We start from the raw sequence: 56,550 nt of genomic DNA on the forward strand, positions 1-56,550 counted from the left end.
GGGTCCCTTTCGCGTCCAGTCGCAGTTGTAGATAAAGAGACTGAAGACCTTTCTCTTCAAACTCTTTGCCTAGCCCTGCGACTGGACGCGAAAGGGGCCCCGCAACTCGAGACGTAAGTCCGGCGGGGAATGAGCGCCTCGAGCAGCCCTTCGATTCAGATCGCACAGCAAAACCGTAGCACAGAAAAGCCGGCCAGGCGTACAGGGTAGGGCAATGGCCCACTCTGTTTTCGAACACACGGTTTGGCAAAGCGAGGTGAAGCGCAAGGTGGTCGCGGGAGGTGTGGCAGAGCGCACACCATCCGACATGTCTATCTCGGCTCTTCAGAACGCCTAACTAAAATTACGATAATATTAAACTGCGCCGCAACGGCGCAGGCTATATTTGTTAGAGTTTGCGGCGGAGGCTGGCGGCGGCTCCGGCGCCAAGTCCGAAGATTAGAACAGTGATTGTGAGGATAAATCCGAGGTAGGGAATGGGAAGGAGCAGGAAGTAGAGAAGAAGGCCGAGAGCGAGCGCTGAGAGCCTCTTTATATGCCACTTCGATCGCTTGAAGACCTCTTCTACAGCCCAGAGGATGGAGAAGATTTTAACAGTGTAGAATCCGATGACGTTCAAGGCGATGAGAGTAAGCGCAAACGGAGCGCCAAGGATAGTCATTAAAAGAATAAGCGAAGCGAGCGGAAGTAGAACGAGAAGCATGAGGCCGTAGCCGAAGGCTTTAAGTGGAGAGTTCGATAGAGCTTCGAGGGCCGCCTCCACATTCTTGGGGAAGAGTCTAAGCAGAATCCATCCGATTACAAAGCTGTACAAGAAGTTCATCACCACAACAGCGAGCTTCGAGCCCACCAGCAGGTTTTGAATCCAGCCGCCTCTAAATAGACGAGTAAAAAGAGTTGGCTCTCGGTTTATGTGTCCGCCGATGTGCGCTTCAGGGTCGATATAGGCATTTTCGCTGCTTCTATAATTTAGATCTCTTGCGATCGAAGCTCTAGAAGAGATGCGCATCTTGCCTACGTAAGCAGTGAGTTCATCTCCGATCTTCCCCGAGACGCGGAGAAAAGAGGATGAAACAGTGGCACTGCCCATAATATTTCCCGCTACTTCGACACTCCCTCCGGCGCAAACGAGGTTTCCTTCAATGTCTGCAGCGGGTGGTATGTGAACATTTCCGCATAGCATGGAAACACTCCCACCAATATCACCACTAATCATCGCCTGTCCTGCGACTATCCGAATATTATGATCGATTTTTCCAGAGATCTCTGCATTTGCAACACAGAGAAGGAGATCTCCTTTTACGTGACCATCAACGATCGCCTGTGTCGCAATAATATAGACATCCCCTTCGACTACTCCGGAGATCTCCACATTATTCCCAATGACAAGATAGTCCCCTTGATGGACCGTGTTTGCGGGAACCCCCACCATCTCCGGGATAGGTTCATCCGCAACAAGCTGCGCACATGCGAATAGAAAAACCAGTATTACGCGTAGCATATTGAGCTCTCTTCACGTCCTAAAAATAGAGAGAATTGTCTCTCGACCAGCATGTTAAGCCTATCTTTGCAGAGTAGAATTTCCTGTATATATTTTCCCTCTTTCGCCTGCAATAGGCCTGAGATCTCTTCGATGTTAAAGAGTGTAATTTGAGGATGGCGTCCAATTCCCGGATCGACATTACGCGGAACACAGAGATCTACAACTAGACGTGTTTGAAGCGGGGAATCTTCGCTGATCTGATTTGAGTTGATAATGAAATTCGACCGATTCGTTCCACAGATCACAAAAGGAAACTCCTGCCACGAGTTGAGCTTATGCCAAGGCATCAGCTTAACACCTGCCTCTAAGAGATCTGCCGCAGCTTCGGGAGCTCTTGTACAAATGGTTAAGTCTTTCATTCCCTTTTTTCTGAAGTAGTCGAGAATTTTACGATTAATCGCAGAGTTCCCTACGAATAAGGCAGGAGTATCTCTTCCTCCAAATTGAGAAGAGAGGTGGAACAAGACAGACTCCAAACTTAGACTTCCTCTCGGAAAGAAATCGGATGAGCGCAGCTCCTTTGCAATCTTGAAACTCTTCTGAAAGAGAAAGTGGAGTGGTGCTGGCAGCTTTCTATAGGTCAGCGCGCTCTCATACGCCCTCTTAACCTGTCTCTGTATCTCCCCCTCTCCCAAAATAACGCTATCTAAACCCGATACGACCCTTGCAAGGTGTGTAAAACACTCCTGTCCAAAATAGGAGTAGAGGTTGTGCTCAAATGGGAGGTCGATCTCCTGTCTCAGTAGCTGTAAAATCTCGGAATGGGTCTCTGCAAGATTAGGCGTAGAGTAGTAGATCTCAGTTCTATGACAGGTTGATAGGAAGAGAGAGCCAAAGTGCATCTGTTCGAGTGCATCACAGCCAAATAGTTTTGCTGCGGCTTTTGCTAAGTGTTCACGAAGAGAAAGTTCCGAGGACTTCGCATTGATCCCCACAACTCCAATACGCATCGATATATCCCAGTTTAAAATTGATACTTTACTAAACAGGAAATTGCTGTTCGATGCAAGAAAGTATTGCTTCTGTTTCGAAACCTCTGCGCTGAAGCGCTTGAAAAAGTTTGCCTCTCCCCTCGTATGTTTTGGGGTCGTATTTTTTGCAAAGTTTAGGCAGCAGCAAGAGAATGCTCGCTCTCTGATCTATATTTTTGATTGCTGGCGAAACTATGCGACTTCGCGCCTTAAGTTTTGCTGCTATGTAGAGCGGCCCTCGCCCCTTTCTCACTTCACTTGCGATGGCCCTTTCGCTCTCCGCTTCGTCGTTTAGATACCCACGGGCTGTGCACAGCTCGATCGTCTTTTCGATCGCCTTCAGCGAATAACCTCGCTTTGAGAGCTTCTCTCGGAGCTCTCTAGAGAAGTAGCCCTTCTTAGCAAGAAGGCTCAAAACGTATCTAAACGCCCCTTCAGCCATGACTTTCTCTATGAGTTCCAGCAATTCTTCAAGTGAGCTGCAGCGTTGCAAAGAACTTATCTTTCTTATAAACAAAGACTTAGGTAATTTTTTAAAATAATTACTATCTACTCTAACCTCCAGAAACTGTGGCTCTTCCGCACATATTGATATGTCTATCTTCATAAGCACCAATAGGTTACATCACAACTATAAAGGTGAATTTTAATTTGATTTATGTTAAAATTATTTTTGAGAAAAGGGATATTAATCCTCCTATAATAATAAGTCCTTAACTCTCGCTTATAGCATAATAAAATAATAGAAGACCACTTCGCCCCTCACCTCGGTGAGGGGATTTTTTTATTGCTTCATTTCTCTTTTTCAAGCAAGAATGAAGGGTATGACAGGTAATGTTCAAGGCCCAGGTTCTTCGCCACCCGTTCCGCAAGGCCCTATGACACAAGGAGCTGGAGCTCCTACGCGATTTGAAGCAACGGGCGGAAGCGCCAAGGACCCTCTCGCTGCCTGGTCTGTCATGTTTAGAGGTCAAGCCTCTCCAGACGAGCTAAAAAAAATCGTCGGTCTGGTACTCAACCAGATCATCAATGCAGTAAAAAAAGAGCAAGAAAAGTCTAGAGAGCTTCGCAAGAAATTGCAGCAAGACGCTCAAGACGACACTTAAAACTCTGTCCAATCTGCTGCTCCGTGCTATACTAGCTGCATGTCTAACGAAACTAGTGAAATAATTCTTGTTACACCAGAAGAAGCGGGCCTGAGGCTCGATAAGCTGCTCACTAGCCGCTTTCCCGACTATTCGCGCACCTATTTTCAATTTCTAATTGAAGAGGGGGGTGTTCTCGTTTCTGGACAAGTTCTGAAAAAGAGAGAGAGTCCAAAGGTTGGGGATGAGATCGAGATCTGCTTTGCTTTAACCCCAGAGCTCTCTCTTAAACCCGAGAATATTCCTCTAAACATCTTATTCGAAGATGAGCATCTCCTCATTATCGATAAGCCAGCAGGCCTTGTGGTGCATCCCGCTCCAGGGCATCCTTCAGGCACATTTGCAAACGCACTAATCTACTACTGTCAGACCATTCGTCCAACAAACGAGTCTGACCTTCGCCCAGGCATCGTGCATCGCCTCGATAAAGACACTTCTGGTGTTCTTATCGCTGCAAAAACATCTCAGGCACATCAGAAGCTCGTCTCTCTCTTTGCGACTCGGCAAGTTGAAAAACACTATGTTGCCGTTTGCATCGGAGCTCCAAAGGTAAGCAGGATCGATGCACCAATCGGAAGGCATCACAAGTATAGACAAGAGATGGGTGTGTGCGAAGAGAGGGGCAAAGAGGCGATCACTCTATGCCGCGTTATTGCTCAGGAGGGCCCGCTTGCACTTGTTGCGCTGCAGATCTTAACAGGGCGCACACACCAGATCCGCGTACACATGAAGCACATTGGCTCTCCTGTTCTCGGAGATCCAGTATACGGCTCTAAACAGCAAAATGAAAAATATGGCGCTTCAAGACAACTGCTTCATGCTCATCGCATAAAATTTATCCATCCATTTACCTCTGCTGTAGTAGAGGTCGAATCTCCCATTCCTACCGAAGTGAGCGCTAGATTTATATCGCCACTTTCCGTATCTTCAAATATTAACTAGCTTATGCAATAGCTTAAGCTCAAATGGCCTGCCCATACATCTCGAACTCAAAACGAGGATTGCGCAATGAAAGAATTTGTCGAATACATCGTGAAAAATCTAGTCGATCACCCGGATAAGGTCCGCATAACAGAGGTTGGAAGTGCTCACACACTGATCATCGAACTCTCTGTGGAAAAATCTGATATCGGCAAGATTATCGGCAAAAAAGGGAAGACCATCAATGCAATCCGCACACTGCTTATGTCAGTGGCTAGCAGAAATGGAATTCGCGTTAACCTGGAAATTCTCGAAGAAGAAGGCGCAGTAAAAAGCGCAGAGACTTTAAGCGAGTAGGCTCGGAAGGCAGGGCGATATATGCGCCTTGCGTGAATTGATCGAACCAGCAGTTAATTTTAAGACGGCGATGGGCAGAGAAGGCTTCTTTGCCCGCGTTTTAGGAATTGAGAGAAAGCTCTCTTTAAAAATCTTTTCAAGCTCGTTTGCATTATCACCCAAAAACTCAACTTCCATCTTATTGTGCGCAATTGCTGGAAGAGCGCGGAAGGCATTTAGAAATGTCTTTAAATGTTCGATCGCAAGCTCTGTGGAAGGAATCCAGATCCACAGCTCATCCTGATGTTTATATTTCGGCTCAGACTCGCCAGAAAAGAGCTCTTCAGCACCAATAAGCGTGCTCACCATCTGGATGTGTAGATCGATCTCTTTCTTCTCTTTATAGGCCTCCAAGGCCTGCTCATACCAGCTCGCCCGAATGCGATCAGCGTGCTTCTGATAGGTAGGAATGTTTCTTGCAAAGAATTTTGTCTGGCCTACTCGAGCGCAACCATTCTGCGTTTTAGTATCCAAGAAGATTGTCGACGGAAGTCCGCCAATACAGAGCATGAGATTGTGCTCAACAGCTTCCTCTTTGCCTAGATAGATCTTCTGATAGAGAGAATAGGCGTCCTCGTTCTGAAGAATGCGTTTTGCCGCTTTCTGAGCAAACTTTTCATCTCTGGGAAGATCGTCAAAAGAGATGATCTCAACCTCTTTTGAAAGCACAAGAGATTTAAGGCGATTGAGAAGAGATGCCACACACTCGACGTCGCGGAAGGAGACCTTTGTGAGTAGATCTGTATCATCGAGAATTGCAAAGAAGAAGTGCATATACTCGATGAGCTCTCGCTGAGGATCGACAAAATGGGCGCTCTTATTCTCAATTGCCATGTGGCGCTGCAGAAGCCTGCGCATGATTCTCTTGTTTTTTGGAAGAGAGAGATCTTTTTCTACAGCTTTAATTTGAGCCTCAACCTGCGCAAGGCTCATTCCACCTGTGCCGTATGCATCGTTAAGTTTGAATGCGAGACCCGCTACCAGAGTATTTGACGACTGCGCATCGGAAATATGAGAGACCGAAGGGACGCTAGTATTAATTGAGCTCTTGTGGTGATCGATGATGCTGATCACTTCTAAATAGGAAGGGACCTTCGTCTCTTCGCGATTGCTGAAATCTCGCAGAGTGACTGTTCCCAGAACCGGCTTGAGCAGCTCGCTTGCATAGACCACTCCCATCGGAGTGACACGACCCTCTTTGTCTGTTGAAGTAACAGTGAGATAGGGGTAGGAGCCGATCTTACCGCGAATCTCGTCTAAATCGGCTCGTGAGCTCAGAGTGCTCGGCTTATGCCCAAAGACCTCTGTCTTAATTTCGAGGGCTATCCCTAGCCGTTCTACGAAGCTTCCGATGCTCTGGATCGCAACATCAAGGCCGCGGATGATCTTTTGTAACTGGTTAAAAATACGAGGGCGATCTTCGATTAGACGCCCCTGCTTATCGAACAGGGAGCTCTTCTTCAGAGACTCAACAAGGTCGATGAACTGCTGAAAGTCGAAGACTGAGTGAGCTTTCATCGCGTGGGCGAACTCTTCAAAGGTGCTCTTGAGTCCCTGTTTTACTTTAAGAACATTGACCAGATAGCTTGCGAGATTCTCTCTCTGCTTCTCTGTGAGCTCTTTAACGGGTTGCGTGCTGCCAATCGTCATCTGAAAAACAGACTCGAGGAAGGGAGCGAAATCTTTAGTAGATAGCTTCTCTTTTGCAAAAAGAGAGATGAGCTGCACGTGAAGATTATTCTCAAACCAGCGGAGAGCTTGGCTAAGCATCATGATCACCTGACGCACACCGTCGACATCCATGCTGCGCCAATCGCCTAGATAGTAGCCCTTCTCATCGACCAGAATCACCGCATGCTGAGATCTCTCATGGTCGACAGTAAGAGAAGACTCTTTGATCTCTTTTTTAAAGACCCCTTTCTGAGTCATAAGATCTAAGCTAGAGAGAGCAAGAGTGCTTCTGCCTTTGGCAAGATGCAAAAAGACATTTTCACCAAAAATTTGATGAAAAAGGAGCTTTACGTCGATCTGCAGAGGAGGAGAGCCTCCAGGAACATTCCATACGTGAAGCCCTTCGCTAACGCGTGCAGCAAAGGCGTCTACCCATCCCCAAAAAGAGGCGACGGTCGTATCGAGATCCGGAGAGGAGTGAGCTGTGACAAAGTGCGTCCCCCCATGCTTTTTTCCTGAGCTGATCGGGAAGTAGATCTGATACTCGTCTCGAGGAAGAAATTTTCCAGCGATACGAGCGCGGACCTTATAGTTCTCCTCATCCGAAAGGCCCGAGGCCTGGTTGAGCCAGAGCTCAAAATTGAAAAACGAGTAGGCTTCTAAAACTTTTTCTTGATTGATGAGGTCGATGTAGTCGAGCACCGCACCCAGAAGAAAATTAGGAGCTGGAGTCTCTTGAACAAGTTTTAAAAGAAGGCGATTTACTTTTTCGTTCTTCTGGGTCTCGCTCGCTCTTTTAAATGCAGGAGAGAGAAGATCTTTAATAGCGCGATCTAATCCTGAGAATTTGAAGCGAGAGATGGCATAATCGCCAAGACGTGTGGAAGCAGCTGAAGCACTAGATCTGGAAGAAGAGACTTTTCCCTTTGCTTTCGCCATGCAAAAACACACTTTTATTTAAAAGTATCGGATCGAGCAGGACTCGAACCTGCGACCACCCGCTTAGAAGGCGGGTGCTCTATCCACTGAGCTATCGATCCAAAAAGATCCATGTTAGCGGGAGAAAAATCATTTATCAATGACATTTTCTGCTGGAGGTAGTTTGGGATCCAAATTTACTTCGATGTCATAGGGGGCTGGGGCCCCTTGATTCTTGCTAATTTTACGGTAGTCCTCAAACGAGTGGATGATATGAGGTCTGACAAAAATAATAATATTACGCTTCTCATCCTGCTCTTTTGTCTTGCTAAATGCAGCTCCAATAACAGGCAGACCGCCAAGGCAAGGGATACCCGCTTTGTGGTGCGACTTGGCATTTCTTGCCATCCCGCTTAGAACGAGGAAGTGTCTATCCGGAACGTGAACGTGAGTGACCATATTTGTCTTGGTGGTGTGAATTCCGTTCACATGCTTTGTAGATGTGAGAGTTTCGCTGAGGCTCTCAGTGATCTCCTCGTCGATATCTAGTGTGATGATATCACCCTCTCCTAACATCGGCGTGATGCTCAAGTTCACCCCGATATCTCGATATTCGATATTCGCAGCAGTCTGCTGGCTCTGCCCAATCGTTTGGATCACAGAGCCGGTGAAGGGAATGTTATCTCCCACAAAGATTTTTGAATTCTTATTATCCTGAGTGATGATCTTCTGGTTTAAGACGATGGTGCTATCTCCATCCACTTGCAGTGCAGAAACTAGAGAACCCAGAGTCAGATAAGAGTGACCTCTGTGTTTAATGATATCGCCGATTACACCAAGATCAAAGCCATTGCCAATAGGGATCTGGCCAAGACCCGTAGGACTCGAATCGGGACCCATCGACTGCATCGTAGAAGCAAAGCCGTGGCCTCCGCGGCCCGGAGGGAAGCTTCCCATGCCAAAAGCTCCGCCGCTATACTTTCCACCGACTGCCCACTCGAGGCCAAACTCCATCCCCTTTTTGACATCTGTTTCAATGACGAGGACTTCGATAAAGACCTGTCTAAGTGGAACATCGAGGGAGACGATCAGCTTTCTTAGAGATTCGAGCGTTTCGGGGTCTCCAGAACAGAGGAGCGAGTTTGTCACCTTCACCCACTGCATGGAATGGATAGCAGCGAGAAGTTTAGTCGGTTTTTCTGGCTGGTTTGCAAGATCCGCAGCAATCTTCTTGATCGCATCTTCGATTTCACACCCTTGATGGTATTGCAATTTGTAGACGTAGAATTCTCGCGGTTCGGAGCTTCCAGAAGCCGCAAGTAGAGGCAGCGGTGCAGCCAAAGGAGCTACTGCAGGGGCAGTCTCCTTTGCACCTTTTGCAGCTACTTGCTCACTCTCTTCCCGGAACTCAACAGAAGGAGGAGAGAAGAGCATGCCGCCCTCTTTTTTCTCTCTGCTGCTCTTATGAATCACATAGTAGTCCTCATCATGCGAAACACCAAAGCCGTGCGCTTTTAACATTTGCAAAAGCGCTTTTAAAACATTCTCAGAGCTCACAGGCTTTCCAGATGCGAGCGTGACGTTGAACTCGAGCTCTTTATTATTAAAAATGAAATTAACTTCTGAAATGCGACTAACAAAACGGATAACTTCAATTACAGGGACATCGTTGAAGTTGACCATGTGTCCACTCTCTTCTGGACAAACGGAGACAACAATGGACTCTTCATCCCCCATTGCAGCAAGAGGCAAAAATAGAAACAGACCCCATTTAAGGGCCCGTTTTAAGATCTGTTTTTTTCCGTTTTCTATCGTCATAATTTGTGGCACGCCACGAACAATATATGACGACCCGTTCTTTTTTTTGTAGCTATTTCTAGAAAATTTTCATCTGCACTAAATTATTGATTTAAATTCGTTGATGTTTATATATTGTACGCGCGCGCGTTAATTAGATTTAGATAGAGTACAAAAGATGAAAGCTACGACCATAGACAACTTGGACATCAAGACCCATGAGCGGTACGCTCAGGATCAGCAGTCTTATGACAAAAATCTACTTTTAGAAGCGTCGAACCTCTCCCAACACTTCGAAGTTGTCGGAACATCGCAGATCTACGTCTCTAAGTGGGCAGATCTATTCGAGATGGGAGCAAACAACCAGAGCTGGGCGGCCTTCTCTCCTCCTCCCACCGAACACCGCCAAGCGAATCGCTTCTTCTCATTTTGCATTCTCCCTTCGATCCCTCTCATCGACGAGGTAGAGAACGAGGGGGAAGGCAAAGAGAGCGACGATCAAGAAGAAGAACAAGACGAACCTGAGCATGAGCTCATTCAGAGAGCGATGCAGATTCAAAAAGCAAAAAATCAAGATAGCTTTCTCTTCGAGCGCGACAAGAGCTCCATCATCAACCTCCTCCAGACAGTCACCCACCTCAACCGGCTCCTCGGCCAGATCAACTCCCGCAAGCTCCAGTACCAAAAAGGCTAAAACCACTTAAAAAGACCTAAAAAGGTTTTTTGGGAGAATAGACATGTCGGGTAGGCCAGGGGAAAGCTTCGCTTTCTCTCCGGGCCTCCCTGCGACCCTCTTGCGCTTCACCTCGCTTTGCCAAATCGCGTGCTCGAAAACAGAGTGGGCCATTGCCCTACCCTGTACGCCTGGCCGGCTTTTCTGCGCTTCGATTTTGCTGTGCGATCTGAAGCGAAGGCCTGCGCCTTACTCCGTGGCGCAGAAGTGATGCGGCTTCGCCGCAATAAAGAGAGATCGAAGAGAGAAGTTCTTAGTCTCTTTAGATACATCTGCGATTGACGTGAAAGGCGCCCCGCACCCGAGACGTTAGTCCGGCGGGGTATGAACGCATGAGCAGCCGATCGCTTCAGATCGCACAGCAAAATCGCACCCACAGGAGAAGCGCGGCGAGCGCGCCAGGGGTCGTACAGAGGTACGCCCCTTCTCCGAGGACGCGATTTGGCAAAGCGAGGTGAAGCGCAAGGTGGTCGCGGGAGGTGTGGCGAAGCGCACACCATCCGACATGTCTATTCTGCTAATTAAATAAAAAATGAAATGGAGTTTTCCTAACGGAAAACTCGTTATATCTAAAATTGGATTGACGGGAAGGGAGGGGTTTTCGATGATTGGGGGATGGGTTTATTGATTGGTGTTGTTGGAGCGGCGGGGAAGATGGGGAGGACTCTTCTGACCTGTTCGCTGGGAGATGCGGGTGTAAAGGTAGCCGGCGGCTGCACAAGCGCTGGGTCGCCTCACGTCGGCAGGGATCTGGGAGAGCTAATTGGAGCTGAGGCCTTCGGGTTGAAGCTTCAACCGAGCATCGAAGAGATCGTCGAAAAGGCGCAGGTCTTAATCGACTTCTCTCTACCAGACTCGACTCTAAAAAATGCGCGAATCGCAGCTAAGCACAAAAAGCCCCTTGTCATCGGATCGACTGGCCACACTAGAGAAGCTAAGCTCGAAATCGAATCCTTAGCAAAAGAGATCCCACTCCTCTTCTCGCCAAATTTTAGTTTAGGCATCGCCCTCTGCTTAGAGGCGTGCGCCCTCTTTGGCAGACACCTCAAAGAGTCTGCCTATGTAGACATCATCGAAACTCACCACACGCAAAAGAGAGACTCTCCCAGCGGAACCGCTCTCGCTCTCGCTGCAAGCCTTGGCTTTGGGCAGATCAGCACAGAGAATACACAGCCGCGCAGCCGAGATACTGTTCAGATCCACTCGATACGTTCTGGTGCTGTCCCAGGCAAACATAGCGTGATCTTTGAATGCCAGGGTGAGCGTCTAGAAATCACCCACGAGGTCCACTCTCGAGAAGCTTTTGCCAAGGGGGCGATCAGAGCCGCCAAATTCCTCGCGGGCCGCCCTCCCGGACTGTATTCTCTAAAAGATCTAATACTGCAACCTGATTAGTTTTTGAAACTGCCGCAGCTGCCTTTTTCCGTTTGATTTTGCGTTCGCTCTTGCAAGCTGACAAGAAGATTGCTGCGAGCTCCACGCTTTATCAAACAAAAAAATTCAGGGCGTCAGTATAAAAAACTAATCAGGTTGCAGTATATCCTCTCTTGAATAAAAGCCTGAAAAAGGCGATCCTTTCAGACTTATGGAACGTGTACCAGTAAAAGATTTTTTCATTTCAGAAAAAGAGCCTCTCGCTGTCATGTGCGGCCCCTGCGTGATTGAAGGCGAAGATGAAGCTCTTTTTGCAGCTGAATATTTGAAGCGCCTCTTCTCAGATTTGGGCATCGAGCTCATCTACAAATCTAGCTACGACAAGGCGAACCGCTCCTCTTTCTCCTCTTTCCGCGGACCAGGCCTTGAAGAGGGGCTCCGCATTTTAGAGAGAGTAAAAAAAGAGTTTGATCTCCCCGTTCTAACCGACGTCCACTCTCCCGAAGAGGCGACTGCGGCAGGAGCTGTCTGCGATATCATCCAGATCCCCGCCTTCCTCTGCCGCCAGACCGATCTCGTTACGGCTGCGGGAAAGAGTGGAGCGGTAGTCAATGTGAAAAAGGGCCAGTTCATGGCGCCGTGGGACATGGGCAATGCCGTTGAGAAGATCCTCGCAACTGGCAACCGAAAGATCATCCTAACCGACCGCGGAACAACCTTTGGCTACAATAACCTCGTCTCCGATATGCGCGGAATCCCGATCATGCAGCGCTACGGCTTCCCCGTCTGCTTCGATGCGACCCACTCGGTCCAGCTCCCTGGTGGAAATGGAACTGCTTCTGGCGGGCAGCGAGAGTTCATCCCGACGCTTGCAAAGGCGGCCGTCGCAGCAGGTTGTAACTGCCTCTTTATAGAAGCTCATCCCGATCCTTCGCGCGCAAAAAGCGATAAGGATTCTGTAGTCCCCTTCGCGGAGCTTCCAGCTCTCTTGAAACAGGTGCTAGGAATCTATGAGCTCATTCAAGGGATAGACACGCGATGTTCCGTAAGATAAGCCTCTACACCCTGCTCTCTTTTACTCTACTCACTCTTCTCTGGACGCTTCTGGTCTGCAGAGTGAAACAGAGCGACATCGTCGCATACCAGAAAAACAAACAAACGCAGCTGAATAGCTCGAATCCAGAGGCTCTCTCTTCATCGACGCATCAGACGCGTCAAGGCGTGCGCAAAGACATCTGGTTTACCCAAGAGGACTCCTCTCGGCTCCACACGAGAATTGAGAGCGCCTCATCTCTTCTGACCATTCAGCCCAAGGGAAGCAGCTTTGAGATTGTCGAAGAGCTCCAGAAGATCCACTGCTGGATGCAGGACCGCCTCATCGCAGAGGGAGGAAAGCCGATGCAGCAGATGCGCTACTTTGAAGCGGATCGAGGAACCTACCTCTACACGACGCAGCAGTTTCTAGCGCAGAATGTCGCCATCTCTCTCTTTCGCCTGCCAGGACAGACTCTCACTTTTGACCAGAGCCGCACAGCTCCTTTTATCCGAGGAGTTGCGCAAGACGTCTCTTTTTCTGTTTCGGGAAAATCGCCACAGTTCCAAGCTAAGAACTTTAAGGCTCAATTTTCGAAAAACCCAGGAGGCGGCATATGAAAGGCTATCGCTATCTACTAACCTCTCTTCTTCTCTGCACCAGCACGTTCTATGGAGCAGATGCGCCTGCTGAACAGAAAGCCGATTCTGCGGCAGTCTCCTCTTCGAACGCCTCCTACGATGGAAATGCGCTCCTCTTAACAGGCCACGTCCTTCTCGACCATGGCCTCGGCAAACTCGCGGCCGATGAAGCGAAGCTGCAGAAGCAGGAGGTCGGCAAGGAGTTCCCCTTCTCGCTGATTCAGCTGATGAACCACGTTAAACTCAGCATGAAAACGGGCGCTCAGATCCAGTGCGACGGAGCAGACCTAGATTTCACCAGTTTAAAAGGCCAGCTCACCGCGCTAGAGGGAAATAAAGTTGTCTACAGCGACGCACTAAAAAAGGGGCTCTTTCGCCTTCTCGGAAATAGCGTCGACCTGAAGATTGCAAAGAGAGAAGATCAGGATAAGAAGGCGAGCTTCGATATTGAGACCATTCTAGCTAAAGACGAGGTCTCCATCGAGTTTGCAGGAGACTTCTCACTCCAAGCGCACCAGGCCCTTTACAGAAAAATGCCCACTAAAGAGGGATCATCTCAAGAGTTTCAAGGCATCGTCACTGCCTATCCTAAAGACGCAGAGAATCCTTGCAGACTAGTCCACGGAGATGATCTCGTTCTTGCCGAGTCGGTAGACCTCGATATCGTGAACTCCAAGCTCACTCTTCTCCATCCGAAAGGCTCTGTCACCTCTCATACAGGCGCAAATGGAAAGAAGGGGGCGATAAAGTTCACCTGCGACCACCTCCTCTGGGACCACCTGAAGAACACTCTGACATTAAAAGGCCACGTCAACGTACTAGAAAGCCTCTTTGGCAGACTCACCTCCGACGGAGATCTCGAGATCGTTCAAACCCAGCAGAAGCAGAATAGAGTTCTGAAGTCGATCCGCGCAACAGGCGTAACTGAGGTCGATTTTAAAGATGAGAATGAGACGAGCCACCACCTCCGAGGCTACGGCCCCTTCACATTCGATCGCCAGCAGCTACGTGCAACTCTTGAAAGTCCAAAGAGAAAACCGGGCAAAGATGGAAAGGGCGGCGGCGTTCCTCTAGACAAGCAGGTCCACTACGAGATGCAGTCGAAGACGAGCGGCCTCTCCCTTTTTGCTAACCACGCACAGATGGAGTACACCCCTTCGCAGGGAAATCTCCGCCCCTCTGTTCTCACTCTTACAGGAAACATTCGCCTCTTCTCGATGGATGAGAAGAAGCCCCGCTACGCGCTAGCCGACCGCCTTACCCTCTCTAACACCACACGCACCATCATTCTCTCAGCAGCTCCCGGCCGCAAGGTGCTCTTTATGGACAAGTCGCAGACGATGAAGATCGCAGCGCAAGAGGTCCATATCACTCGCGACTCTAAAACGGGAGAGGAGAGAGTACAAGGCATTGGAAATGTCCAGTTCGCCTTCTCTGATGAAGAAAGTAAACTCATGAAAAAACTCTTCCCCGCCAATGAATAAACAACCCATCCTCATCGCTGAAGAGCTCGTAAAGTCCTACAACGGAAAGGCTGTTGTAAGCGGCCTCTCACTCTCTGTCGGACAGGGCGAAGTCGTTGGCCTCTTAGGACCCAACGGCGCCGGCAAGACAACCGCCTTCTACATGACCATCGGACTCATCCAGCCCGATTCTGGAAGAGTCTTCTTCAAAGGCCGCGACATCTCAGCCCTGCCTATCCATGAGAGAGCGCACATGGGAATGGGCTACCTCGCGCAGGAGCCCTCAATCTTCCGCCAGCTCACCGTTGAAGAGAACATCCTCTGCATTTTAGAGACTCTGCCCCTGAGTAAGGGAGAGAAAGAGGCGCGCCTTCAAGCTCTTCTGTGCGAGCTGCACTTAGAAAAACTCGCCAAGAAAAAAGCTGTCACCCTCTCTGGTGGAGAGCGTAGACGCCTCGAGATCACGCGCGCGCTCGTCACACAGCCCTCGCTTCTTCTCCTTGACGAGCCCTTTGCGAACATCGATCCGCTTGCTGTTAATGATGTAAAACAGATGATCCACCACCTCAAAAACCGCGGGATCAGCGTCCTCATCACCGACCATAACGCCCGAGAGATCTTCTCGATCGTCGACAAGAGCTATCTCATCCGCGAAGGTAAGGTCCTCATGTCTGGCTCGGTCGACGAGCTCCTGAATAGCAAAGAGGCCCGCACCTCCTATTTCGGCGAAAACTTCCGCCTCTAGCGCTCCTCTTTTTTGGAGTGCGGCGACTCGGCGCCGCTTTTCTCGATATCGACCTGTCGATATCTCCTGAAAGAAACATCGCGACACTTCTGTCAGGACATAGGTAACACTTTTACTCTCGGCCTTATCCTGCATATCTTGCCGCCCTTTGTCTTTCAATTGGGCGATCCTCCCAGCGTAGCTGGATCTTGTTATTCTTTTATTAAGAAAAAGAGAGATCGCCAGGTCGATCTCAAGAAAAGCGGCGCCGAGTCGCCGCACTCCAAAAAATCAAAGACCAGGCAGGAGTGAATAAAAAATTAAATCGCTGGTTTAAATTTATTTTTGGTGGGGTTGCTGGAGGTTCTTAGTTCAGTTTTTATAAAAAAAATGGTAAAATGGATGGCTTAAAAACAGGGAGAAACCCATGTCGAGCTATTCCGTAGATCTATTCAGCCCAACTACCTTTCAGAGGCCTTGGGGGTGGGATATGGAACGCGATGAGCCTATCGACCTTCCTCTTAAAGAGTCGATGATCGAGTTTGTGACCAACTTCTTTAACTTCATCCCGGGACTTCAACATGTAGAGGTGACGCACAAAAGCTTAGCAGGGCACTATTTTGTTACGGAGTCCCTCTCCACTCCGTCTACCTTAGAAACAATTGCAAAAGTCGCCCTATGTTTCACCGTTGTTGTTCCTCTAATTATCCTTCTTGCTCACTTGATTATTCGCTCAGTTTATACTTTCGAATTTACTTGCCCTGCCAACGCATACAGATTGATTCCTAACAATCTAGGAAGACACTATGGTTTGGATCTTGATACTGCTACACAGTGTCCTGGCAGCAACTACTCAATCTCATTAAGAGAGGCGATCGACTTTGTTGATGAAGAGCTGTTGAAAGGAAGAGCTGCAAATAAAAGGAAGACCTTCCCAGAGCTAAGGACCGCAGGGGAAGTCAGCGCTGAAAAGCGAAAGTACACTCTCAATACTATATCTGTGCCGCCAGGAGTAAGCGAGCCATTAAGCCAAAATCAGAGATGGCACCCCTATACCTTCACCGTTCTCGAAAATATCACGACAAGAATCTCGGGGTCTGTTGTCTTTGACGGCAATAATAACTGGCTAGAGATGATCCTCTCCATGCTTGTTGAAGCAAAGAGAATCAGTGAGTGGGAAAAGGTAGGGTCTCGTCAGTACCGGATCCTCTTTCCGCAAACTTAATTTTTCTGCACGAGATTGAGAACGGGTATCCCTAGCTCTTCGACAGCTTGTGTAACTTGGCTAGTTGAGAGGGTGTAGAGGCACTCGCTCCTCTTGCTTCCCCCGCACCCATCCATGAAGCAGGGGCGGCAAGAAAAGGGCTGAGCAACGACTTTTGCGCGGGGGTTCTGCCAAGGCCCCCAGTTGATCTCCGATGAGGGACCAAAGAGCGCAACAACGGGCGTTTTGAGCGCCGAGGCGATGTGCAGAGGCACTGAGTCGACGCAGATCAGGCATCTACTCAGTTCAATCAACGCACCGAGCTCCTTCAATGTCATCTTCCCCCCAAGGTCCAGAAATGAGCCATCGGGCAGATCCTTGACGATCTCCTGAATAAAGGCGCGCTCCTCCGCATCTGGCCCGGAGGAGAGGACGACTCTGCCGCCGAGCCTGCGAATAAGCTCTGCCGTAAATGCGGGCGGGGGACACTTGAAGCGCCAGCGGGAAACAGGATGTATGAGGAAGAATCCCCCCTCTTCAAGTCCAGCCTCTTTAAGATGGGCTTCGATCTTTTTTCGCGCGCTATCCGGAACGTGAAAGAAGAGCTCCTTCTCGTTAACTTCAGGAAAGATCCCCACTCTTCGAAGTAGATCCAGCTGCTTTTCAACAGTGTGCCTCGGTGTGCGCGGAGCCTTGGCGATGTGGGTGTAGATCCTCTTCTTTCCGATAAAGCCGCTCTTGCCGGGGTCGAATCCTGCGCGGCACTTGGCTCCGGACAGGAGAGCGACGATCGCTCCCCGATCCCCTTCCGTTAAGTTGAGGACGAGATCGTATCTCTTCTTTCGGATGCCGAGAAGCAGCTGCGCTTCTTTCCAGAGCCTTACAAAAAGGGAGCGCTTCTTGATCTTCTGGTCATAGGTGACAAAATTTTCAATTGCAGGATGCCCCTCGAGCATCGGAAGCGTCTCTTTGTAGATGAGAGCGTCGATCTGAGCGTCTGGAAATCTTTTTTTTAAGAGAGAAAAAACAGGCGATGTAAGGAGGACATCTCCATGGTGGCGGAGCTTCACAACGAGGATGCGCTCCACTCGAGAAAGGTCTGGATAGTTGCCGTAGCTCATATTGTGCATGAGAATAATTTAGCCACTTCTTATAATACAAGGCCGTTACACAATTACGTCTATTTAGGAGAATAAAGATGGCCCTCGAACAGACCCTTTCTATCATTAAACCCGACGGCGTTGCCGGCAATCACATCGGCGAGATCATCGCCCGCTTTGAAAAATCTGGGCTAAAGATTGTAGGAGCAAAGATGCTCCACCTCAGCCCCGAGCAAGCAAAAGGCTTCTACGCTGTACACGCTCACCGCCCCTTCTTCCAAGAACTGATTAACTTCATGATCTCAGGCCCTTGCCTCATCATGGTTCTCGAAGGACAAGATGCTGTGATGAAGAATCGCAATCTGATGGGAGCGACAAATCCGAAAGAAGCTGCGCCAGGAACGATCCGCGCTGACTTTGCAAAGACGATCGACAAGAACGCGGTACACGGCTCTGACAGCCTAGAGAATGCGAAGACCGAAATCGCCTTCTTCTTCCGCCCAAACGAGATCATCTCCCGTTAAGAAGAAAAGAAAAAGAGGGAGTTTTACACAGAGATCACAGAGACACAGAGAGGGAAGAGAAGAGAAAAATTGCCGCGAAGCGGCAGAGCATCCATCTTTTCTGCGGTGAGCAGAAAAGATGATCTTCTCCTCTTTCTCTCAAGTCTCTGTGATCTCTGTGTAAACTCTTCTAATCTTTTGCAGTGTTAATGCGGGTGCGGAGGGCATCGAGCTCTTGGGAGAGGAGAGGAGGCAGGTGGCTGCCGAAGATGGAGAAGTAGCTTTTGATCCCTTCGATCTCTTTCAGCCACTCTGTTTGATCGATTGCGAAGAGCTGCTTCAGGTTCTCCTTGGGAAGGGGAAGATCGATAAGATCGAGAGCACCCTCTTTCGGAATCCAGCCAAGAGGAGTCGAAAGAGCAGAATCTCTTCCTGAAGTTCTTTCAAAGATCCATTTTAAGATGCGGACGTTTTCGCCAAAGCCGGGCCAGAGAAATTTTCCATCTGAAGACTTTCTAAACCAGTTCACGTAGTAGATGCGCGGCAGCTTGTCGGCTGCTATGAGTTTTCCCATATCTAGCCAGTGCTGAAAATAGTCGCCCATATTGTAACCGCAAAAAGGGAGCATCGCGAAGGGGTCGTGTCTGAGCTTGCCAACTTCGCCCTTTGCTGCAGCAGTTGTTTCGGAAGAGAGGGTGGCCCCAAGGAAGGTGCCGTGCTGCCAGCTTAAAGCTTCAAAGACAAGAGGCAGTGTAGAGCTTCTTCTCCCTCCGAAGATGATAGCAGAGATGGGAACTCCTTTGGGATCATTCCATTTTGAATCTAGAACCGGACATTGACTAATAGGCGCAGTGAAGCGCGAATTGGGATGAGCAGCCTTCGTCTGAGAAGCCGGAGTCCAGCTCTCCCCTGTCCAGCTGATGAGCTTCTCAGGGGGTTCTGGGGTCATCCCCTCCCACCAGACATCTCCATCGGGCGTGAGCGCAACATTCGTAAAAATAGTGTTCTTCTCAATCGCGCGCATCGCATTGGGATTCGACTGGTAGGAGGTGCCGGGCGCAACTCCAAAAAGGCCAGCTTCGGGATTGATCGCATAGAGCTTGCCATCAGGGCCTATCTTCATCCAGGCGATGTCATCACCGACACACTCGATCTTCCAGCCGTTTAACGTCGAACTGAGCATCGCAAGGTTTGTCTTGCCGCAAGCTGAAGGAAAAGCCGCTGCAATGTAGCGCTTCTCTCCCTGAGGATTGGTAACGGACAGGATGAGCATATGCTCTGCTAGCCACTGCTCTTCTCGAGCCATGACTGAGGCGATTCTAAGGGCAAAACACTTCTTTCCAAGAAGGGCGTTTCCTCCATAACCACTGCCGAACGACCAGATGCTTCTCTCTTCTGGGAAGTGAACGATGTGACGCTTGTCGGGCGCACAAGGCCAGGTGGAGTCCTTCTCTCCTGGAGAGAGTGGTGCGCCAACAGAGTGCATGCAGGGGACAAAAAAATCATTTTTTAAGGCTTTTAGCACCGGGCTGCCCACGCGCGTCATGATGTGCATGTTGACGACAGCGTAAGGAGAGTCTGTGATCTGCACGCCAATATGTGATATTAAAGAGCCGCAGGGGCCCATGCAGAAGGGGATGACATACATCTTTCTTCCGCGCATGCACCCTTTAAATAGCTCTTTTAAGGTGGCGCGCATCTCTTCGGGATCCCGCCAGTTATTGGTCGGGCCCGCCTGCTCTTTTGTCTTGCTGCAGATGAATGTGCACTCTTCTACGCGCGCGACATCATCGGGGTGCGAGCGGCAGAGAAAACTACCTGGACGTTTTTTGGGATTAAGAGGGATGAAGGTTCCCTTATTCACAAGCTCTTTACAGAGAGCGTCATACTCCTCTTTCGAGCCGTTGCAAAGGTGCACGCTTTCGGGTGTACAGAGCGCGATGGCCTCTTCAACCCAGCGGATCAGACCCTGATTGGTAGTCCACCGTCGAAGATCTGCGCTCATTTAGAGACTCTGCTTGCGCTTCTTGAACTTGTATAAGTATTCGAGAGCTTTGCCCGTTCCCAGGCAGACGGCAAGAAGTGGGCTCTGTGCCACGATGACAGGAAGTCCCGTCTCTTTGATTAGAGCTTTATCAAGACCTTTGATTAGCGCGCCGCCACCCGCAAGCACCATTCCCCTCTCAACGAGGTCTGCTGCAAGTTCAGGAGGGCACTTCTCTAAAGTGAGCTTGACGCTCTCGATGATCTGCTGGATAGGCTCAGCAAGACACTCGCGTATCTCGACCGAGTTAATTCTTTTTGTGAGGGGCAGGCCGGCGACCTGGTCGCGACCGCGCACCTCCATCTCGAGCTCATGGTCTCCCAGAGGGTAGGCCGAGCCGATCGTCATCTTAATCTCTTCGGCAGTTCTTGGGCCGATCATGAGATTATAGGTACGGCGCATGTAGTTGACGATGCACTCGTCAAACTCATCACCCGCTATGCGGAGAGATCTGGACTCTACGATGCCACCGAGAGAGATGATCGCAATTTCAGTTGTACCGCCGCCCACGTCGATGATCATGTTTGCACATGGCTCATGGACAGGCATGTCGACTCCGATTGCAGCAGCCATCGGCTCTTCAATCAGAATGACCTCTTGAGCGCCAGCTCTCAGGGCCGAGTCTTCTACGGCTCTCTTCTCTACACCTGTAATGCCTGAAGGAACTGCGATGAGGATTTTAGGGCGGAAGAGGCTGCGCGCAGGAGTGACTCTTTTAATAAGGGCTTTAAGCATCCCCTCTGCGATTTCAAAATCTGCGATGACCCCATCTTTCATGGGGCGGACAGCATGGATCTTTCTCGGTGTTTTTCCAAGCATCGCCTTCGCTTTATGGCCGACGGCTAAGACCTCATTAGTAGTGGAGTCTACGGCGACAACGGAGGGCTCAGCGAGAACGATGCCTTTTCCGCGGACGTAAACGAGAGTATTTGCAGTGCCTAAGTCGATACCGATATCGCTGGAGAAAAGACCGGCAAAACGCCCATACTTTTCAAATAGATTCTGACCTGCTTTAAGAATGACACTTTTAATGTCTTGTTGATTGGAATTATTCATGAGTTATGTTTTTAGAAGTTCTAATACATCTTCCCAAGTAAGCTTAGATATAGCCTCATCATCGCAGCTCACCACTTTCTTGACTAATCCTTTTTTCCTCTTCTGCATCTCGGCGATCTTCTCTTCGATCGTCCCGAGCGTAATGAGCTTATAGGCTGAGACTGAATTCTTCTGACCGATTCGGTGGACGCGGTCGGTCGCCTGGTTCTCGACGGCAGGGTTCCACCACATATCATAGTGGATGACCGTGTCGGCGCCAACGAGGTTCAATCCCGTGCCGCCAGCTTTTAGCGAGACCAGGAAGACAGGGATGGAGGCGTCTTCATTAAATTTTTTAACTACTTCCAAGCGATTCTTGGTAGAGCCATCCAGATAAGCGAAACGGATCCCCTTCTGTTCGAAGTCGTCCCTCATAATCTGGAGCATGCGGGTATACTGACTAAAGATCACCGTTTTATGCTTTCCTTCGATCAGCGTTTGAAGGAGGTCGACAAGCATGTCATACTTGGACGAGTCCCCAATCTCCGCCTTCTCTTTTGCAAAGATCGCTGGGTGACAGCAGATCTGTTTAAGGCGTGTGAGAGTAGCGAGGACGTGGATCTGAACGCGGTCGAAACCATCTCTTTGAACCAGCTTGGTAAGCTCGTCGCGGGCAGAAGCTGCGTAAGAGCGGTAGAGATCTTGCTGAACGTCGCTGAGTTTGCAATGGTAGACGTTCTCGGAGACAGGAGGAAGATCATCAAGCACATCGCTCTTCATGCGGCGCAAGATGAATGGAGCCACCTTTTTGCGTAGATATTCGAGGTTCTTGGTAAGTTCTGGACCCGAAACGCGCACATACTTCTCTACAAAGCGCTCGTAACCGCTTAAGAATCCGGGCATGAGGAAGTCGAATAGACTCCAGAGCTCGTCCAGCGAATTCTCGATAGGTGTACCGGAGAGAATCAGGCGGTGGTCTGCCTGCACCATCTTGACCGATTTAGCATTGCGTGTGCCGCGATTCTTAATATGCTGAGCCTCATCGAGGATCACGTAGGAGAATTGAACCGTCTTATAGCTCTCAATGTCTTTCTGCAGCAGCGTGTATGAGGTGATTACCACATCATACTTCTCAATCGTATCGATAAGGCGCTTGCGTTGAGAGGGAATGCCATCTACAACCTGCGCTTTTATGCCCGCATTAAACTTATTAAACTCTTCGCGCCAGTTATGCAGAAGGGAGGTTGGGCAGACGATGAGGCAGACCTTCTTCTGTTTGCTTCGAAGCTGCGTAATTGCAACGATCGCCTGCAACGTCTTTCCAAGACCCATATCATCGGCGAGAATCCCGTTAAGATACATGAGGCGGAGGCGCTCAAGCCACTTAACCCCATCTGCTTGGTAGGAGCGCAGAGTAGCTTTCACCTCTTTCGGAACAGCGCTGAAAGTAAACTGCTTCTCCCCTAGCATCTGCTTGCGGATTTCAAGCAGCTTGTCCGAGATCTCAACTTCGACAGGAAGCCCTTTAAATGAGTCTGCATCGATATTGGCAAGACTCCAGAGCGGCCTCTCCATCTTGTGATCTTCTAATACATTGATTCCCAGCTCGTCAAAAACCTGAACAACGCCGCTGATTCTATCCAGATCGAGGACGAGAATCTTGGACATCTTTCCACTATCGGAGCTCTTCTTGCCCTGTTTCATCTTGGGAGAGTCCAACTCGATAAACGCCTTCTTGGAGGCGATGCACTCCCAGAGCTGATCCAGCTTAACGCCTTTTAAAGCCCCATTTACCTTCAGATCGATCTCGTAGATATCGATTCGGTGGGAAGGAGCGAGCTTCAGCGTGAACTCTGTCTGATCGTAGATGAACTGGTCTAAGAGATTCTGCGGGCAGTTGAATGTGACGCGCTCCTGATTGCGAGGAATCAGATCGGTCATAAATTCAACGATCTTCTTGTCGGACTTAGTGACGTAAGCGCCCATCTCTGGATTAAAAATGAAATCTGAAAAGAGATCTTCGATGATCTTGCGCTCTTCAACTAGATTGCGCGCAAGAACCCCCTCTTCTGTAACGAAAGATGTGACGTCATTATAAGTGAGCTGAGTTGGAGCTGCAGGAATCTTATGGTGGTCGTAGTGGAAGTGGAGCACAGCATCGAGCTCACCATTTAAAAACGAGAGGTCGCAGCTCGCACGCACCTGCCCTACGTAGGGAAGAGTAACAAAGTCTTCGATCACACGCTGGTTTGCCACTTCTGTAAATCGGCTGAGCTCGGGAAGAGCATTCTCAACAAATGTTCCAAAAAGAGGCTGAGGAACCGTCATCTCGCGAATCGGGTGCAGATTGCGCAGGTGAAGACGAGTAATCTGTGCAGGGAAGCGGTAGTAGGCGTTCTGATAGAGCATGCCAGGCTTGGCACATTCAAAAAACTTCGCATCTTCAATCTGGACGACATTTCCACTGACCACAAGAGTGGGATTCAGAAGAATTTTTGAAGTCGGAGGAGGAATATATTCAAGGGCGAAGCGAAATTGCGCCGGCTGCAGCGAGAAGCGCAGCGGAGACTCTAGACTGCTCTCATATAACCCGTTAAGAGTGGGGAGCTCCTCATCTTGAGGAGAAAATCCAAGATTTACAGCCGCCTCGGAGGCGATCTCGTGGGCTTTAGCGAGGATGAGGCCAAACACCTCGCCATCGATGCTCGCGGCTCTCTGAGCTCTCTCTGAACCTATCGCATCTGGAAAGCGCGCATGGTCCATGATCATGCCTACAATCTCTTGCTGCGAGGCGTCGAAGGAGTCTTTTGAGAAGCGGAAGCGCTTACTTCCAATGAAGAGCTGCTCTCCGTAGCGCATCTTCTCAAGAAACTGCTTGATGTTGGGGATGTGCAGAGGCTTCGAACGGGAGGGCAAGCGGAGCGCAATCTGTATCTCCACCAGATTCTTCCCATCCTTATCCCCTTGAGTAAGCGGAGTAAATACGAGCGAGAATTCGGCGCGGTCGATCTCATGCTTTTCAGGCGCTCTAAAGAAGGGAGAGATCGCGAGAAGCTCTGAAGAGGTGATATACTCTTGAAGCATCTGCTTCTGGAACTGCTCCTCCTGCCTCTGAACCTCTTTTGTCTCCGCCTCTTTCACCTTCTGAAGGATGTTCTCCTTCTCTTCCTTGTCGAAATCCTCTTCTTCAGAAAGCTGTTTTAAATCGGTCTCTTTTGAGTAGCTAACTAGAATGCGATCCAGATGCTCTTCGAGATAGAAGAGAAGCGCCGCTAAGTGGTGGCAGTCGTAGTTATAAGGACAGTCGCAATCTGAATCGATCAGCTCGCACTCTTCGCGGTTAATCTCGATCTCGCTCTCGTAACTGTTCTCAAACTGTCCGGAGATCCGGCCCACGATGCGCATCGAGCGGCCATCGAGATGGAGCAGCTTTGCAGAGACAACTTTTTTCTTTTCAAAGAGCTCTTTCCCCTCTTTGACGATGTTCGATGAGAAATCTTGTTTTAACTTGCGAAAGTTCAGCATAATCCGTTGAGTTTTTTCTGAACCTATCTGCAAACTCAAAAACTTATTATTTGCGGATAGGGTCTTAGTTTTTCCATGCTTGTACATTTTTTCTTTAAGTCCCGCAACAAAAAAAAGAATCTACACTTTGCACTGCTCTATGAAGCTAAACTGTTTTTCGGTGAGCTAGCGAAAAATAGTGAAAAAAATAACGGGGCCGATTAATGTATTTCTTTTTGATTTGATGCGGGTGTAGCTCAGTGGTAGAGCATCACGTTGCCAACGTGAGGGTCGTGAGTTCGAACCTCATCACCCGCTATGACCTTCTTGAGGAGTTTCCATGGAAAATCAGTCTGAAACGCACGACTTCTCGAATGATTCTGTGCGCGTTGTCGTCCACCACAAACCGAAGTGCCGCGTAGAGCTAGAAGTAGAGGTAAAGCCCTCCTTAGTACATACAGCGCATAAAAAGGCGATTCGCAGTCTCTCAAAAGAGATCTCCGTTCCAGGCTTCCGCAAAGGAAAAGCTCCAGATGAAGTAGTCATCAAAAAATACCCTCAAGATCTAGACAAAGCATGGCAGGAGATGATCGCAGACGTCGCTTTCCGCGAGAGCATCAGCCTCTGCAAAGTTCCTCTTCTCAGCAAAGACACAAAGATCACCTTTAAGATGCAGAGCCATTCTATGGATGGCGCAAAACTCTTCCTCACTTTCGATACTCAGCCAAAACTTCCCACAATTAATCCTAAAGAGATCCAACTCAAAGAAGTTCCGCGCCCTGAAGTAAACGATGAGAAGGTCGAAGAGACGATCCGTCAGGTACAGCTCTTCTTTGCCGAGTGGAAAGAGATTAAAGACCGCCCAGTGAAAGAGGGAGACTACGTTCTCCTCGATGTCGATGTTATCGACGAAGAGCCACCAGTACGCCTCTTCTCAAATACCCGCTTTGAAGCCACAAAGAAGTCGATGGCAGAGTGGATGCGTAAGCTCGTCATCGGCATGAACGTCGGCGACCAGAAAGAGGGCGTAAGCGTTCCAGATGAAGATGCAAAAGCAGAAGATAAAGCTGCGCTTAAACCAAAGAAGGTACGACTCGTCCTCAAAACAATCGAAGAAGCACTTCCTCCTCCTGTTGATGACGCCTTCGCCGTTAAGCTCGGCGTTGCCAACCTAGAAGATCTTCGCGCCTCTCTTCTCAAGCACCTTAATAAACAAGCCGATGCTCACGTCCAGGAAAAACTGCGCGAGCAGCTCAACGAGGCTCTCTTAAACCAGTTCCCCTTCGAACTCCCGAATACTCTCATCGAAAAAGAGACCCAGTTCCGCATGAAGCAGCTCGCAGAAGATGCGCACTTCAAAAAAGAGTGGGAAGCGATGAAAGAAGACGACCGCAGAAAGATGGTCGAATCGATCTACACACAGTCTGAAAAGGCCGTTCGCCTCTTCTACCTCTGCCGTAAGATCATCGCAGATGCGAAGCTTACCATCACCGCAGATGACATGCCTAAAGCTCCGACGAACATGCTAGAGGCGCTGATGATCCCTCAGCCCAACTACCATGCTCACGACCACTCAGAGGTCAGACAAGCCGAGACCTACTCTCGCCTCGTCCTGGAGAAGGCAGAAGACTACCTAATCTCCCAAGCAACCATCGCCGCTGCTTCCGTTTAAGCGCTCGTAGAAAAGAGAGCGCCCGCCCGGAAGAGAACGGACCGGAAACGGACGAAAATGGACACGCGCTGAAGAAAGAATCCTCCCCCTCTCTTGCCCGCCTGTCCACTTCGTCCACCGATGTTCATTTTCTTTTCGGGCCTTCTTCAAAGAGAAAGGTTCTCTGTCTTTTTATCTGCAACTGCGACTGGACGCGAAAGGGACCCGCGCTGGCAAGCGTGGGATGAGCCGCCTGGAGCAGCCCTTCGATGCATATCGCACAGCAAAATTGCACCCGCAGGAGAGCGCGGCGAGCGCGTCAACGGGGTAGTACTCTGTACACCCCTTCTCCGAGGACGCGATTTGGCAAAGCGAGATGCAGCGCAAGAGGGTCGCAGGGAGGCCCCGGAGCGGATATGTATACGATCCCCTATGTCATTGAGGATACCGGCCGTGGCGAACGCGCGATGGATATCTTCTCTCGCCTTCTGAAAGATCGAATTGTTTTCATCGGAACAGAGATCAACGATCAGGTTGCCAATACTGTTATTGCTCAGCTGCTCTTCCTGCGCGCTGAAGATCCCAAGAAGGATGTCAACATCTACATCAACTCCCCCGGCGGAATCATCAATGCTGGCCTGGCGATCTACGACACGATGCGCTTCATGGGGTATGAGATCAACACCTACTGCCTCGGACAAGCGGCCTCAATGGCGGCGCTGCTCATGGCTGCAGGAACAAAGGGAAAGCGCTACGCTCTTCCAAATAGCCGTATCATGATTCACCAGCCTTCAGGCGGAGTTACAGGCACCTCTGCAGATATACACCTCCAAGCGCGTGAAATTTTAGAGCTGAAGCAGATGTGCGCTAAAATTATCTCAGAGCTTACAGGCCAGCCAATCGCCAAAGTGCTTGAAGACTCCGAAAGAGACTTCTTCATGAGCCCAGATGCCGCAGTAAAGTATGGAATCATCGATAAGATCGCGGTTCAGCCTCCGCGTGCGACAGAAGTTAAAACATCATAATACTCGAGATAAATAGATGCAAAAAAAGGACAAGGAGACGCCCACCTGCTCATTTTGCGGGCGTACAGAAGAGGCTGTTGAAAAGCTCATTTCAGGACCAGATACCTTCATCTGCGACAAGTGCGTTAGACTCTGCATGGAGATCGTCGAGAAGAAGCCGGTTCATCATGAGCTAAAAATCCTAAAGCCGAAAGAGATTAAAGAGGCGCTCGATGAGTATGTGATTGGCCAGGTGAGCGCCAAAAAAGCGATCTCTGTTGCTGTATATAACCACTACAAGCGCCTCCGTTCGATCGGAAAAGAGAAGGATGTCGAGTATGTCAAATCCAACGTGCTTCTACTGGGCCCTACCGGTTCTGGAAAGACGCTGACTGCTAGAACTCTCGCAAATCTCCTAGACGTTCCTTTTGCCATTGCAGATGCGACAACGCTTACCGAAGCGGGCTACGTGGGAGAGGATGTCGAGAACATCATCCTGCGCCTCGTCCAGGCTGCCGACTATGACATCGCAAGAGCCGAAACAGGCATCATCTATATTGACGAGATCGATAAGATCCGCAAAACGACCTCTAACGTCTCGATCACACGCGACGTCTCTGGAGAAGGGGTGCAACAAGCCCTTCTGAAGATTGTAGAGGGCACCGTTGCAAACGTCCCCCCAAAAGGAGGCCGCAAGCACCCAAACCAGGAGTATATTAAGGTCAACACTCAGAATATCCTCTTCATCGTGGGAGGGGCCTTCGTCCACCTGGATAAAATCATCGCAAAACGCCTCGGGAAGACGACCATCGGCTTCGATGCTGCCGAGACCCGCACCTTTGATGCGAGCGAGACCAACTACCTCCTCTCGAAGGTAGAGCCTGAGGATCTGGTTCAATTTGGAATGATCCCCGAGTTTGTGGGGCGTTTTAACAGCATTGCAAACTGCAACGAGCTGACAATTGAGGATCTGGTCGATATTCTAACAAAGCCCAAGAATGCGATTGTACGCCAGTATCAGCAGCTCTTCCGCGAAGAGGGTGCAGAACTCCGCTTCACAGAAGAGGCTCTGCGCGCAATGGCTGAAAAGGCAAAAGAGACGGGCACAGGCGCTCGCGCCCTGCGCATGATCGTAGAAGGTCTATTGTTGGAACTGATGTTTGAGGTTCCCTCAGATCCTTCGATCAAAGAGATCCTCATTGAGAAGTCGTGCATCACAGAGCGTGCTGCTCCGATCATCAAACGCGCGACCTCGGCTTAGCCCTGGCTAAAAGAAGCTGCAGAAGGTGTGTAAGTGTAAGCATCTAAACCAGCGCCCATTCCAGACTCGTGAGAGAAGGCTTGTGGCACATCTACCTGCTGTCTGCGCGGGGTAGTAGGCTGGCTGCCGTCGCTTCGCGCCGATGCATCTGTTCTCGTATTTCTCTTGCTGTCTACGCTACTTCCCACAGGTCTTCGCCTTGCAAGACTTCGCTGTTCCAATCGCTCCCTGCGAGCTCTGGATGCTGCCTGAGCAGCTGTCCGTTGAGTATTAGTAGGAGGAGCTAATGCCGGTAGGGCTGGAGCAGCATGACGCGCAAGGTAAGCATTATGCGTCTTCGTCATCGTCGAATTTAACTGAATGACCTCATTGTGAAGTGCAGAGCCATTACCAATAACCATATCGTTATAGATGGCCTCATTTTGAAGCTTTCTGGTTATTCCTTTGAATTCGAATGGGCTAGGAGCATCTTCATTTTCTTTTAGCGTGCGAAAGAAGTTAAATTGAAAAGCTGAGGATCTTGCGACCTCGTCAGCACCCGTTGCTTCGACAGTCTTTTTGATGCCTGCAATCAGCCCTTGAAGCTCAGCGCTGTTAAACGGAAGATCTAAGTTGTTCATGAAGAAGGTGACTTTGAATCGCTTTCCGTGGGCGATGAAGTATCCAGACCCATCCGTGCGATTCAATCTAAGGCTATCTCTTCCGGAAGCCGCTCCTGCGCCTCTTGTACCTGTTTGTAAATCAATCACCACAGCATCCGTTTCACTACTAGATGAACTGCCCAACCCTCTTACACTCGAAGCTGCTGATGACATAAAACTCCTATTAATTATTGTAAATTAATTTTAACATAATTAAGATAATTAGTCAATTATTAGCGAATAATTATTTTAATAAAACAAAAAGGAGAATCTTTCGATTCTCCTTTATCCTCAACGAGTTGGGATTTAACCTTAACCACCCTGAGAGAGGATAACTGCCCACTGGAGGGAGTCTTTCGGCATTCCAGAAGCCTGGCTGAAGAACCCTTGCATGTTCTGAGCCGCGCTCTCTGCGCTTCCCATCATCGTGCTGCTGTTCTCCGAGATCGCCTGTGCTTTCTGGCCGTTGGCCTGCTGAGCAGCTGCAATCGCAGTGTAGGGAGCTTGTCCGAGCGCTCCACCACCCTGAATAAGTCCAGGAATAGCCTGTTCGCACATCTTCGCGAGGCTGAGCTGACCAGCCCATCTCTTTTCGATTTCAGCTCTTCGCTGAGTCTTCTGCTCTTCAGTGAGAGGTCTTGGATTATCCCTAGCAGGAGCAGCATCCACATCTTTTTCCACACGAGCTTGAACGTTCTGGTTTCTTGCACCAGGGGCCGCAGCGCCCGCTTCGCCTTGAGCTGGCATAGGAGCTTGAGGACGAAGTTGACCCATTTCAACCGCAGCTTCTGGAGCTTCTTCCACACGAGCAGCAAGTGCTTGTGGTCGGTCGTTGACAGTGGCAAGTTCGGCTGCCTGTCTTCCGCTGGCATACATGCCCACGAGACCGCCCCCGATTCCCACGATACCGCCAGCCATTCCGCATACGCCAGAAACAGTCTGGCCAGATGCTTGTGCGAGGCCCGATGCAATCGTAGAGTTTACGAGAGACTGGGTGATCGTCATTTTGGCTTTAATGCAATCTCTAACAACCTGGTTGGCTTCAATCATACCGTTGTTGAGGTTGGTCATCAGCTGACCCGCCATCGAGATGATCTTCCCCTGTAACATCATATTGCTGCTTGACATACTCTTACTTCCTTTTTTTAATTATTAATTTGTTAGCTTAAAACGCCTCTGAGCATATCGCTTCCAGCTCTCGAAACACCGTCATAAATTCCCTTTATTCCAGAGGTAACTCCCTTCGTCAGGTCGTTCAAATTAGTAAACGTTCCGCTAATCTGATCACTCATGTTCTTGTTAAACGACTGGTAGTTCTGTTGAGCTCCGTTTAGGCCTGCAAGAACTCCGTTCTGATGAGCGAGCTCTTCAGAAAGCTGTCCTACTTGTAAGCTATAAGAACCTTCAACAACCCCTACCGATCCCCCAGCAACCGCTGCAGCAGAACCTAGCGAGCCAACAACTCCAGCTCCGACAGCTGTCCCTGTAGCGAGCGCTCCGGCTCCCCCTAAAACAATACCGATTACCATAAGGGCAGTCATCCAAGGCCTCAATGCACTCATCTTGTCTGTCAGATCCTGGATCTGGCTGGCAATTACGCCCACAGTCTTATTGTAGGTTGCCATCAGGTCAGATGTCTGGTGCACCGCATTCGACATATCTGTTGCAGCCTTCCCTTGAGAGAGGACGTTCTCCTTCATCGCAGTACTCAGGAGTGTGAGCAGCTCGCAGATCGCCCAAATTGAGCCCTGGTTATTTGGGCTCTCTGATGGCGCGACTGGAGCGGCACTTGTATTTGTATCTATTTTCATCTTGTTTGCTCCTAAGTTATTAAGCTGCACCCTGAGACCAGACCATGTTCTTGTACCACTGAAGCGCGTTGTTGATCATGTTCGATGTCTGCGTCTTCTGGTCGTTGGCAGGTCCAATGTACTGGTTATTGATCTTCATCATGTTGTTCTGGTCCTGCTGAACAGTGGTCTGATCCTGCTGAACCTTACTGCTCGCTTCTCCCGCTTTACCCTGGTCATACTGAACAGAGGCAGGAACCTCATCCATCACCTTGCCGAAAATCGCGCTTTGGCCATTACCGTGCTCCCATAGTGCGTAGACGCAACCGATAATGATCGCTGCTACGGCAAAGAAGATCGCTCCGAGACCTGCAACAGGCACTGTCGCAGCTCCCATAACCATCATCGTCGCAGCGACAGCCAGAAGACCGCCCGTAGCACCACCAATCATCAAACCGGAAATACCTTTACCGTTAATGTTGCTTGTCGCACCTGTTTCGCCCATCTTGCCCGCATCGGGAAGAGCTGCAGCATCGGTCTTCCAAGCATCTAAGTGCTGCTGGTATTGAGCATTAAGCACTCCCTCTTTGTTATAACTAACAGCGATACCTTCATTCGTTACATCTCTACTTTGCGACATCACATCCATGATGAGCAGCCAGACGTTACCGCCGTAGCTTGTCGCTTGTTTTGCTTCGCTCGCACTAAGTGCTTCGCCCATTCTTGTTGAACTTGTCATAGAAATACCTTTTGTTATTTTTATTATCTTGTTTTCATGATCTTTGCCCAAGAGCCGGCAGCGCTACCGAACATCAGAGCGTCCTGCTCGATATTCGTCTGAGCGGGATTGATCCGTGTCTGATACTCTTGAACCATTGTACTTCTTGACTGAGAAACAGCTGATCCTTCAGCTTGAACAATCGACATCTGCGACTGAATCTCGCGTTGAGCTTCTTGGATGCCAACCAGGTCAGTCGGCTCGATTTTAGCACTCTTTGCGATCAAGCTATTTAGCTGCGCTTCTGCTGCTGAGAAGGCGTCGTTCTGCTTATCGAAACCGCTCTTTAAGAGCTTCTCTTTATCCATTCCCAAGTTAATGCTCGCTTGCTGAGCATCCATATCACCTAACATGATATTGACGATGATCAGGAAGGCGTTCTGTGCGAGGCTATTTGTATCATCGCTTGCCGCAGGAGCCACTTTAGAAGAGGCGGCTGTTGGAGAGATTGAACTACTCATTTTTTACCTATTTTTATGATTTAAAATTCTTAGTTAGACCCGCTTGGCGCCATCACGTTTGCAAGCATGAGACTCAGCTGCAAAATCTGCTTCGCTGTGCCCAATGTCGCGTTCGCCTGACCCGCAAGAGTCGTAGCTCTCGCATCGATCTTTCCTGTTGTGCCCGATATCAGAGCGGTCTGATCTTTCTGAAGACCTGTCATCTCTGTAGACATAGAGCTGAGCTGATTCTTAACAGAATCGATCTGACCAGCTACGTTCTTAAGATCCTGGGCGAGACAAGCATACCTAGCAGCAGCTGCCGCAGAGCAGGCTACAGCTCCTAAAGGTCCGTAAATAAACGTCCAACCTGCACGCTCTGCAACCCACTTAGCGACGTTTGCAGGCTCCATCTCAGTTCCAATCTCTGCAGCTTGATTCGCAAGATCGACCAGCTTGTTCTGGCTATCATCGATCTTCTTCTGCAGATCATCTATCTTCGCCTGGTCGGCCTTCACCTGGTCAAGCGTCTTTGAAACCGCTTGCAGAGAGAGAGAGCTTACCCCTGAGAGGCGAGCCATCTGTGCATCCTGCTGGTGATAAGCGATAAAGCTCGTCAAAAAGGACTCGATCGCCTTCATATCACCATTATACTTGGCCAGCATCTGGTAGAGGCGGTGCATGAAGTCGGCGGTATTTAAGTCGCCGTTTGCAGAGTTCTGTGAAGCCGTCGCCGTATCATTCGATACGCTGAGCGCTTCCATGAGCACCTGCATGTAATTTGTTGTTGTACTTGGATCGATTGTCATCTTTAACTTCCTATTTTATATTATTATTAACCTTACACTTCAGGAAACTAGGCGGAGATTATCCCCCTGGAGCCAAGTGCTGAACAATCAAGTTGATCATCGAGTTCATGCTTGTGATGAAGTTCTGACCTACCTGGTTATCCTGCTGAAGGTTGGCACCGGCAACGTTAAGCTGCTGGTTCAAGTTACTTGTAAAGTTACCGTAGTCCGACTCAACGATCGATAAACTCACTGCACCAGCCGCGCCTGAACCGTCTGTCCAGCTGTGGAAGGTGCCGCTATCTGTAGGCTGCTTAGCAGCGTAAAAGAGGGCCGCGCCCAAGCTACCGTCCTGGTTATTGTCGATCATGCTGACGATCGACTGGTTATTACCATCTGGTCTCCAGTCAATAGTCGTATTCAAGATCATGTTCACGCAGTCGTTAGACTCGTCCATACCATCACCGCGGTACTTCGGGTTAAAGTTATAGTTCTTAGCGTCTTTGTTCATCTGCATCACGTCTTTCTTAAATGCAGCAACGTCAGCTTGGTAAGCAGGGTCCATCAGCGCGTCAGATGCGCTCTCATTCGGGTGGTCTGCTGCGTACTGCTGAATACGAGTCACGTCATCGTCAACTTTCTGAGTATCAGAAAGCACAGTACTAAACGCGGTCGACTCGTTCGCCATGCCAGAAACCTGATTACCGATACCTTCGATTTTCATGATCAGCGTTGCGATCAGGTAGTACATACTCTGGTCTTTAGAGTCGTATTTTGAATCGTTAGCCTTCTCAAGGTCTTGGATCAAGAGGGTCATTGGATCGATGTGGGTAGCCATGTTTTTTTGCCTTTTTTATGTTTTTATTAATCTTTTAATTCTAATTAAGCTGACATCCACTGAGACTTATTCGCCAATTTCGCTTTCTTGTCTTTCTTCCCACCACCTCTGAGTTCAGCATGCGCTGCATCAGACTCCCTTGCCATCTCCGATTTGAAAGCTTCTAGGTACTGCCAGCTCTCAGGAGAGAAGTTCTTCGGATCGGCTGCGTACTGCTCCAGCATCTCTTTTGTCAGTCCCATATCAGCTAAGAGTCTGTCGTAGTCTTGCGTGATCTCTTGCTGCTTCTTCGTGAAGGCTTGTCTTGCAAGCTCTCTATCTGCAGGAGAGGCGGTCTGGATCTCTTTCAAGAGCTTTAACGACTCCGCCGAGCTTCTTAAAATCCCTTGAAGCTTCTCTACAGCCTCGGGAGATGTCTTAAGACCCTTCAGTAAATCTGTCATTTTGCTTTCGTCCATACTTCCTCTTTTTTATGTTGTTAGTATTAAGTTATATTGTCCCACTTATTATTATAGCATAGTATTAATAAATTTCAAACAAAACATTAACATTTTCTTAACGAACTGTTAATAAAGGTGTTATGGGGATAAATCCGAGAATATGAATTATAAGAGACTGATATGCAGAGGGTTACCCTTTCATCCAATCGGACTTTTTGGGCCCTTTATGCTTATGGGGATGCCCAGAAGGATGGCTAGAATCTGGAGCTTTTGCAGGAGGCTCTTCTAACACGCTATCTTTCAAAGCTTTAGAAGCAACTGAAACTAGGCCATTTAGGGCCTCTTGGGTCGATTGCAGGAGACGCCAGTGCTCTTCGGAGAATTGCTGAGAGCTCTTCATGTAAGAGATAACTTCAGGTTCCGACGCCCCAGCCGCCTGGCAGAGAGCCGGTATCTCTCGCCCTAAAAGGGCTGACATCTCCTGCACTTCAACCAGGAGCTCCTTTCGCCTCTCCTCCCCCGCAATGGCCAGCTCTTGAACGAGCTCGCTGAAGATCGAGAGCGCCTCTCTGAAGGCCTCCTCTAACCGAGGAGTCCGCTTCGACATATCTGTAAGTAGATCTTCAAGTCTACGAAGCTGATCTTCTGCCATAATTATTATCGTATACTCCAACGCCCCTTTTTCCACGCAAGAATAAGATTAGGAGATAAAGAAGAAAGAATCGGGCACGCACGCGGGCACGGGCACGTTCACGAAAGAAAGAAGGCTCTTCTCGACCTCTCTTTTCCCCTTTCCCTCTTTCGTGAACGTGCCCGCGTGCGTGCCCGCGCCCGATCCTCTCTTCTTTTTTGTTTTTGCATTTTTTTGTGATTTCAGCTTTAATTTCGGAAGAGGGTCACATGTCATCTCTGATTGAACAGCATCTTACTCGTCTGATGGAAGATCTCGAACTTCCTCCGGTTCCACCCAAGGATGAGGCAAAGGCCTTTCAGCTACAGTTCGGTCCTGAGATGAGCGTGACTCTCAAAGAGGTTGATGGGCAGATCTTTCTTTTTTCAAAGATCGGCGCTCTTCCTCAGCAGAAGCGTGAAGAGCTCTTCATCCTGCTGATGAAGGCTAATCTTTTAGGACAGGGAACAGGCGGAAGTGCGATCGGTCTGGATCCCGCGGAGAAGTTCTTGACACTCTCTTTGGCGATCCCGTATGACATGAATTATAAGGCTTTTAGAGAAACAATCGAAGATTTTACAAACTTTACAGACTACTGGCGCAAAGAGCTTATCCGACACGCCGAAGAAGCTGAAAAGAGTTTATTCGGACAATAATATAAGGCAATATGGCAGGATATCTGATTGCGGAAGAGGGTCCGCTGACGGGAATTATTCTTCGTTTTGAAGAAGGACAAGAGTGGGTCATCGGCCGCGATCCCGACGTAACTGATCTAGTTCTTGAGGATCCGCTCGTCTCAAGAAGACACGTGATCATCCACCTGACTTCTGAAGGGTATCTCTTAGAAAACTTAAGCTCTGTCAATCCAGCCACTCAGAACGGCAAGATCATTACTGAATCTGTTCTCCTCTCAGAAGGAGACATCATCCAAGTTGGAAGCACCTTTTTCCGTTTTACCAGCAAAGAGCCCGCTCTTGAAGAGGAGGCTCCTGTCGAAGAAGCTCCTACTCTTGAAGAAGAGGATCTAACGAGCGCAGAAATTGAGAGCACCTACGACGCGCGCTGGCTGATGAAGGTGATCACAGGTCCGAATGCCGGGGCTGAGTTCTCGATGAACAAAGGGGCGATCTACCTCATCGGAAAAGACCCTAACCTCTGCGACATCATCTTCCACGACTTAAGCGTCTCAAGACAGCACGCACGCCTTACTGTTGACGATCAAGAGAATGTCTTTATCGAAGATATGGGCAGCCGAAATGGCGTCTTGATTAACGGCGAACCAATTTCGGGAAAGCATCAGATCTCCTCTCAGGACCTGGTTGCCCTCGGCACTACCACATTCCTTCTCATCGATCGGAAAGAGGCACGCGAAACGATCGTCTCTGCCACGATTACACATCCAGCAAGAGCCGAAGAGACTCATGGTGAAGAGGAGATGGAGCGGGAGACCGCAACCACTACCCTCGCCCCTGTGCGCGAGTGGAAAGAGATGAGGATTAAAAAACGCCACCTCGTTCTAGGCGGAATCGGCATCTTCCTGCTCTTCTTCCTATTTATGGGAACCTTCTCGCTTTTTAAAGTTGAGCCGGTCGTTGTTGCTGAAAAACATGAGAGCGAGCAGATCCAAGAAGCGCTCAAGAACTACCCCGACGTTCAATTCTCATTCACACAGTCGAACGGCAAGCTCTTTCTAGTGGGACACGTCCTAACTGCAGTCGATAAGCAGGAGCTTCTCTATACTCTAAGCGGGATCTCTTTCATCGGCGAAGTCGAAGATAATGTGGTTGTAGATGAGTATGTCTGGCAGAACATGAATGCGCTGCTGATGAGCAATCCCGACTGGCAGGGGATCTCGATCCACTCGCCCTCTCCTGGAAAGTTTGTCATGCGCGGTTATCTTGAAACGCTCGAACAGGCGCAGGCTCTCTCCGATTATATGAACGTCAACTTCCCCTATCTAGATCGATTAGACAATCAGATCGTTGTGGAAGGAAATCTTGCGACGCAGATCCAGAGCATGCTGATGGAAAAAGGATTTGGAACGGTTCTCTTCCAGCTCTCCAACGGCGAACTGGTTCTAACTGGCAGAGTCGACGAGAAGAACAAGACGGCTTATGAAGAACTGGTTAACCATTTTAAAGCGCTGATGGGCGTGCGAACAGTGAAGAACTTTGTGGTGCTATCGACCTCCGAATCTTCTCGCATCGACATCTCAGACAAGTATAAGGTGACTGGATCTTCCAAAAAAGATGCGCAGAACCTCTTCGTTCTAATCAATGGAAGAATCGTCGGAAAGGGCGATCTCATCGATGGAATGATGATCACAACTGTGCTACCGAGCATGATCCTTCTCGAAAAAGATGGATTAAAATTTCGAATTAATTACAATCTGCAATAACGGGGAACTATCCTCTACAGCACATAGGAGCTGTCAAGATGTACGGTTTAGAAAAAAAAGAAAAAGCGACTTTTGAATTTGACTTGGAAAAGGATTTAAAAAGCGATCCAGCCAAAGTTCACAAGCTCATTAAAATGGTAGAAGGAAACATCCTTGAAATTAAAGGAAAACTGCGCCAAGGAGCTGGCTCAGAAGAATTCGATAACTACGGCATTCTTCTTCATGGTTATGCAGCTCTACAGCGCGTATTAAATAGAATCGCAACTAAAAAACAGGATAAAAAATAATGCCCGGCCCTACACTTCATAATCCATGGTCTGGAACGATCTCTTTTTCAACTCTGATTAAAGCCTACATCGCACTACAGAGTAAGGTCGTCTCCGCTGTAAAAAACGTCGCGAGCTCTATTTCGAATGCCACTCCAGGTAAGTTCCTGCTCCTCCAGTTTCAGATGAGCCAGGTAACCCAGATCGGCGACTCGATCTCCAACTTAGTGAGCCAGGTTCAAACTGTGATCAACAACGCAGTGCGAAACCAGAAGACAGGATAAGTTTTTTAATTGTTCATTCTTTACTTTTAGAAGAGGACGCATTACATGCCGCAGCTAGCTAAATACAAAGACCATTTCATCCTCCTCGTCGAGGCTGGCTTTATTGCCGTTAACCAAGCGGATGAGGATGCTGCAGTGAAGCTCTTCCGCGCTTCAGAGCTCCTGAACCCAGAGAGCACTCTTCCTAAAGTAGGATTGGGCTATATGCACCTGTGCAAGCTCGAGCTGAAACAGGCGTGCAAACTGTTCGAAGAAGTTTTGCGTAAAGACCCTGCAAACGAGATGGCGAAAGCCTTCCTCGGCTTGAGCATGGCACTGACACCAAGCGATGTCTCAAAAGGAGAGAAGATTCTCGAAGAGACAGCGAAGCAGTCGAAAGATCCTGGCATCAAGAGCCTAGCATCTACTGCGATCGATTTCGTCGAGCGTTTTGTAAAAAAAGCTCCAGCTCCTATGAGCAGCGCCCCAAAAGCAAAAGAGAAGAAAAAAGCAAAGTAGGTTTGAAGTAGACTCATGGCAGCAAAAGGTCCGTTGGATGAAGTCCCTGGAAAGCAGCGGATAGATGCTACAGCCCCAATCGGCGAGGAGCAGAAGCTCTCTACGACCGGGCAGCCCTTCTCTTCATATATGGAGGAGGCTAAGAGCTCTACTCTTGGCGGCACGACACAGACTCCGCTTGCATCTCCATTTGATATCGCAGCTGGTCAGACTAAACTGCCAGCCACTCCGACTCTTGCAACGATTACGAATCAAGTGTCGAACGCTCAATCCACACTGGGCGATGTGAACAGCTACCTATCAAACTCCAACTTGAGATTGAAGCAGTCGAGCAAATATCTCCTAAAGAACAAGCTGCAGGATGCCAACACGCACATTCGCACCGCTTCGACAAGACTGGGAGCTGAGCCGAAAGAAGAAGAGGAGATGTCTGCCGGAACGGGACCAATGTCGCGCTTTATCGGCTATGTAACCAATGGCCAGAGTCTTTTAAATGGCGCTAAGCAGAGACTTGCTCAGATGCAAGAGAAGGGCGACAATATGAAGCCTGCCGACTTCCTTCTCATCCAGGTACAACTCAACCTCGCTCAACAGAGCTTGGAATACTCCTCAGTGGTCCTGAGTAAGGCGATGGACGATGTCAAGATGCTCCTAAACGTCCAGCTCTAGTGTAATCTATGGACCCAAATCCAGAATTTGACAGGCTGATCTCCGATCTAGAAGAGGTTGAACTCACCTCTATGCACGGCCGCATCACCGAAGTGGTCGGCATGCTCATCAAAGCTGTCGTGCCTCAAGTGGCTATGGGCGAGGTGTGCGTCATCAAGCGCACGGGTCGAGAGCCTCTTTTTGCAGAGGTTGTGGGATTCACACGCGACGAAGCCTTCCTCTCCCCTCTTGGAGATATGGCTGGCATCGGCCCCTCATCAGAAGTCATCCCCTTGCGAATGCCTCTTCATATTAAAATCGGGCCCGAAGTTCTCGGCCGCGTACTGAATGGACTTGGAGAACCGCTAGATGCGGATGTGAAAGGCCCATTAAACCTTAAAGACACTTTTTCGATTCTCAATACTCCGCCAGATCCACTAAAGCGCAAAGTCATCAGCGAGCCTATCTCCACTGGCGTTCGCGCAATCGACGGGATCTTGACCTGCGGAAAAGGACAGAGAATGGGTATTTTTGCGGGCGCGGGCATGGGTAAGTCAACCCTACTCGGGATGATTGCCCGGAATGCAAAAGCAGACGTCAATGTCATTGCGCTCATCGGTGAGAGGGGCCGCGAGGTCCGCGAATTCCTTGAGAACGATCTTGGTGAAGAGGGCATGAAGCGCTCTGTCATCGTGGTCTCGACATCCGATCAGCCCGCTCAACTCAGACTCAATGCCGCCTACGTCGGTACTGCAATTGCAGAGTACTTCCGCGATCAGGGCAAGAGCGTCATCCTCATGATGGACTCTGTGACTCGTTTTGCAAGAGCTCTGCGCGAAATCGGCCTTGCAGCGGGCGAACCCCCAGCGAGGGCGGGCTTTACTCCCTCTGTATTTGCAACTCTTCCGAAGCTTCTCGAGCGTTCGGGCAACTCGGAAAAAGGCTCTATCACCGCTTTCTATACAGTTCTCGTTGCCGGCGATGATATCAATGAGCCTGTTTCCGATGAGACGCGTTCGATCTTAGACGGTCACATCATCCTTTCGAGCGATCTCGCTCGCCAATACCACTACCCTGCGATCGACGTACTAGGCTCTATTAGTCGTATCCTAACGCATATCACCGACAAGGAGCATCAGCAGTTCATTGGAAAGGTGCGCGAAGTGCTCGCTCACTATAAAAAGAACGAACTGCTCATCCGAATTGGTGAATATAAGCCTGGTTCTGACAAGGGAGCCGATTTTGCGATTAAATACATCGACAAGGTCAACCGCTTCTTGAAACAGCAGGTCGACGAGATCTCTTCGTTTGAAGAGACCGTTCAACAGCTTAAAGCCCTATTCCGATAAGCTTTTACCAAGAGTCTAAATAGAGTGTCTGAAGCTCAATATCCCCTTGAACAGCTAGTTATTATTAAGCAGAAAAAGCTGGAAGAAGCAGAAAAAGTTCTGCGCGACAAGAAAAATGCTCTTCTCAAAGAAGAGGAGAAACTGGCAAAAGTGGAAGAAGAGCGCAATCAGGTGAAAGACCATAAGCACGCCAAGCTCACACAGCTCAGAGAGGTGCTGGATGCGGGGACAACGAGCGACAAGATCGTGCAGATGCGTGGATACCTGAAACTCGTCGACGAGCAGCTTAAACAGAAAGAGCAGAAAGTAAAAGAGCAGAAGAAGAATGTAGAAGCTGCGGAAAAGCAGGTGGAAATTGCCCGCCAGGATATGGTGAAAAGGCAGCAGGATATCGAAAAGCTAGCTTCTCACCGTAAAGAGTGGGATAAAGAGACGCTTAAAGCTATGGAGCATAAGGAGTCGCTGGAAGGCGATGAGATGGGCTCTGCAATGCATACGATAAGAAAAAAAGAGAGAAACCGAAAGGGTTCTCAAGACTCTAAAAAGAAAAAATAGACATGCCAGACGTGACAAGAGTATCAGGCCCCTCACCACAAGAGCCCGGAAGAAAAGATAAAGCCTCTGCTGCTGACGCGCAGAAGTTTCAAGAGCTCATGAAATCGCGCAAGGTGGGCGAGGTTGATGAGGAGCAGAAAAAGGGTCGCAAGCGCAAGGATGAGTCGGAAGCAGAAGCTGAAGCCGACACAGAAGGCGTAGTTTCAGCTCAGCCCGATGCCACTTTAAAAGGAGCTCCATCGCCGTTTACTCCTGAAAAAGGCGTAGGCAAGGTGGGCGGTGCACTGAAAGCGCAAGCGAGCGAGGCGGCTCCTGAATCCCAGAGGCCCTCTCTTACCTCTCCAGCTGCAGCTCCTCTTCCCTCAACAACAGACGACGACTCTTTTTTAAGCAATCTTCCGGCCGCTGCGCCAAGAGCGAATATAGAGACATCGCCCCTTCCTCCCTCTTCCTACGAAGAAGCACCTGAAGAGCCCATCCAAGAAACATATGGAGATAGGAGTAAAGAGGCTCAGCTCTCTCAAGAGCCAGCGAAAGAAGCTCCCCGTCAAGCAGAGAAGGCCACAGAGGCCAAAAAGAGAGAGATCAAGAGTTATAAAGAGATCGAAAAGAGCGTCGAATCGAAAGCGAAAACAGAGGAAGAAGTTCTCCAGAAGGAAGCTGAACAGCTCCAGAAGGGAGAGAGCACAGCCCGCGACGCGGAACAAGACGCCTTTTTTCAAGGGATAACAAAAGATCAGAGACAAAAGATGGAGGAGGAGGCTCAAGCAGGACGCACCGGAGTCTCTTCAGCAGCTCCAGCAGAAGGCGGAAAGGGGCGCAAGGAGGAGAAGAAGATCGACGAGGTCTCAGCTTCAACGGGCGCTCAGAGCGGCGCTCAGGCTCCTCTACCCGACAATATTCAACCTCTCACACCAACAGCCCCCACCTCTTACGCCTATCTCCATCCCCAAGTGCTCGATATGTTTGAGAGGATGGTCGGTGTAATGACCGTGATGTCAAATGCAGGCATCTCAGAGACAACGCTTACTCTCAATGCGCCTCAATACCAGAACTCTGTCTTCTTCGGCGCTCAGATCATCATCAAAGAGTATGCGACAGCGCAGAAGTCATTTAACATTCAGCTGATCGGAAGCCCACAAGGGGTTGCTCTTTTTCAGGCAAACATCGATGATCTTATGGCGGCCTTCCAAGGTGGAAAGTACAACTTTAAAGTAAATCGCATAGAAACTGCGCTCTCATCCGAAAAACCCCTCTTTCATAGAAAAGAGGGTGTAGGTAAAGATGAAAAAGAGCGTGACTCGAATAAATAATAATCGAACTGGCATATGAGATCTGAAACAACTCTGTGGATTAAAAGGATCGAAGAAGCGATCGAAGAGGCGAAGCTCATCCCTCTTTGGGGAGCTCCTCCCGTCTTCCCATGGAAGGAATTTACCCGCGCGCTTAGCGAGACGCTCTCTCTTCCAGAACTCAGAGTTCGCGTCGTCAAGAGCGAGTGGAAAAAAACCGAGGGCTTTCTGGTTGGCCTAGGAGAGAATCCACACATCTCGAGCATTGAGCTCTCCCCAATTTCTGAAGTTGCATTCATCGCTATCTCGTCAGAAGATCTAGATAAGTTCACCTCAGCTTGTCTCACAAAAACTCAAGACTCCCGAAGCTTTTCCCATCCAGATTTTCAAGAGGGATTCTTTCACTTTCTCCTTTTGGAAGGGTTAAACGTTGCAGACCAGTTAAAATGCTTTTCCGATCTCTCAGCAAAATTGGGCAAGCCCTCTTCGCTGCATAAAGAGCTCGGAGGATTCTGCTACGATATTCGTTTAGAACTAACGGATGAGATTAGTGCAAGCATTCGCCTGATCTGTCCTTCGGGATTCCATGGCAGCTTCCGCTCACACTTTTCAAAAAACAGACCCTCTCTTCTCGAGAGCCCTCTGCTTGAAGAGACGATACTCCCTCTACATATGGAGATTGGGTCCACCAGTCTCGAGTGGGAAAAATGGAAGAAGATCTCTCCGGGAGATCTTCTCATCTTAGATCGCTGCAGCTTCGATCCTCGTGAGCACAAGGGAAGCGTAACGTTAACACTCGGCAAGACACCTCTCTTCCAAGGTAGAATTAAAGAGGGCGGTCTTAAACTACTCGATTATGCATTCTATCAAGAGGAGAGCATGTCACCTTCAGAAGAAGACAAGAAGTTCGAAGAAGAAGCAGCGAAAGAAGAGGGCGCTACCGAAGAAGAGAGCCATCTCTGGGCTAGCGAAGAGGAGAAGATCTCAAAAGAGAGCTCTATTGAAAAGATGATCTCTGCAGAAGAGGTTCCTCTCACGCTTACAGTGGAGATTGGCCGCTTGACAATGAGTCTCGACAAGCTAATGCAGATGAAGCCCGGGAATCTGCTTGAGATGGGATTAAATCCCGATCAGAGCGTTCACGTGACTTTGCAAGGAAAGCGTGTAGCAAGAGGCGAACTGGTCAAAATTGGAGACATTTTAGGCGTAAGAATCCTGGAACTGCCCCAATAATACCATTTATCAAAAATAACTGCATTTTTGACAAAGCCGGCGCCCAGAGTTTAAACTAGGCGCAGCCGACGCTGATGCAGCTCAACTTGAATAAGTTGAGCGATGCAAGCGGGTTGAAAATATGGGATTGCCGGGGAAGTCATAAAATGAAGTTATTTTTGATAAATGGTATAACATAAATGCTTCAGAAGACCTTCTACAAGCAGAATACTCTTCCAGATCTCATTTCAAGCGAGAAACTCCCTCCTACGCCCGAGAGAATCGGACCATATAAAATCGAAGGTCTGCTGAGCAAGGGCGGCATGAGCCTTCTCTATCTCGGCATTCATCCTGAAACGAACCAGACGCTCGTCGTTAAGGTTCTCTCTCCTGGATATATCAACCATCCAGAAGCTACAGCTCACTTTTTGAAAGAGGCGCACATTATTGGAATCACCAGCCATCCAAATATCGTAAAGCTCTACGGCCAGGGCGAATGGGAAGGCGGACTTTACATTGCGATGGAGTTTATCCGCGGCGTATCGCTCTCTCAGTTCATTGCTCAACAATCCTTCTCTCTAAAACGCTGTATCGACATCATTTTGCAAGTCTCTTACGCCCTCTGTCACTTACATGCAAATGGAGTGGTTCATCGAGATCTAAAACCTGAAAATATCCTCATGAGCGAAGATGGCGAAATCAAAGTCATCGACTTCGGCATCGCTCAGCTCCATGAAGAGACGAGAGGAAGCATCCCGCACTCAAAAGTTTTAGGCACCCCCTCCTACATGAGCCCTGAACAGAAAGAGGACCCATCAAAAGCAACCTATGCATCCGACATCTACTCGCTGGCAGTCATCGCCTACGAGCTCGTTCTTGGCAAGCTGAGTTACGGAATGATGAACCTCTCGCTGCTGCCAAAAGGGTTTCAGAGAATCATCGGCAAAGCCCTTGCAGTCTCACTGAGCGAACGCTACAACGATATCGTCGATCTGATCTCCGACCTTTCCGACTACTTAAAATCGGGAGAGCTCGAAAAGGAGCGTCCTGGCAGCGATGAGGTTAAAGAGGTTCTTGAAACGCTCCAGAAAGCGGGCTCTATGCTCGTCCCAGGATCGCCACCCGACTGGCCAGAGTTTGAAATTGGCCTTGCAAAGCACAAAGGCCCTGGACAGATGGGAATCTACTTCGACTTCTTCAAGCTACCTGATAATAACTACCTTATACTGCTTGCAGAACCCACTACATTTGGAATTGAAGCTCCCATCTACATCGCCTCTTTGAGAGGGATGATTCGCACGCTAATCCATGAGAGAGAGCCAGCTACGCGAGCTCCCTTCCAGGTGCGCTCTTTCATCTCTGCGCTGAATGAGCTTATTCATGACGATAGCCTTAAACAGCCCTTCTCCCTCGCACTTCTTCTTCTCGACCCTCTACAAGAGGAGCTCACCTACCTCTCTTGCGGACTTGGACGACTCGTTCATCTCCCTGAAGGCAGCGAGCTGCCCCGCTACATCGCTGTCCCAAACCCTCCCCTGGGCGTAGAGATGCCTGGCGACTTCACAGAGACAAATGACAACTGGAAGATTGGAGACACTCTCTTTCTTCACTCTCTTGAGACCGCTCTCCATGAAGATGATGCCCAAAAACGGGAGTTTGAGGGGCACTTGAACTTGGCGATTAAAGAGAGCGCTCTTCTCTCCGCCGAGCGCCAAGCCGAGACGATCCTCCGTAAAATGACAAGCCTCCATGCAATTGCAACTGAGAGCTTGCCTAAAGTCCTCCTTTCCATCCGCCGCCTCTCCTAAAAACACCTGTTAATAATTTTATTATTAGTTAATTATAAAATTATTATTTTAGATTTCGATAATGTATATTTTATGTTACTATATATCAATCTAAATACTTTATAGGCAATAAAACAATGACTTCAGAAACTAGCAGCCGACGCGCCCCCCTATCTATGACCCACCCGATGGAGACCCTATCTGACGGCATGCTTGCGTGGGCAGAAGGACTCTCCGCTTTTGATAATCCAGAAACTTGTGAATTCTATCGCAGATTCGAAATCGCTTGCGCACTTGGAGCCTCGCAATTTTTTGCTGTTTGCGAACTCTCTGTTGGCTCCGCTTTCTGGGCTGGAAAGCAGATCTCCTGCTGTTTGAAAAGAAATAAGAAGCCCGAAAAACCGGAGCGGCAAAAAGAGATAACATCAAATGCAGCTTCAAACCTTTTTAAAGCAGCTCGAGCGCATATTAGAAACGTTACCCTTCGTGCAGAAGTCTTCCCAGATGCACCGAAAGAGGCGATAAAAGTATAACCAAATAAGAGAAGAAGGAGCCCTCTTTCTTCTCTTTTTTCTTCGAGCTCTTCTGAAATATTCTCCGGTGAAACGATCTCCTGTGTTTACAATAATCCGACGAGATTTTAGGATTCACAACAAGTTTTACCATTCTAGATATAACAACTATGAGAGAAGAGTCTTCGTTTTGGCGCTTTTTTGACGTGCGCAAAAGCCTCTTTTTCAAATGCTCCCTTATCGCGTTCACTCTCTCTTCATGGCATACTTCCATTGCCAATGCTGAAGATGAGATCGCTCTGCTTGCAGATTTAAATCTCAGCAAAAGCGATGACGCTGGGGGCTCTTACACAATCAACTTCAATAACGTCTCGATCATCGAATACATTCGCTATGTGAGCAAGATCACAGGGCTCAACTTCGTATTCGACGATCAGGAGCTTCAGTTCAACGTCACGATCGTCTCCGAAGAGCCGATCACGACCAAGAATATCCTCTCTGCGATGATTCAGGTGCTCCGCATTCATGGACTTACTCTCCTTGAACAGGAGAACAATTTGCTCATCACAAAGAGCACAACAGTTAATCAGATCCCGACGATCGTCTCTCCCGATCTTCCTGAAAAACATGGAAGAGCTCCGATTGTCACACGCATCTTCCGCATAAAAAATGTGAGCCCGGATAGCATTGCGAACCTGATTAGACCGATGGTCTCTGCAAGCGCACTGATCGAGGTCTCAAAAGAGACGCGCCAGCTAATTGTTACAGATATCGTCACCAACATCGAGAAGATCTCCTCTCTTCTTGTAAGCCTCGACTCTCCCCACTCTCCCCTGGAGATAGAAGCTTACGTTGCTAAGCACATCTCTCCCATTGAGCTAATCGCACTTGCAACACAGATCGTTACTCCATTTGCTGAAGGCAACCCCCTTCTATTCGTTCCTCAGCTAGATACAAATAGTATCTTCATCATCTCTACTCCCTACCTGATCGAAAGGGCAATGGCAGTGATGGAAGATCTCGATATTGCAAGCAAAGCTACTCCAATTAAAGGAAACGGAAAGGCCACCTTTTACGTCTATCAGATCGAACATGCGAGCGAAGAGCAGCTAAGTACTGCTCTGAAGCAGATGATTGAAAATATCCAGGACTCCTCCACTCCGGATGAAAATCTCATCGAAGCTCTAAAGAGCATGCGCTGGATTAAAGAGAACAACTCCCTTATTTTTACCGGCGATGCAAAATCGATCGAGCAGATCAAAATTCTCCTCCCCACCTTTGACGTCGTGCCCGCGAAATCCAAACGCGCGCTATCCACCGGAACAGACTTTCTGATGTACCGGCCGAAGAATCGCACAGGAACCGGTCTCGTAGAGGGAATGGAAGAGGTCAGCGATAAACTAAAAGACTCCGGACTAGCAGATCCTTCTCTCCTCTATTCGATTGAAAAAATGCAGTGGGTCCCTGAGACCAACACCCTCCTCTTTACCGGCGATCCTGAGACGCTTAAAAAAGTTCAAGAGATCCTCATTGAATTGGACAACTCCTCTGGTGTTGCTGTTGAAGAGGGCAGAGAGTTCTACCTCTACAAGCTGCAGTACGTTCAGGGTAACGAGCTGTTAAAAAACCTAGAGATGCTAGCAAGCGATCTTCCTTCAGACGATCCTGTGAGCGAAAATCTTGCAAAGACGATCGACAAGATTAAGTGGGTAAAAGACAACAACTCCCTCCTCATCACCGGATCTACAATCAGCGTAGAAAAAGTTAAGAGCTTGATTGCCCAATTCGATACTGCAGAAGCTGCAGGCGCCGCTCTTGCAGGTGGTAAATCCTCCTTTTTTATCTATAAGCCAAAGTATCAGTCTGCCGAATTTATCCAAGAGTCTCTCACTACGATATCAACTGATCTAGAACAGTCTGGTTTAATCGATCGCGGGCTTCTGCAGACACTCAAAACGATGAGACCCGTCCCTGCGACCAACTCCCTCCTTTTTACGGGCTCTCCAGAGTCTATACAAAAGGTGCAGGGGCTGCTTGCAACAATCGACGTTTCGATCGGTGAAGCTCATGTGATCCAGCGTATCGGCAACATGACTTTTATCATCTACAAGCTCACAGCTGCTTCTGCGCCAGAGTTTATGTCCTCTATGCGCTCTGTATCGGCTCAGCTCGACAAGTCGAATGCAGTGGATAAGGAGCTAAGTCAAGCGATCAATTCAATGAAGTGGATCAAAGAGACAAACTCCATCCTCTTTACCGGCTCCCAACAGGCCTTAGAACGCGTTGAAGCGCTTGCAGAGAAGTTTGATATTGCGGCACTCGGTGGCACGAAAGCGGCCCCCATGAGCTACGTTCTCTACACACCTGTCTATCAGAATGGACCCGACCTCATTCAGATCCTATGTCTCTTTGAGAAGAATCTAACTGATTCGGGAGTCTCCGATCCCGCCCTTTTTGATACGATCAATAATCTCAAGTGGATGGATCAGACCTCCTCTCTTGTGATTACAGGAGACGCCGACTCGATTAAAAAAGTGGAAGCCCTCCTCGTTAAATTCGACATTCCCAGCAAAGCTGAAGAAGGAGCCGTTCCCTCTATCTCCTCGATTGAGAACACAAGCTTCCTAGTTTACAAGCTGCAATACCACCAGGGAACCGACATCATCACTGCGATCAAGCAGGTGGCCTCCGAACTAAGTAAATCAACAGCCACACCAACTCAAAACCTCGTTGCTGCCATCAACTCGCTCCAGTGGATTAACGTAACTAACTCGCTAATTGCAACCGGTGATCAAGATGTACTCACAAAACTGAAAGACCTCGTCCAGAGCCTCGACGTTCCGCTTAAACAGGTCTTCATCGAAGTGCTTATCATCGAGACAAGTCTTTCTAACCTCCAGAGCTTCGGCGTGCAGTGGGGAGGCTTTGCAAAATACCGCGATAAGGTGGGCATAGGCTATGGCAACTTCCCTGCTACCAACCCCTTCTCTGGGCAGAGCGCAGCCTCCCCTGTCTTCCAGTCTGGTTTGCAAGCTGTAAATGCAACTAGCTTCCCTAACCCGAACACGCAGATTCCTTTCACGCAAGGCTTCGATCTAGGCTCAATCGGAGACATCGTCATGCATAAGGGCAGGTCTTTTATCTCCCTGGGCGCGCTTGTGAATGCACTTCAGACAGATATCGATTCGACGATCGTTCTCAATCCGAAATTGATCTGCCAAGACACGACAAACTCTACCATCTTTGTCGGGCAGAACATCCCCTACACCGGATCGGTCCTTAACGTTTCTGGTGGCATAAACACCTCCGTCACATCGAACATCGAATACCGCGATATCGGGATGAACCTCAGCATCACACCCTATCTCGGAAATAGCGATATTATCACGCTTGAGATCTCGAATGACCTCAGCACCCAGATCTCCGCTTCAGCGAACCAGAATATTCCGCCCAACGGAATTTTAACGACTCACACCAGCTTAAATACACGCGTCCATGTTCCCGATAAGCACTTTGTCGTTTTAAGCGGCATGATTCAAGATACGAAGCAGCACTTCAAATCGGGCATTCCTTGCCTCGGCGGCCTCCCCGTAATTGGCGCTGCATTTAGTGAGAACGATCGCACTAACTCTAAAGACAACCTGATCATCTTCATCCGCCCACAGATCATCAACAACTACGAAGAGTATAAGAACGTCACAGGCCACCAAGAGCAGCTCTACAAAGATGAGATCGTTCTCCCTGTGATGAAAGAAGAGTTTGATGAGGGCATCAACCTCGTCAAACAGTCGGATAATGAATAGATCTCTTCTTGTTTTTTGCAGCTTCTGCCTACTGCTTTCTGCGTGCCATCACGTTTCAGATGATATAGAGCCGAAGATCAACTACGCCGTGCAAGATCGGTATTTAAAGAGCCTGCCAGCTCCCTTCCCTCCTCTTACAGAACATGAGAAGCAGCAAGATTGGGGCAGAGAGTATGTCATAGGAAAGGGGTTTGCGCATCAGCTCGACCTCTACCAAGCGATTACCGCCTTCAAGCGTTCAGAGTTTTTAGTTCCTCAAGAGTCTTATAAACGGCGCTTAGAGGTCCAGTATGAGATTCTCCTCTGCTACTTCCTCGCTAAAAAATACTCAGATGTAGTCTACACCTTTGAGCGCAGCGACCTTCGAAATGCCGACCAGACCTTCCCCGTCTACCACGACCTTCTCGTGATCCTGTATGAGAGCTATCAAGAGACCCAAGAAGAGCAGAAGGCCGAGCGGATCTTAAAGATTCTCGAAGAGAGCGATGCCGAGTCCGCCGAGAAGCTCTCCCTCTCCTCCGCTCTTATGCGCGCAGATCTTCCAACACTCCATCAGCACGCTGAAAACCACTCCGATGAGAGCTATTTAAAGCCCTTTCTCGCCTCCTATGAAGCCGAGAGAAAATCTGTGAGTAAGGCCCAAGCTTTAAATGCCGTTCTTCCTGGAGCCGGCTACCTCTATCTGGGCCAGAAAAAATCTGCGCTCACCGCAGTTCTCTTAAATGGTCTTTTTATTGCGGCCTCTGTCCACTTCTTTCAGCATAAGCACCTCGCCGCTGGCCTCATCTTCACAAGCTTTGAAGCTGGCTGGTACTTTGGCGGGATCTACGGCGGCGGCGAAGAGGCTAAGTATTACAATGAAAGACTCTATGAGCAGAAGGCCTCGCCCATGATGAACCAGAAGGGGCTCTTCCCCGTATTCATGCTGCGCTATGGCTTTTAAACCAACCCTTCTATTTATCCTAGCTCCCCTCCTATGCTTTGCAGCACCAGGCTATGAAGAGCCCTGGGGAACGGATGCAGATCTACTTCCCAAACAGAAGAGCGTCGAAGCCCCTGCGCAGAAACCCTCCATCATGGTTAAAGCTGCAAAGGAGGCCATTCTCTTCCACCAGAACGTGCTCTCTAAGGTCGACGGACCGCGCAGCCACTTCCGCCCCTCCTCTTCCCAGTACATGCTCCTCGCAATGCAGAAGCACGGCTTCGTCAAAGGCTTCTTCCTCGGCTGCGACCGCCTCCTCCGCGAGAACGACGACGAGTGGGTCTACCGCACCACTACCTTCAACGGCAAACTCATCAAGTACGATCCCCCTCCCTAATTAGCAGCCGAGCTGGCCGCAGAGCTTGCCAACATTAAACTCGTAAATTGCAAGCTGACTTGGTGTGACCTTTTCAGGATACTCCGCAAGTGACCTTGTTAATGAAGCTACCTGCTCGAGTTGGGCTTGGGCATCCGGAGGAAGCTGACTGCTCAATTTCTGCAATGTATTCAGGTCGCCAGCAATGGCCTGCTCTACTGCACTGATTCGAGCCATGATTGCACTCTTCTGCTGGGGAGTTGTTGCTGCCGTATATTGCGCGTACAGATCTGGTAGCTGGACTGACAGATTTGCCATATCAGTCGCAGCTTTTTGGGCCTGCGGTGGAATATCCGACGGCTGCTGACTTCCGTAAGTTGGGCTGGTTGGTGGAACGTTTCCTATACGCATATCTTTCTCCTTGTTGTCCTTCTCAACCTCAAAATACGCATCTTTTAAAATTAGAGGCTACTACAAGATTACACCAACCAGCAGGTATATGCACTCTTCTATGCTGGCAATGTGGATTCTTGAAAAATTTATTACAACTCTCTAAATTTTGTGCTCCTTATCTTCGCGATGGAGTTTCTAATGACAAGTCTTACAGAGCGTTTATTATCTGCGGAAACAGCCGAAGCAGCTCCCTATGCAGCTTATGATTCAGAGACCTCTTACGATAGACCGGCTTCCAGAGCTTCAGCGGCGCCTCCGGTCTCCTATTATGCCAGCAGCCTAACAAGCGCTGCAGCAGGAACGGGTATTGCAACAGGAGCGGGAGCAGTATCTGTAACAATCACTCACTCAGCTCTTGCACCACCTTCGGGTGCGCAGGACTCGAAAGGAGACGCGAAGGAGTCAGATCAGACGGTGACACTCAAAGATGGAAGCAAATATACAGGTCCTATGAAAAATGGATACCCTGATGGAAAGGGCACCATCGCGTATCCAGCTGACCATCCAGGGGGATGGGATCGATATACTGGAGACTTTGTAGATGGCGTTCCAGATGGAGAAGGCCATCTGCTTTTTAAAGACAAAACCACCTATCAAGGCAGCTTTTCCCAAGGCGCAAGCCATGGCCAGGGAACTTTGATAACAGGACCTCGTGGCGTCAAAATCATTGGAGAATTTCAACACGGAGCGATCCATAATGGCGAGGGTTATTTTCCTGGCTATAAAGAACCATTTACATTCATAGAGGGCCATCAGTATCACCCAAATGGCTGCTCTAATGAGGGTTGCACTGGTTTCTTTTGCACAGTTCAATAATACAGCGCTGGCCTACTCCCCTGATAGATCTGAAACCGCTACCTCCGCTTACCCCAGTGTCCCTGGCCGCCCGCTACAAAACGCCTTCTTTTCCCGTCAAAATGCACAAAGTCTCCGCATTCTCAATGCGCATATCCCAGGAGATCCCACCAAACCTTCGCGCGAAGAGTTTGCTAGGTACGCTTATGAACGCCACCAAGAAAATGCCATCACAGTCGCACTAGGCGATAATAATTTCGAAAGAGAGGAGATGATCGCTGCCTATCGAAAAGCTGGATATACCGACTTTAGCATCCACTCTCCCTGGCAGACAAACATCGATCCCTATTCCAGAATGTCAAAGGGCATCGACCATCTTTTTGTGATCGGAGTTGATAACTCAAGAGATTTGAGTGCAGGCGAAGTTCTGTCCAATGGCAATCTTCAAGAGACGATCGATCTCCTCAATCACGCCAGATGAGCTTTAAGAGCTCTTTTTTGCAATTACGGTGGGGAAAATGTGAGCCTTGTCGTAGAGAATTTCGATCTCGCAGAAGCCCGCTTGCTTAAGCTGGTTTCTCACGGTCTCTTCCGTACGGTACGCTTGCCATTTCACACCTAGAACATCCACGAATAGGATTTTTTGCAGGATCGCATCTTGCGGACGAACCTCAGCAGATAGCCAAGCAGTAGTCAAACCAGGTGCTGGTGGAGGAGTCAGAAAACTCGTTACAAGGACTCCGTTCGGCTTGAGTGCATCGAAGAATTGTTTGTAAAGCAGAACAACCTTCTGATCGTCATGCTCATAGATTGCTAATCCATTGCTGGCGATGAGATCAAACTGCTCTTCGAGATCGAGTTTCCAGGCATCCTTCTCAAGAAAATGACTCTGAATGAGTAGCCCCTGCTCAGCGGCGTGCTCGCGCGCTTGATCAAGCGTTTCAGCATCGAGATCGATCCCCCAGAGTGAAAATGTATCAAGGCCTGAGTAGTCAAGATCGAGAAGCTCCCCCATGAGCCCGCAAGGAATAGAAGCGAAACTGCAGCCCTCTTTAATGCGCTGTTGAATTTGAGATTTGAAAATCTGATATCTCTGCTGCGTGGCAAGGCATGTAGGCGCAGAGTCGAGAATAAACGACTCAAGAGAATTGAACGGTTTAGGCTTACCTTCTATCTCCTTCTTTTCTGGATATGTGATGACATAGTGAGTCCAGTAGCCGTTTAACCCGCCTCTTTCAATTAGAAATCTTCCGAGTTCAAACTCTGATAGTTGATTGACCATTTCGAGCTGCCTCTGGACGGTAGCGTAAGGAAGATCTCCTCGATTCGCTATTCGTTCCACCATGGCCTTTCTGCTCTGCTCAAAAGAGGAGGCGCGCTGTGCGTGGGAGAGGTTCTGTTCAGCCCCGATCTCGAAGTTCAATCCAGACATTATAAACACCACAAGTGAGATCTTTAAGAATTTGTTCATTTTTCCCTTCGCCCGTTACTTCACTGGGTAAACAGCAAAGGTTACCAATAAATGGGAAAAAAGCAAAAAAGAACTTATTAAACTCTTCTTATTTGACGTTGAGGTCGTTGTAGAGGAGGTCTAGTTCTTGGAGGAGAACTTCGGTGGGTTCGGGATGCTTGAGGAAAGAGAGCATCACCTGGCTGAGAGCGGAGGCTTCGCCCTCTATGGGCTCATACTCTTCGGCGGCAGAGAGAAGAGAGACTCCTTCGGGCAGGCCGGGAACTGAAAGGGGCTGGCCTAGCATATTCTGAATGATCTGACCGGCATCTTGTAAGTTCTCTCTTAGCATGGGTTTATTCCAATTTAGACGCTTTGCGGGAGAGTTCATTGAGCTGTTTGATGGTCTCAGCGAGATTTGATAGTGAGTGTACGCTGCGCGCTGAGTCGGGCGTGAGATTTTTCACAGAATCGGAAAAGTTTGAGATCGCAGATTGTAGTTTTTTGGCGAGCTGAGCCTCTTCTGAGATCGGCGGCTCGTAGAAGGGAGGTGTTGGGGAAGTTGGTCCTACATTTCTTACCATACAACTCCTAACGTTTTTTATTTCCACGACGGCTCGCGCCCGCACGAGCAGAGGTCTTCTTCTTCTTTTTGCGGCTGTTAGATGGCTCTTTTACAAGAGATGTCTGAGAGGGCCAGCCTGCAAGAGGTGGAATATGTGTCATTGCGGTATAATCCGTTATATTTTTCAAATTACATATTAATAATTTGAACCACAACAGTTATTTAGCGTGAACTGAGAGGTACTCTTCAAGAGAGCCATCAAACGAGCGGATCCCCTTCTCTTCAAAGGCGAGCGTACGCGTTGTGGCGCGCGAAAGCAGGTCGCGGTCATGGCTGGCCATGATAACCGTTCCCTTATACTCTTCTAGCGCCCATGCAAGTGCAGAGACGGCTTCGAGGTCGAGGTGGTTGTTGGGCTCGTCAAACACGAGGGTGTTGTAGTTGCAGAGCATGATTCCGGCGATGATAAGGCGCGCGGTCTCTCCTCCCGACAGGTGGGAGATGGGCTTAAAGGCGTCGTCGCCTCCAAAGAGCATCTTACCTAGAACGCTGCGGATGTCCTGATCGTAGACTCCCTCTTTGCGGCCTTTGAGCCAGTCGAAGGCGGTCATCGAAGAGCTCTTATCGATGATATCGTTGTGGTTTTGGGGAAAGTAGCCGATCTGCACCTGGTGGCCGAGTTCAATACGGCCGCTATCCTGTGGAAGGACTTGCGCTAGCATCTTCAGAAGAGTCGTCTTTCCTCTTCCGTTATTTCCAATGACGCCGATCTTCTCTCCACGCGCGATTTCGCATGAGAAGTTGGTGATCACCTTCTTTCCATCAAATGCTTTTGAAATGTCTTGGACCTTAAAAATCACCTGACCAGCGGGTTTTTCTGGAGGGTAGAAGCGAATATATGGTCTCTGGATATTTGATTTCTTTAATTCCATAGGGCTCAAGCGCTCGATCTCTCTTAAACGAGATTGAACCTGGCTTGCGCGCGTTCCGGCGCCGAATTTTGCTACGAACTCTTGAAGCTGAGAGATCTTCTTCTCTTTGCTCTTGTTTTCCGACTCGGTGCGCTCGCGGACAGAGCTCTTAGCTGCAACCATGTCATCATAGTTTCCTGAATAGATGATGAGGGTCTCATAGTCGATATCGGCAATATGTGTTGTAATCGCATTCAAGAAGTGGCGGTCGTGGCTGACTACAACAAGCGTGCCGGTATAGCGCAGCAGGAAGGTCTCTAGCCATCCGATCGATTCGAGGTCGAGGTGGTTGGTCGGTTCATCGAGCAAGAGAGCCTCAGGGGTTCCGAAGAGCGCTTGGCAGAGGAGAACGCGGAACTGCATGTCGATAGGGACCTCTTCCATCCGTTTGTGGTGGAGCTCCCCAGGGATCCCCATTCCCACGAGTAGAGACTCAGCTTCCGACTCAGCCTCATACCCATTTTCGTCTGCGACGATCTCTTCGAGCTCGCCAAGGCGGATGCCGATCTCGTCTGTCATCTCTTCGAGATAGAGTCGATCTCTTTCAGCGAAAGTATCCCAGAGGCGCTGGTTGCCCATGATGACTGCATCGACAACTTTGATCTCTCTGAAATCTTCGATATTCTGTCTTAAGAAACCCACCTTACGAGGAAGAGTGACTGTTCCGCTCGTCGGCTCCTCTTTTTTCATGATGATCTTAAAGAGAGTCGACTTGCCTGCTCCGTTAGGCCCAGTCAGACCGTAGCGCTTCCCGGGGCTAAAGGTGACGGTGACATTTTCGAATAGAACGCGGCTTCCGATCTTCTTTGAGATTTCGTTTAGTGTAATCATGGATTGAGTTTTTGTTTTTGGATTGTCTATATTAACACACAAATGGCTGACGTCAAGATAGTAATAGGTCAATTTTTAGAGTATTTGCGGGTGGTAAGAGGCTCCTCTTCCCATACGATCCGCAACTATGGGCTAGATCTAGAGGGGTTTAGATCCTATTTAGAAAGTCAAAATAGTTCTATAGATCTAGCAAGCGTCGGCAAGCGCGAAATCCGAGGCTACTTAGCTGAACTCAATGCGAAAGAGGCAAAAAAGAGAACGATACTCAGACGCCTCTCTAGTCTGCGCTCGTTTTTCAATTTCTTAAGTAGAGAGAAGCTGATCTCTCTGAACCCGATGGATGAGATCGACTCTCCCAAGCTCGATAAGACGATTCCCGCCTCTCTCACCTACGATCAGGTCGAGCGCCTCTTTTCAGCGCCAGATACTACGAGCTACCTCGGCCTTCGAGACCGCTGCATCATGGAGCTCTTCTACAGCTCAGGCCTGCGCATCAGCGAACTGGCCGCCTTAAATCGCACAGATGTTGATTTTGTAGAGAGACTCGTCCGCGTGATGGGTA

General features: G+C 49.1%; 55 protein-coding genes and 2 tRNA genes (1 of these 57 only partly in view). 33 read left to right on the plus strand and 24 right to left on the minus strand.

From position 1 onward, the window contains the following. Positions 1-388: 388 nt before the first annotated feature. Genes HYX48_03315 through HYX48_03325 form a run of 3 tightly spaced genes read right to left on the minus strand, consistent with a single transcriptional unit; the run spans position 389 to position 2,956 of the window. Positions 389-1,501 (minus strand): polymer-forming cytoskeletal protein, encoded by a 1,113-nt coding sequence (locus tag HYX48_03315; GenBank protein MBI2742926.1) that lies wholly within the window; start codon positions 1,499-1,501, stop codon positions 389-391. Then, the gene (locus HYX48_03320; protein MBI2742927.1) at positions 1,489-2,493 is read right to left on the minus strand and encodes a glutamyl-tRNA reductase; all 1,005 of its coding nucleotides are present in this window, start codon (positions 2,491-2,493) and stop codon (positions 1,489-1,491) included. Before HYX48_03320 ends, HYX48_03315 begins: the two co-directional genes overlap by 13 nt. 31 nt (positions 2,494-2,524) lie before the next feature. Continuing rightward, positions 2,525-2,956 (minus strand): regulatory protein RecX, encoded by a 432-nt coding sequence (locus HYX48_03325; GenBank protein ID MBI2742928.1) that lies wholly within the window; start codon positions 2,954-2,956, stop codon positions 2,525-2,527. Positions 2,957-3,338: 382 nt separating this feature from the next. Here HYX48_03325 and HYX48_03330 point away from each other — a divergent pair, with 382 nt between their 5' ends. The 3 genes from HYX48_03330 to HYX48_03340 all read left to right on the plus strand — a co-directional run bounded on the left by HYX48_03330 (position 3,339) and on the right by HYX48_03340 (position 4,937). Further along, positions 3,339-3,620 carry a hypothetical protein gene (locus HYX48_03330; protein MBI2742929.1) on the plus strand — a complete coding sequence of 94 codons (282 nt, stop codon included), beginning with the start codon at positions 3,339-3,341 and terminating at the stop codon, positions 3,618-3,620. Between the two features lie 39 nt (positions 3,621-3,659). Next, positions 3,660-4,601 carry an RluA family pseudouridine synthase gene (locus HYX48_03335; GenBank protein MBI2742930.1) on the plus strand — a complete coding sequence of 314 codons (942 nt, stop codon included), beginning with the start codon at positions 3,660-3,662 and terminating at the stop codon, positions 4,599-4,601. A 66-nt stretch (positions 4,602-4,667) separates the two neighbouring features. Further along, entirely contained in the window at positions 4,668-4,937 is a 270-nt protein-coding gene (locus HYX48_03340) for a KH domain-containing protein (protein ID MBI2742931.1), read from the plus strand. Here HYX48_03340 and HYX48_03345 read toward each other — a convergent pair. The 3 genes from HYX48_03345 to HYX48_03355 form a co-directional block, all read right to left on the minus strand. After that, the gene (locus HYX48_03345) at positions 4,926-7,586 is read right to left on the minus strand and encodes a hypothetical protein (GenBank protein ID MBI2742932.1); all 2,661 of its coding nucleotides are present in this window, start codon (positions 7,584-7,586) and stop codon (positions 4,926-4,928) included. The two genes, HYX48_03340 and HYX48_03345, sit on opposite strands and share 12 nt — an antisense overlap. Positions 7,587-7,614: 28 nt before the next feature. Beyond that, positions 7,615-7,687 (minus strand) — tRNA-Arg (locus HYX48_03350). Positions 7,688-7,715: 28 nt separating this feature from the next. Beyond that, positions 7,716-9,383: a hypothetical protein gene (locus HYX48_03355; GenBank protein MBI2742933.1), complete on the minus strand. Its 1,668-nt coding sequence runs from the start codon at positions 9,381-9,383 to the stop codon at positions 7,716-7,718. 157 nt (positions 9,384-9,540) lie between these two features. Between HYX48_03355 and HYX48_03360 the strand changes: the two genes are divergently transcribed. The 7 genes from HYX48_03360 to HYX48_03390 all read left to right on the plus strand — a co-directional run bounded on the left by HYX48_03360 (position 9,541) and on the right by HYX48_03390 (position 16,555). Then, the gene (locus tag HYX48_03360) at positions 9,541-10,056 is read left to right on the plus strand and encodes a DUF5399 family protein (protein ID MBI2742934.1); all 516 of its coding nucleotides are present in this window, start codon (positions 9,541-9,543) and stop codon (positions 10,054-10,056) included. 654 nt (positions 10,057-10,710) lie between these two features. Next, the gene (dapB, locus tag HYX48_03365) at positions 10,711-11,490 is read left to right on the plus strand and encodes a 4-hydroxy-tetrahydrodipicolinate reductase (protein MBI2742935.1); all 780 of its coding nucleotides are present in this window, start codon (positions 10,711-10,713) and stop codon (positions 11,488-11,490) included. A 190-nt stretch (positions 11,491-11,680) separates the two neighbouring features. Continuing rightward, complete coding sequence (kdsA, locus tag HYX48_03370; protein ID MBI2742936.1) at positions 11,681-12,523, plus strand: 3-deoxy-8-phosphooctulonate synthase; 843 nt, start codon at positions 11,681-11,683, stop codon at positions 12,521-12,523. Continuing rightward, on the plus strand, positions 12,508-13,122 hold the full coding sequence (locus tag HYX48_03375; protein MBI2742937.1) for a hypothetical protein: 615 nt from the start codon (positions 12,508-12,510) through the stop codon (positions 13,120-13,122). The genes kdsA and HYX48_03375 overlap by 16 nt, the downstream gene beginning before the upstream one ends. Beyond that, on the plus strand, positions 13,119-14,627 hold the full coding sequence (locus tag HYX48_03380) for a hypothetical protein (GenBank protein MBI2742938.1): 1,509 nt from the start codon (positions 13,119-13,121) through the stop codon (positions 14,625-14,627). The genes HYX48_03375 and HYX48_03380 overlap by 4 nt, the downstream gene beginning before the upstream one ends. Beyond that, positions 14,620-15,351 (plus strand): LPS export ABC transporter ATP-binding protein, encoded by a 732-nt coding sequence (gene lptB, locus HYX48_03385; protein MBI2742939.1) that lies wholly within the window; start codon positions 14,620-14,622, stop codon positions 15,349-15,351. The genes HYX48_03380 and lptB overlap by 8 nt, the downstream gene beginning before the upstream one ends. Positions 15,352-15,757: 406 nt before the next feature. After that, the gene (locus HYX48_03390) at positions 15,758-16,555 is read left to right on the plus strand and encodes a hypothetical protein (protein ID MBI2742940.1); all 798 of its coding nucleotides are present in this window, start codon (positions 15,758-15,760) and stop codon (positions 16,553-16,555) included. Here the strand turns inward: HYX48_03390 and rfaQ are convergent. Beyond that, positions 16,552-17,664 carry a putative lipopolysaccharide heptosyltransferase III gene (rfaQ, locus tag HYX48_03395; GenBank protein MBI2742941.1) on the minus strand — a complete coding sequence of 371 codons (1,113 nt, stop codon included), beginning with the start codon at positions 17,662-17,664 and terminating at the stop codon, positions 16,552-16,554. The two genes, HYX48_03390 and rfaQ, sit on opposite strands and share 4 nt — an antisense overlap. A 68-nt stretch (positions 17,665-17,732) precedes the next feature. On the opposite strand from rfaQ, the gene ndk reads away from it, so the two are divergent. Next, positions 17,733-18,158 carry a nucleoside-diphosphate kinase gene (gene ndk, locus HYX48_03400; GenBank protein MBI2742942.1) on the plus strand — a complete coding sequence of 142 codons (426 nt, stop codon included), beginning with the start codon at positions 17,733-17,735 and terminating at the stop codon, positions 18,156-18,158. 169 nt (positions 18,159-18,327) lie between these two features. Here the strand turns inward: ndk and HYX48_03405 are convergent, their stop codons facing one another. Genes HYX48_03405 through HYX48_03415 form a run of 3 tightly spaced genes read right to left on the minus strand, consistent with a single transcriptional unit; the run spans position 18,328 to position 24,741 of the window. Then, a complete protein-coding gene (locus HYX48_03405; GenBank protein MBI2742943.1) occupies positions 18,328-20,142 on the minus strand; it encodes a phosphoenolpyruvate carboxykinase (GTP) in 1,815 nt (604 codons plus the stop codon). Next, positions 20,143-21,201: a rod shape-determining protein gene (locus HYX48_03410; protein MBI2742944.1), complete on the minus strand. Its 1,059-nt coding sequence runs from the start codon at positions 21,199-21,201 to the stop codon at positions 20,143-20,145. A 39-nt stretch (positions 21,202-21,240) separates the two neighbouring features. Next, positions 21,241-24,741: a DEAD/DEAH box helicase gene (locus tag HYX48_03415; protein ID MBI2742945.1), complete on the minus strand. Its 3,501-nt coding sequence runs from the start codon at positions 24,739-24,741 to the stop codon at positions 21,241-21,243. A gap of 225 nt (positions 24,742-24,966) precedes the next feature. Between HYX48_03415 and HYX48_03420 the strand changes: the two genes are divergently transcribed. The 4 genes from HYX48_03420 (at position 24,967) to clpX (ending at position 28,636) form a co-directional block, all read left to right on the plus strand. Beyond that, positions 24,967-25,038, plus strand: a tRNA-Gly gene (locus HYX48_03420). 22 nt (positions 25,039-25,060) lie between these two features. After that, positions 25,061-26,392 carry a trigger factor gene (tig, locus tag HYX48_03425; GenBank protein ID MBI2742946.1) on the plus strand — a complete coding sequence of 444 codons (1,332 nt, stop codon included), beginning with the start codon at positions 25,061-25,063 and terminating at the stop codon, positions 26,390-26,392. 395 nt (positions 26,393-26,787) lie between these two features. Next, entirely contained in the window at positions 26,788-27,396 is a 609-nt protein-coding gene (locus HYX48_03430) for an ATP-dependent Clp protease proteolytic subunit (protein MBI2742947.1), read from the plus strand. A gap of 16 nt (positions 27,397-27,412) precedes the next feature. Further along, positions 27,413-28,636 (plus strand): ATP-dependent Clp protease ATP-binding subunit ClpX, encoded by a 1,224-nt coding sequence (gene clpX, locus HYX48_03435; GenBank protein ID MBI2742948.1) that lies wholly within the window; start codon positions 27,413-27,415, stop codon positions 28,634-28,636. On the opposite strand, the gene HYX48_03440 is transcribed toward clpX, so the two are convergent. From HYX48_03440 to HYX48_03480, 9 genes are all read right to left on the minus strand, one after another. Continuing rightward, on the minus strand, positions 28,633-29,451 hold the full coding sequence (locus HYX48_03440) for a hypothetical protein (protein ID MBI2742949.1): 819 nt from the start codon (positions 29,449-29,451) through the stop codon (positions 28,633-28,635). The two genes, clpX and HYX48_03440, sit on opposite strands and share 4 nt — an antisense overlap. A 138-nt stretch (positions 29,452-29,589) precedes the next feature. Beyond that, positions 29,590-30,405, minus strand: a complete 816-nt coding sequence (locus HYX48_03445; GenBank protein MBI2742950.1) for a hypothetical protein — start codon at positions 30,403-30,405, stop codon at positions 29,590-29,592. Between the two features lie 32 nt (positions 30,406-30,437). Beyond that, positions 30,438-31,088, minus strand: coding sequence for a hypothetical protein (locus tag HYX48_03450; protein ID MBI2742951.1), 651 nt, complete (start codon positions 31,086-31,088; stop codon positions 30,438-30,440). Positions 31,089-31,107: 19 nt separating this feature from the next. After that, entirely contained in the window at positions 31,108-31,806 is a 699-nt protein-coding gene (locus HYX48_03455; protein MBI2742952.1) for a hypothetical protein, read from the minus strand. Between the two features lie 23 nt (positions 31,807-31,829). Next, complete coding sequence (locus HYX48_03460; GenBank protein MBI2742953.1) at positions 31,830-32,306, minus strand: hypothetical protein; 477 nt, start codon at positions 32,304-32,306, stop codon at positions 31,830-31,832. Between the two features lie 29 nt (positions 32,307-32,335). Continuing rightward, positions 32,336-33,094: a hypothetical protein gene (locus HYX48_03465; protein MBI2742954.1), complete on the minus strand. Its 759-nt coding sequence runs from the start codon at positions 33,092-33,094 to the stop codon at positions 32,336-32,338. 58 nt (positions 33,095-33,152) lie between these two features. After that, on the minus strand, positions 33,153-33,731 hold the full coding sequence (locus tag HYX48_03470; protein MBI2742955.1) for a hypothetical protein: 579 nt from the start codon (positions 33,729-33,731) through the stop codon (positions 33,153-33,155). 224 nt (positions 33,732-33,955) lie between these two features. Further along, complete coding sequence (locus tag HYX48_03475) at positions 33,956-34,369, minus strand: hypothetical protein (protein MBI2742956.1); 414 nt, start codon at positions 34,367-34,369, stop codon at positions 33,956-33,958. A gap of 172 nt (positions 34,370-34,541) precedes the next feature. Beyond that, a complete protein-coding gene (locus tag HYX48_03480; GenBank protein MBI2742957.1) occupies positions 34,542-35,003 on the minus strand; it encodes a hypothetical protein in 462 nt (153 codons plus the stop codon). A gap of 248 nt (positions 35,004-35,251) precedes the next feature. Between HYX48_03480 and HYX48_03485 the strand changes: the two genes are divergently transcribed. The 15 genes from HYX48_03485 (at position 35,252) to HYX48_03555 (ending at position 50,944) form a co-directional block, all read left to right on the plus strand. After that, on the plus strand, positions 35,252-35,677 hold the full coding sequence (locus HYX48_03485; protein MBI2742958.1) for a type III secretion system chaperone: 426 nt from the start codon (positions 35,252-35,254) through the stop codon (positions 35,675-35,677). Positions 35,678-35,688: 11 nt separating this feature from the next. Then, a complete protein-coding gene (sctD, locus tag HYX48_03490; GenBank protein ID MBI2742959.1) occupies positions 35,689-37,419 on the plus strand; it encodes a type III secretion system inner membrane ring subunit SctD in 1,731 nt (576 codons plus the stop codon). 38 nt (positions 37,420-37,457) lie between these two features. Beyond that, on the plus strand, positions 37,458-37,706 hold the full coding sequence (locus HYX48_03495) for a DUF5398 family protein (protein ID MBI2742960.1): 249 nt from the start codon (positions 37,458-37,460) through the stop codon (positions 37,704-37,706). Continuing rightward, entirely contained in the window at positions 37,706-37,969 is a 264-nt protein-coding gene (locus HYX48_03500; GenBank protein MBI2742961.1) for a hypothetical protein, read from the plus strand. The genes HYX48_03495 and HYX48_03500 overlap by 1 nt, the downstream gene beginning before the upstream one ends. Before the next feature lie 45 nt (positions 37,970-38,014). Beyond that, positions 38,015-38,467 carry a hypothetical protein gene (locus HYX48_03505; GenBank protein MBI2742962.1) on the plus strand — a complete coding sequence of 151 codons (453 nt, stop codon included), beginning with the start codon at positions 38,015-38,017 and terminating at the stop codon, positions 38,465-38,467. Between the two features lie 15 nt (positions 38,468-38,482). Continuing rightward, positions 38,483-39,136 carry a hypothetical protein gene (locus tag HYX48_03510; GenBank protein MBI2742963.1) on the plus strand — a complete coding sequence of 218 codons (654 nt, stop codon included), beginning with the start codon at positions 38,483-38,485 and terminating at the stop codon, positions 39,134-39,136. A gap of 8 nt (positions 39,137-39,144) precedes the next feature. Beyond that, the gene (gene sctN / locus HYX48_03515) at positions 39,145-40,464 is read left to right on the plus strand and encodes a type III secretion system ATPase SctN (protein ID MBI2742964.1); all 1,320 of its coding nucleotides are present in this window, start codon (positions 39,145-39,147) and stop codon (positions 40,462-40,464) included. Positions 40,465-40,488: 24 nt separating this feature from the next. Then, complete coding sequence (locus HYX48_03520; protein MBI2742965.1) at positions 40,489-41,019, plus strand: type III secretion T3S chaperone; 531 nt, start codon at positions 40,489-40,491, stop codon at positions 41,017-41,019. Positions 41,020-41,030: 11 nt separating this feature from the next. Further along, positions 41,031-42,332, plus strand: coding sequence for a hypothetical protein (locus tag HYX48_03525; protein ID MBI2742966.1), 1,302 nt, complete (start codon positions 41,031-41,033; stop codon positions 42,330-42,332). A 15-nt stretch (positions 42,333-42,347) separates the two neighbouring features. Then, positions 42,348-43,544: a type III secretion system cytoplasmic ring protein SctQ gene (gene sctQ / locus HYX48_03530; protein ID MBI2742967.1), complete on the plus strand. Its 1,197-nt coding sequence runs from the start codon at positions 42,348-42,350 to the stop codon at positions 43,542-43,544. A 179-nt stretch (positions 43,545-43,723) separates the two neighbouring features. Continuing rightward, the gene (locus HYX48_03535; GenBank protein ID MBI2742968.1) at positions 43,724-45,331 is read left to right on the plus strand and encodes a protein kinase; all 1,608 of its coding nucleotides are present in this window, start codon (positions 43,724-43,726) and stop codon (positions 45,329-45,331) included. Between the two features lie 116 nt (positions 45,332-45,447). After that, positions 45,448-45,843 (plus strand): hypothetical protein, encoded by a 396-nt coding sequence (locus HYX48_03540; GenBank protein ID MBI2742969.1) that lies wholly within the window; start codon positions 45,448-45,450, stop codon positions 45,841-45,843. A 149-nt stretch (positions 45,844-45,992) separates the two neighbouring features. Then, entirely contained in the window at positions 45,993-49,625 is a 3,633-nt protein-coding gene (locus HYX48_03545) for a hypothetical protein (GenBank protein ID MBI2742970.1), read from the plus strand. After that, positions 49,618-50,568: a tetratricopeptide repeat protein gene (locus tag HYX48_03550; GenBank protein MBI2742971.1), complete on the plus strand. Its 951-nt coding sequence runs from the start codon at positions 49,618-49,620 to the stop codon at positions 50,566-50,568. The genes HYX48_03545 and HYX48_03550 overlap by 8 nt, the downstream gene beginning before the upstream one ends. Then, on the plus strand, positions 50,558-50,944 hold the full coding sequence (locus tag HYX48_03555; GenBank protein MBI2742972.1) for a membrane protein insertion efficiency factor YidD: 387 nt from the start codon (positions 50,558-50,560) through the stop codon (positions 50,942-50,944). Before HYX48_03550 ends, HYX48_03555 begins: the two co-directional genes overlap by 11 nt. On the opposite strand, the gene HYX48_03560 is transcribed toward HYX48_03555, so the two are convergent. Continuing rightward, complete coding sequence (locus tag HYX48_03560) at positions 50,945-51,334, minus strand: hypothetical protein (GenBank protein MBI2742973.1); 390 nt, start codon at positions 51,332-51,334, stop codon at positions 50,945-50,947. 180 nt (positions 51,335-51,514) lie between these two features. On the opposite strand from HYX48_03560, the gene HYX48_03565 reads away from it, so the two are divergent. Both HYX48_03565 and HYX48_03570 read left to right on the plus strand, forming a co-directional pair. Beyond that, positions 51,515-52,192 (plus strand): hypothetical protein, encoded by a 678-nt coding sequence (locus tag HYX48_03565; protein MBI2742974.1) that lies wholly within the window; start codon positions 51,515-51,517, stop codon positions 52,190-52,192. Beyond that, positions 52,155-52,652: a hypothetical protein gene (locus HYX48_03570; protein MBI2742975.1), complete on the plus strand. Its 498-nt coding sequence runs from the start codon at positions 52,155-52,157 to the stop codon at positions 52,650-52,652. The genes HYX48_03565 and HYX48_03570 overlap by 38 nt, the downstream gene beginning before the upstream one ends. A 3-nt stretch (positions 52,653-52,655) precedes the next feature. Here HYX48_03570 and HYX48_03575 read toward each other — a convergent pair whose 3' ends face one another. The 4 genes from HYX48_03575 to HYX48_03590 form a co-directional block, all read right to left on the minus strand. Beyond that, positions 52,656-53,642, minus strand: coding sequence for a class I SAM-dependent methyltransferase (locus HYX48_03575; GenBank protein ID MBI2742976.1), 987 nt, complete (start codon positions 53,640-53,642; stop codon positions 52,656-52,658). Between the two features lie 88 nt (positions 53,643-53,730). Beyond that, positions 53,731-53,973 carry a hypothetical protein gene (locus HYX48_03580; GenBank protein MBI2742977.1) on the minus strand — a complete coding sequence of 81 codons (243 nt, stop codon included), beginning with the start codon at positions 53,971-53,973 and terminating at the stop codon, positions 53,731-53,733. Positions 53,974-53,977: 4 nt separating this feature from the next. Further along, positions 53,978-54,205, minus strand: coding sequence for a hypothetical protein (locus HYX48_03585; protein ID MBI2742978.1), 228 nt, complete (start codon positions 54,203-54,205; stop codon positions 53,978-53,980). A gap of 199 nt (positions 54,206-54,404) precedes the next feature. Next, complete coding sequence (locus tag HYX48_03590; GenBank protein MBI2742979.1) at positions 54,405-55,988, minus strand: ABC-F family ATP-binding cassette domain-containing protein; 1,584 nt, start codon at positions 55,986-55,988, stop codon at positions 54,405-54,407. 42 nt (positions 55,989-56,030) lie between these two features. Between HYX48_03590 and HYX48_03595 the strand changes: the two genes are divergently transcribed. Continuing rightward, positions 56,031-56,550 carry the 5' portion of a tyrosine recombinase XerC gene (locus HYX48_03595; protein MBI2742980.1) on the plus strand. It continues 407 nt past the right edge of the window, so only the first 520 of its 927 coding nucleotides appear in the window; the start codon lies at positions 56,031-56,033; its stop codon lies beyond the right edge, outside the window.

Source organism: Chlamydiales bacterium (genome assembly GCA_016185065.1).
Lineage (GTDB): Bacteria > Chlamydiota > Chlamydiia > Chlamydiales > Rhabdochlamydiaceae.

What these genes read in the sequence shown, in the direction of transcription:
- HYX48_03560 (MBI2742973.1), bottom strand. Translation starts at nt 51,334, where the DNA reads ATGCGTATAGGAAACGTTCCACCAACCAGCCCAACTTACGGAAGTCAG.
- dapB (MBI2742935.1), top strand. Translation starts at nt 10,711, where the DNA reads ATGGGTTTATTGATTGGTGTTGTTGGAGCGGCGGGGAAGATGGGGAGG.
- HYX48_03495 (MBI2742960.1), top strand. Translation starts at nt 37,458, where the DNA reads ATGTACGGTTTAGAAAAAAAAGAAAAAGCGACTTTTGAATTTGACTTG.
- HYX48_03570 (MBI2742975.1), top strand. Translation starts at nt 52,155, where the DNA reads ATGAGGGTTGCACTGGTTTCTTTTGCACAGTTCAATAATACAGCGCTG.
- ndk (MBI2742942.1), top strand. Translation starts at nt 17,733, where the DNA reads ATGGCCCTCGAACAGACCCTTTCTATCATTAAACCCGACGGCGTTGCC.
- HYX48_03505 (MBI2742962.1), top strand. Translation starts at nt 38,015, where the DNA reads ATGCCGCAGCTAGCTAAATACAAAGACCATTTCATCCTCCTCGTCGAG.
- HYX48_03480 (MBI2742957.1), bottom strand. Translation starts at nt 35,003, where the DNA reads ATGGCAGAAGATCAGCTTCGTAGACTTGAAGATCTACTTACAGATATG.
- lptB (MBI2742939.1), top strand. Translation starts at nt 14,620, where the DNA reads ATGAATAAACAACCCATCCTCATCGCTGAAGAGCTCGTAAAGTCCTAC.
- HYX48_03485 (MBI2742958.1), top strand. Translation starts at nt 35,252, where the DNA reads ATGTCATCTCTGATTGAACAGCATCTTACTCGTCTGATGGAAGATCTC.
- HYX48_03315 (MBI2742926.1), bottom strand. Translation starts at nt 1,501, where the DNA reads ATGCTACGCGTAATACTGGTTTTTCTATTCGCATGTGCGCAGCTTGTT.
- HYX48_03475 (MBI2742956.1), bottom strand. Translation starts at nt 34,369, where the DNA reads ATGGACGAAAGCAAAATGACAGATTTACTGAAGGGTCTTAAGACATCT.
- sctD (MBI2742959.1), top strand. Translation starts at nt 35,689, where the DNA reads ATGGCAGGATATCTGATTGCGGAAGAGGGTCCGCTGACGGGAATTATT.
- HYX48_03355 (MBI2742933.1), bottom strand. Translation starts at nt 9,383, where the DNA reads ATGACGATAGAAAACGGAAAAAAACAGATCTTAAAACGGGCCCTTAAA.
- HYX48_03575 (MBI2742976.1), bottom strand. Translation starts at nt 53,642, where the DNA reads ATGAACAAATTCTTAAAGATCTCACTTGTGGTGTTTATAATGTCTGGA.
- HYX48_03335 (MBI2742930.1), top strand. Translation starts at nt 3,660, where the DNA reads ATGTCTAACGAAACTAGTGAAATAATTCTTGTTACACCAGAAGAAGCG.
- HYX48_03460 (MBI2742953.1), bottom strand. Translation starts at nt 32,306, where the DNA reads ATGAGTAGTTCAATCTCTCCAACAGCCGCCTCTTCTAAAGTGGCTCCT.
- HYX48_03415 (MBI2742945.1), bottom strand. Translation starts at nt 24,741, where the DNA reads ATGCTGAACTTTCGCAAGTTAAAACAAGATTTCTCATCGAACATCGTC.
- HYX48_03510 (MBI2742963.1), top strand. Translation starts at nt 38,483, where the DNA reads ATGGCAGCAAAAGGTCCGTTGGATGAAGTCCCTGGAAAGCAGCGGATA.
- HYX48_03585 (MBI2742978.1), bottom strand. Translation starts at nt 54,205, where the DNA reads ATGGTAAGAAATGTAGGACCAACTTCCCCAACACCTCCCTTCTACGAG.
- HYX48_03445 (MBI2742950.1), bottom strand. Translation starts at nt 30,405, where the DNA reads ATGTCAAGCAGCAATATGATGTTACAGGGGAAGATCATCTCGATGGCG.
- sctN (MBI2742964.1), top strand. Translation starts at nt 39,145, where the DNA reads ATGGACCCAAATCCAGAATTTGACAGGCTGATCTCCGATCTAGAAGAG.
- HYX48_03500 (MBI2742961.1), top strand. Translation starts at nt 37,706, where the DNA reads ATGCCCGGCCCTACACTTCATAATCCATGGTCTGGAACGATCTCTTTT.
- sctQ (MBI2742967.1), top strand. Translation starts at nt 42,348, where the DNA reads ATGAGATCTGAAACAACTCTGTGGATTAAAAGGATCGAAGAAGCGATC.
- HYX48_03555 (MBI2742972.1), top strand. Translation starts at nt 50,558, where the DNA reads ATGGCTTTTAAACCAACCCTTCTATTTATCCTAGCTCCCCTCCTATGC.
- HYX48_03405 (MBI2742943.1), bottom strand. Translation starts at nt 20,142, where the DNA reads ATGAGCGCAGATCTTCGACGGTGGACTACCAATCAGGGTCTGATCCGC.
- HYX48_03440 (MBI2742949.1), bottom strand. Translation starts at nt 29,451, where the DNA reads ATGTCATCAGCAGCTTCGAGTGTAAGAGGGTTGGGCAGTTCATCTAGT.
- HYX48_03340 (MBI2742931.1), top strand. Translation starts at nt 4,668, where the DNA reads ATGAAAGAATTTGTCGAATACATCGTGAAAAATCTAGTCGATCACCCG.
- HYX48_03590 (MBI2742979.1), bottom strand. Translation starts at nt 55,988, where the DNA reads ATGATTACACTAAACGAAATCTCAAAGAAGATCGGAAGCCGCGTTCTA.
- HYX48_03390 (MBI2742940.1), top strand. Translation starts at nt 15,758, where the DNA reads ATGTCGAGCTATTCCGTAGATCTATTCAGCCCAACTACCTTTCAGAGG.
- HYX48_03565 (MBI2742974.1), top strand. Translation starts at nt 51,515, where the DNA reads ATGACAAGTCTTACAGAGCGTTTATTATCTGCGGAAACAGCCGAAGCA.
- rfaQ (MBI2742941.1), bottom strand. Translation starts at nt 17,664, where the DNA reads ATGCACAATATGAGCTACGGCAACTATCCAGACCTTTCTCGAGTGGAG.
- HYX48_03455 (MBI2742952.1), bottom strand. Translation starts at nt 31,806, where the DNA reads ATGACAAGTTCAACAAGAATGGGCGAAGCACTTAGTGCGAGCGAAGCA.
- HYX48_03540 (MBI2742969.1), top strand. Translation starts at nt 45,448, where the DNA reads ATGACTTCAGAAACTAGCAGCCGACGCGCCCCCCTATCTATGACCCAC.
- HYX48_03375 (MBI2742937.1), top strand. Translation starts at nt 12,508, where the DNA reads ATGTTCCGTAAGATAAGCCTCTACACCCTGCTCTCTTTTACTCTACTC.
- HYX48_03360 (MBI2742934.1), top strand. Translation starts at nt 9,541, where the DNA reads ATGAAAGCTACGACCATAGACAACTTGGACATCAAGACCCATGAGCGG.
- HYX48_03325 (MBI2742928.1), bottom strand. Translation starts at nt 2,956, where the DNA reads ATGGCTGAAGGGGCGTTTAGATACGTTTTGAGCCTTCTTGCTAAGAAG.
- HYX48_03580 (MBI2742977.1), bottom strand. Translation starts at nt 53,973, where the DNA reads ATGCTAAGAGAGAACTTACAAGATGCCGGTCAGATCATTCAGAATATG.
- HYX48_03535 (MBI2742968.1), top strand. Translation starts at nt 43,724, where the DNA reads ATGCTTCAGAAGACCTTCTACAAGCAGAATACTCTTCCAGATCTCATT.
- HYX48_03380 (MBI2742938.1), top strand. Translation starts at nt 13,119, where the DNA reads ATGAAAGGCTATCGCTATCTACTAACCTCTCTTCTTCTCTGCACCAGC.
- tig (MBI2742946.1), top strand. Translation starts at nt 25,061, where the DNA reads ATGGAAAATCAGTCTGAAACGCACGACTTCTCGAATGATTCTGTGCGC.
- HYX48_03430 (MBI2742947.1), top strand. Translation starts at nt 26,788, where the DNA reads ATGTATACGATCCCCTATGTCATTGAGGATACCGGCCGTGGCGAACGC.
- clpX (MBI2742948.1), top strand. Translation starts at nt 27,413, where the DNA reads ATGCAAAAAAAGGACAAGGAGACGCCCACCTGCTCATTTTGCGGGCGT.
- kdsA (MBI2742936.1), top strand. Translation starts at nt 11,681, where the DNA reads ATGGAACGTGTACCAGTAAAAGATTTTTTCATTTCAGAAAAAGAGCCT.
- HYX48_03320 (MBI2742927.1), bottom strand. Translation starts at nt 2,493, where the DNA reads ATGCGTATTGGAGTTGTGGGGATCAATGCGAAGTCCTCGGAACTTTCT.
- HYX48_03345 (MBI2742932.1), bottom strand. Translation starts at nt 7,586, where the DNA reads ATGGCGAAAGCAAAGGGAAAAGTCTCTTCTTCCAGATCTAGTGCTTCA.
- HYX48_03450 (MBI2742951.1), bottom strand. Translation starts at nt 31,088, where the DNA reads ATGAAAATAGATACAAATACAAGTGCCGCTCCAGTCGCGCCATCAGAG.
- HYX48_03465 (MBI2742954.1), bottom strand. Translation starts at nt 33,094, where the DNA reads ATGACAATCGATCCAAGTACAACAACAAATTACATGCAGGTGCTCATG.
- HYX48_03330 (MBI2742929.1), top strand. Translation starts at nt 3,339, where the DNA reads ATGACAGGTAATGTTCAAGGCCCAGGTTCTTCGCCACCCGTTCCGCAA.
- HYX48_03545 (MBI2742970.1), top strand. Translation starts at nt 45,993, where the DNA reads ATGAGAGAAGAGTCTTCGTTTTGGCGCTTTTTTGACGTGCGCAAAAGC.
- HYX48_03550 (MBI2742971.1), top strand. Translation starts at nt 49,618, where the DNA reads ATGAATAGATCTCTTCTTGTTTTTTGCAGCTTCTGCCTACTGCTTTCT.